The sequence below is a fragment of the Luteibacter sp. genome (genome assembly GCF_009912395.1).
GTDB lineage: Bacteria > Pseudomonadota > Gammaproteobacteria > Xanthomonadales > Rhodanobacteraceae > Luteibacter.
Window position 1 is genome coordinate 277664 of sequence record NZ_WNDO01000001.1, and the last position, 57671, is coordinate 335334.

Sequence of the window (57671 nt, forward strand, 5' to 3'; positions counted from 1 at the left end):
TGACGATCAACTCCACCGGCTGGTCGCCGGTCACGCCGCGATGTACGGAGCCCACGGACTCGGTGAACGCCTGACCCGCGGTATAGGTCTGCTTCTTGCCCGTGGCTTGGTCCTCGACCGTGATTTCGCCGGACAGCACATAGCCGGCATTGGGGATCGGATGCGTATGCCACGGCAACGCCGTATGCGCCGGAATATGGAACTTCAGGACGGTCAGCTCGGGCCGCCCCGAGGGATAGGCCTGGTAGGGAATGCCATTCCACGAATGATCGCTTTTCACCAGCACATCGACCTTCGCGGAATTCGTGGTCTCGCCGTACGCCATGGACGCGACAGGCAATAACAGCAGGATCGGCAGGATCTTTTTCAGGCGCATGGGTCACCGTCGTGTGGGGAAACGCTATCCGAGGATAGGACCGCCCCGGCGAGGGTCGCTAGGACGTTTGCCCCGTGATGGTCGAAGAAGGGAAAGATCCCATCGCCATCAGTGAGATACGCCGCAAAACAGGCACCCATGCAAGGTGGTGGCGATTGATCGGAAACGCCATGTGAGCTAATTTTGCCGCTATGCCGAAGTCATCCGACACCCCTGCGCCCACCTCGTCCATCGCCGAGTTCGAGCATTCGCTCGACGAGCTCGAGCAACTGGTCACGCGCATGGAGGGCGGAGACCTCAGCCTCGACGAGTCGCTGAAGTCGTTCGAGCGTGGCATCGGGCTCTACCGGCAATGCCAGACGGCGCTGGAACAGGCCGAACTGCGCGTACGCCTGCTGCTCGACCCCGCATCCCCCGACAGCGCCACGCCCTTTGACTCCCGCACCGAATGAGCTGCCGGCGCCCCTGAAGGCGCTGGTCGCCAGGGCCGACGACGCGCTAGCGCGCGCCCTCCCCGGCGAAGACATCCCTCCCGTCGAACTCCACCGCGCCATGCGGTATGCCGGTCTTGGCCCGGGCAAGCGCCTGCGCCCGTTGCTGGTGTACGCCGCAGGCCACGCGCTGGGCTGCGACGGTCCCATCCTCGATGCGCCTGCCTGCGCCGTCGAAATCATCCACGCCTATTCGCTCGTGCATGACGACCTGCCGGCAATGGACGACGACGACCTGCGTCGTGGGCGCCCCACCTGCCACATCGTCTTCGGCGAAGCCATGGCGATCCTCGCCGGCGACGCCCTCCAGGCGCTCGCCTTCGAGATCCTGGCCTGCTCGCCCGAAGGCGACGACGCCCAGGCCCGAGTCGCGATGCTGCGCGTGCTGGGCACCGCCTGCGGCGCCGAGGGCATGGCCGGTGGCCAGGCATTTGATCTGTCGGCCGTGGGCCGCAAGCTCGAACTGGCGGATCTGGAGCGCATGCACGCCTACAAGACAGGCGCGCTGATCCGGGCCTCCATCAAGCTCGGCGCGCTGGCGGCGGGCTGCAAGGACGACGCGATCCTGGAGCGCCTGGAGCGCTACGGTCACGCGGTGGGCCTGGCGTTCCAGGTCCGCGACGACATCCTCGATATCGAGGGCGAATCCGCCGTCATCGGCAAGACTGCCGGCAAAGATGCGGCAGCGGACAAGCCGACCTTCCCGTCGATCATCGGCATGGACGCATCACGCGCCCGGCTCCGCGAACTGATCGACACGGCCCTCGAGGCCATCGCCCCACTGGGCGAACGCGGCGAATGGCTCGCCGCCCTGGCACGTTACACGGCGAGCCGGGGACACTAACGTCCCCGGCCCCCGGCCGATCAGTTCACCAGGCGCAGGGCGAACGGATAGCGGTAGGTACCGTCGGAGCTGACCTTCACTGCCGCGACGATGCACAGCACCAAGTTGACCAGCCACAGCAACGGCGACAGGAATGCGCCGATGACGATAATGGTCAGCACCCAGCAGATCACGTAGCCGATGAGCACGGTGATCTGGAAATTCAGGGCTTCCTTGGCCTCGGCGACGAGGTAGGCCTTGTCGCTGCGATCCTTGTGGATCAGCCAGACGATCAACGGCACGAGCACGCTGAGGATGATCCCCGACAGATGCGTCAGCATGGCAAGGTTCTTGTCGTCGTTGCTGTGGCCCACCGGCGGCGGTGTCTCGTAGGGCGGGGGCGACGGGGGCGGCGACGGCGGGTACTGATCGGACGGCGTGCTCATGACAGGGAACTCCGTGGGCGACATTCGCAAGTAATGTCGGTCGCGCCCACGGCCCCTGTCAAGGCGACTTACGGCACCCGGCCGAAGGTCACTCGCCGGCGATGGTCATCTTCTCGACCAGCCAGGACCCGGTCAGCACGTGCGAGCGGTGATCCACGTCGGCGCCGATCGCCACCAGGTTCGCGAACATGTCCCGCAGGTTGGCCGCGATGGTGATCTCTTCCACCGGATAGGCGATTTCGCCGTTTTCCACCCAGAAACCGGACGCGCCGCGGGAATAGTCGCCCGTGACAATGGATACGCCCTGCCCCATCACCTCGGTCACCAGCAGGCCCGTGCCCAGGCGGCGCAGCATGCCCGCGAAATCGTCGTCGCCGGTCTTGAGGATCAGGTTGTGGATGCCGCCGGCGTTGCCGGTGCTCTTCAGGCCGAGCTTGCGCGCGGAGTAGCTGCCGAGCACGTAGCGTTCGAGCACGCCATCCACCACCAGCGACGAATCCGCCGTGGCCACGCCCTCGGCGTCGAATACCGACGAGCCCATGCCGCGCGGAATGAGCGGCCGCTCGTCGATACGGAACCACGACGGCAGGATCTGCTTGCCGACATGGTCCAGCAGGAAGCTGGAACGGCGATACAGCGAGCCGCCGCTGACGGCGCCGAGCAGGTGCCCGACCAGGCCGCGGGCGACCTCGGGAGCGAACAGGACGGGCGACTGGCGGGTGCCCAGGCGACGGGCATCCAGGCGCGACAGGGTCCGCTCCGCGGCCTTGCGGCCCAGCGTCGCGGCATCCATGAACCGGCTGGCGTCGCGTACCGTGTCGTACCAGTAGTCGCGCTGCATCGCGTCGTCTTCGCCGGCGATCAGGGCTACCGACAGCGAGTGCCGGGTGCCACGCTCACGGCCGACGAACCCGTGGGAATTGGCGTAGACCGAAAGGCTCTGGCCCGCGTTGACGCTGGACCCGTCGGAATTGGTGATGCCCGCGATAGCCCGGCCACCGTCCTCGATCTCACGGCCCAGCGCGATGGCGCCGTCCACGTCGATGTCCCAGGGGTGCCACAGATCCAGGTCGGGGAAGCTCGTGGCCATGCGGTCGGCGTCCGCCAGACCGGCGGCGGGGTCTTCCTCGGTGAAGCGGGCGATGGCGCAGGCCTGCTCGATCGTGGCCTGAATGGAGTCCGGGTTGAGGTCGGCCGTGCTGGCCGAGCCCTTGCGCTGGCCGAAATAGACGGTCAGCGAGAATCCGCGGTCGCGAGTGTGCTCGACCGTCTCCACCTCGCCCAGCCGTACGTTCACGTTCAGGCCGACATCGATGCTGGCGGAAACTTCCGCCTGGCTGGCGCCCGCGGCCCTGGCCCGGCGGATGGTGTCCTCGGCCAGGTTGGCGAGGCGGTCGAGGTCGTGGTGGCTGTTGTCGAGGGTGGAAACGTGGCTCACGTGGGCTTCCCGGGGGCTCATGGTTACAATATCGGGTCCTGCGCGGCCCCAACCCAATCAGATGGGGGCGCGCCGCCCGATCAAAAGCAATGCACCGCCCATGGTGCCATGGAATCCGTATGAGCATCCGTGTCGGCTATTACCGTCACTTCAAGGGCATGCCCTATCGCGTGCTTGGCGTCGCCCGCCATAGCGAAACAATGGAAGAGCACGTCGTGTACCAGGCGCTTTATGGCGAGCATGGCCTGTGGGTGCGACCCGCGGCGATGTTCGCCGAAACCGTGGAGCACGAAGGCCGCGTGCAGCCGCGCTTCGCCTTCGAACGCAACGCCGACCAGGAGACGCAGGCATGAGGCCTTTCGACGAACGCCCGCCGCAGGACGACGAGGAAGACTACGGTCCCAGCCGTAGCGAGCGCCGGCGCAACGCGCTGGACGTGCTGAAGCTGGCCCATCAGCTGATGGACCTCCCGCCCAGCCGCATTCCCAAGCTGAACCTGCCGGAAGACATCATCGACGAGATCGGCCGTACCCGTAAGATCACGGCACACATTGCGCGGAAGCGGCAGATGGCATACCTCGCCAAGCAGATGCGCAAGCATGGCGACGAGGCCTTCGTGGACGCTCGTGCGGCTCTCGGTGAGGATCGCGACCGCCAGCGCCAGGAAGCCGCGCACATGCATCGTCTGGAGGCCGCTCGCGAGCGCCTGATGGACGGTGGCGATGCCGCGCTGGGCGAGCTGTTCGATCGTCACCCCGATCTGGACCGCCAGCATTTGCGCTCGCTGGTGCGCCAGGCGCGGGCCGAGCGCGAGGCCAACAAGCCGCTGCATGCGTTTCGCGAGATCTATCGCATCTTGAAGGATCTGGAAGCGGCGGAGTGATCCGCGGTCGCTGTTGAAAAGGTTGGCTGCTTTGCAGCCCATGTTTTTAACGGCTTGCGCCGTACAGCCGCTTCGTAGGTTGGGCTCGCCTTCGGCCTCGCGCGGCGCTCGGGCGTGGCTGGGGGAGCCGTCGGGCCGCCGCCGGGGCGCGCCGGCTCTCCGTACGTTACGGTGACCTTGTAGGAGCGCGCTTGCGCGCGATGGGTGCTCGCGGCAACCTGGCATCGCGCGCAAGCGCGCTCCTACAGGTCGCGTACCTCGCCAATTACCTCACCGTCGTTCCTGCGCACGCAGGAACCCAGCGCCTCGGTTCACCAGCAACACGACGACGCTGCATCGGCTTTTGCGTAGGTAGCGTCGTCGCGATAATCCATCGCATCGCGCTGGGTTCCAGCGTTCGCTGGAACGACGTGAGGGCGCAATCAGACGGTGACGATGACCTGGCCCGCTGCGCGGGATCGCGCGCAAGCGCGTTCCTACAAAAAAAACGGGATGCGATAACCGGATGCATCGCCGTGGGCACCGGCCTGCGCCGGTGCGACGACGCGCTTCGTCGTTCCGGCGTAGGCCGGAACCCACCGCCTCGGTTCAGCAGCAACACGACGACACTGCATCGGCTTTTACGTAGGGAACGCACTCGCGACAACCCATCGCATCGCGCTTGGTTTCAGCGTGCGCTGGAACGACGTGAGGGGAGTTGCAGGTTGCGTTGCTGTTTCGCACCCTGCCCGCCCGGGGCTCAACGCAACGTCCGAGCGCAAGGCGGCAAACGCCGCTCAACACACGAGTCGCGCAGCGACTATCCGCATAAAAAAGAGGCGGTGGATTACTCCACCGCCTCTTTCGTTTTCACTACATCACCAACTTACCAGCCGATACCGAACTCCAGGTGCTCCGGGTGTCCGTCGATCAGCGAGGAGCTGTGATCGGAGACATCGTCGTACGAGAAGCCATAGGCCTTGCCGTCGATGCTGTGCGCGTGCCAGAAGCGCGAGTAGTAGTTCGACGGAGCCTGCAGATAGTACTGGCTGTCGTCCTTCCACTTGCTCACGTCGTCCACCACGTGGCGGTTGAACGCGCCACACAGCTGGGCTTCGAGCTGGCCTTCCACACCCCACGGATCGTGGGAGTTGGCGAGGTTACCCTTGCCTTCGAGCACGTCCTGGGTGGAGGGCTTGCTTACGTTGAACAGCATGCCTTCCGGTTCGTCCTGCTCGTGGAAGGTCGACCAGTTGGTGTGCTGGAAGGTCAGCACGCCATCCACGACCACGCCTTCGAACTCCTTCTGGCCAATGGTCATCTTCAGCGTGTGGTTTTCGTAGTACTGCCACATCTGGTCGATGTACGCATCGTAGTAATGCGCCTGCGGCTTGCCTGCGTCGAACGCGTCCTTGCCGGGGGCGAGGATGCGCACGGTGTCCGGACCGAGGTTGGCGATCTGGAACTCCGCGGGCACTTCCTTGTTGTACTCGGTGAAGATCTGGTCACGGGTTTCCGTGATACCGGCCTTCTGGTGGTTCGTCTTGCCATCGCCGTACAGGTCGAGGGTCAGCGGGATGGAGAACTGGTCGACCTGGGTCGTGTTGATCCAGATGCCGTTATCGCCCCACGTGAACTCGTACCAGTCGTACTGGATGTTGAGGTTGGGGTCCGTGCCGTTTAGCGGGTTGGGACCCGCGAAGCCCAGGACGCCGTCGGCACCCAGCACATTCTTCATGTAAAGCGGTTCGCCGACCGAGACGAAGATGCGGCCCGAGAACAGCGGCGGCAGCTTGAGCAGTTTGGCCTGCGCAAGCGTGAACGCGTAGTTCGGGAACGTATCGCCGTTCTTGGTCAGGTGGCCCGGACCGGTGTTGTCCGCGATGTTCATCGCAACGATGGTGCCGTCCGGCTTGACCCACGAGAACACGCCGTTGTTGGCCGCGTCCTTGGCGATGACTTCCACGAAGATCTGGTCGTCACGCCACTTGCCGTTGGTCTTGTTGAGCAGCGAAGCACCGATGAAGCCCGGGTACACGTCGTAGTTGAAGCCCTGCGACGGGTCGTTGCCACCTTGCGGCGGGGGCGGCGGCGGAGGCGGCGTGGTGCTGCCGTCATCCGGACCATAGACTTCCATTTCCCACAACGAGTAACCGTACTGCGTGCTGCGCTTGACGCCGTGCATGCGCACGTAGCGAGCGGACACCGCCGCGAAGCTGCGCGTTTCCACACCGCCGGTGCTGGCCGGGTTCTCGTCCACCGTATTCCACTTCTGACCGTCGATCGAGACTTCGATCAGGTAGTCGGTGGCGTGGGCGTTTTCCCAGGTGAGCACGACCTTGTTGACGGTCTTGACCGCACCGAGGTCGACGCTGATCCACTGGTCGTTCGTGAAGCCCGAGGACCAACGGGTACCGGTGTCGCCGTCGTTGGCGTTGGCAGCCTTGAAGGCGACCGGGTTTTCGACGTCCGACGCGGTGATCGGCTGGTGCAGGGCGAGGTTGGTGTTGCTGCTCACCGGCGGCGTGCCCTGCGGCTGCTTGACCGGGTTTACGGTCAGCGTGACCGGGGTGCTGGTCACGGAGCGACCGGCGTTGTCGGTCACCACGACATCGTAGCTACCGGCATCGGCGGTACCTGCCGTGAGGCTGAAGGTCGCCTGCGTTGCACCCTGGATCGGAGCCGCGTTGCGACGCCACTGGTAACCCACCGTGCCGTTGGCCTGGACACCGACCGTGAAGGTCGCCGTCTGGCCGGCCGTGACGACGGCCGACTGCGGTTCGCCGATGATCTTCGGCAGCGGTGCTGCGTAGACCTCGAACTCCCACAACGATACGCCGTAATTCGTAGCGCGCGCGGTGCTGTGCATGCGGACGTAACGTGCCGTCTGGGCGGCGAAGTCACGACGCTCCACGCCACCGAGGCCGGCATACGGCTGGGGGCTGACCGACTGCCAGGTGGCTTCGTCGTTGGACACTTCGATCGTGTACTGGGTCGAGTAGGCATTCTCCCAACGCAGGATCACGTGGTCGAAGATCTGCTGCGAACCCAGGTCGAGCTCGATCCAGCTTTCCGGCTGGAACTTCGAACCCCAACGCGTCGTGAAGTCACCGTCGACCGCTCCGGCCGGCGCGAGATAACCATCGTTCTCGTTGCCGTTGGAGGTGGCCTTCGCATGCACGGCGATGTTGGTGCCGCCCTGGCCATCGCCCGGCGTACCGGTGCCTGGCTGGTTCGGGTTGTTGGGCTGGTTCGGCTGGTCCGGGGTGGTGCCGAAGATCGGATCCACGCCGTTGGTCGAGTTGTCGACCGTGACGATCGCATCGCTGCTGACCGAGATCAGGCCCTGGGCGCTGGTCACCTTGACGCGGAAACGTGCACCGTTGTCGGCAGCCGTCAGCGCCTTGGTCGTGTACGTGCCGTCCGAGGTGCTGGACTGGAACGTTTCGACGTCGTGGCCGTTGGCATCCTGGGTCACGCGGTACCAGTCGTAGGTGAACGGAGCCACGCCCGTGGCCGTCACCGCGAACTTGGCCGCACGCGTCGCACCGACCGTCTGGCTGGCCGGCTGGGCACTGATACCCGGAGCGACCGTCTTGGCACCGGCCACGCAGAGCACATGGCTCGGGTTGTTTTCAGCGACCACGCGGTTGACCACACCCTGCGACGTCACCTGGTAGGCGAACGTGGCATCGGTCGGGTCCTGGCCATCGGTCCAGGTTGTCCATGCACCGGGGAACGCCGAGGTCGAGGCATTCTGGCCACTGATGGCCAGCGCTTCGTCACGGGTCGGCAGACGCATGTTGTCCTTGGCGCACTCACCTACCGCGACCGACTGCGTGAACTGCGCACCCTGGTCGGTGAAGCCGCGCTGGATGCGATCCCACTGCAGGCCACTGAGCGTGTCGCGCACGTCGGTGGTCGGCTTGCCGTCGATCGTGCCCGGCACGAGCTGGTAACGATCGCCGTTGTCGCCGGTGGTGACCGAGTTGTACACCTCGAACTCGTAGATCGAGTAACCGTAGTCGGTCGCGCGCTTGACGCCCTGCATGCGGACGTAACGGCCCTTGACCGGATGCGGGAACGTCATGTCCTCCACACCGCCCTGGCTGTTGGTGACTTCCGGCATGGCATCCTGGAAGCCCGTGTCCGGGGAGTCGGAGTACTGCACCTTGTAGTCGGACGCGTGGGCGTTTTCCCACTTGATCACGACACGGTTGAAGACGCGCGACGCACCGAGGTCGACCGTGAGGGCGGCATCGTTGTCACCGATCTTCGAGCCCCAGCGGGTCGTCTCGTCACCGTCGACGGCCTGCCAGGAGGCGGTGCCGTTGGGGTTTTCGACGGCCGTGGACTGGGTCGGCTTCTGGCGGGCCAGGTTCGCACCCGGCGGAGCCAGCGTCAGCTTGGCCGAGGTCGTCGCGACAGCGCCATCGCCCAGGACGTTGGTGACGGACACCGAGTAGGTGCCGACATCGTTCTGGGTGACACCGTTGATCGTCAGCGTCGGCAGATCGTCGCCGATGGCCTGGCCGTTGTGCGACCACTTGTAGTGGAACGGCGAGGTGCCGGCCACCAGCGTCGAGACATCGAACGTGGCCGGCTGGCCCGGATTGGCGCGGACGTCGGGCAGCGTGCCGGTGAATGCCGGCGGACGTGCCGGGTTGACCGTGAGCTGTGCCGACTTCGAGCCCATCTGGCTGCCGAAGTTGCTGACGACGACCGCGTAGGTGCTACCGCTGTCGGAGACGTTGAGCGCGGCCGTGTCGTACGTGGTGCCGTTGGCATCCGCGATCGGCTGGCCGTTCTTCATCCACTGGTACTTCAGCGTCGGCGAACCCGATGCACGCACCGTGAAGTGCGCCACCTGGCCCTGGTCGACATTGATCGACACCGGGTCCTGCGTGATGTTCACCTGCTGGAACGCCGCGACCGACAACGTGGCCGGCGTCGATTCCTGGTCGGGACCCTGGCCATGGACGACGACGGTGTACTTCGCGTTGTTGTCGTCGAGGATGGTCGCAGGCGTCGTGTAGCTCGCCTGGTTGGCACCCTGGATTTCAACGCCGTTCTTCTTCCAGGTGAAGGTCAGCGGCGGAGCGCCGGAGGCCGTCACGGAGAAGTGGCCCACATCGCCGACGGTGACGCTATCGTCGTTGGGCTGGGCGATGATCGACGGCGGACCGGAGACCGTGGGGGCCTGCGGCACGGGCGCGATGTTGAACGACACCGAGCCCGGCTTGAGGCCGTTGGCGGTGGCGGTCACCTGCACGGCACCGGTAGCGAACTTCGTACGCAACGCGATCTTCTGCAAGCCGCCTTCGAACTGAAGCTCGTGCGAACCCGGCGCATGGTAGTAATGCATCGGCTCGGCGATGCCACCATTCGGATCGGGAACCTCGCCCGCGCTGTAGTCGACGTAGGCCTGCGTGCCGCCCTGGTAGGTCACCAGCGAGTCACCACTGGTGACATCGAAGTTCACCTTCTGCGTGGCATCGGGCACCAGGTGGTTCTGCGCATCGAGAACGCGGGCGACGATGAACGCCGCGTCGGAACCGTTGGCGGTCACCTGGAACACCGTACCGTCCGGCTTGCGGATGGGGTCGCTGGTGTTCACGACCTGCAGGTCGATATGGTCGGCGGGGCCGGCGGTGTAGAGGGTGTCCTGCACCGGGTTGCCGTTGGCGTCGGTGCGGACCACGCCACCGTCAATGCACTGGGCGACAGCCGAACCGGCCTGCCAGGTCACATTCCAGTGGACCTGGCCCGGAAGCTTCGTGGTCTGCTGTGCCTTGTCGACACCCACGATCTTGCCGGTCTTCTCGTCCACGGGGCCGTTTTCGGCATCGTACGAAGCGGTATCGATGGAATCCCAGCGGTTCGGCACCTGGTCGGAGCCCTGCGGCACACCGTTGATCAGGAGGCAAACGGCCGGGCAGTTGCTGAACGCGTCGACCTTGATATCGCCGGTGCGATTCCAGGTGTTGGCCAGCTTGACCATCGGCTTCACGGTGTACGGCATCCACACCGATTCGTAGATGTAGTACAGCATGCGCGGGAAGCGGTTCGCGTCGGTCATCGACGCGTTGTTGCCGCGCGAGTTGTGGCGGAAGCCCTTGACCGGGGTGCCATCCGGATGCGTCGCGATGCTGCCGTCCGGATTGCGACCGTAGGCCCAGTGCGTCGCGTCTTCGAGGCCATCGACCTGCTCGATGACTTCACCCGGCGTGTCGGCGTAATACCACTGCGCCATGCCGAAGGTGTTGACCGCACGTGCCTGAGAGAACGGCACGAGATAGTTCAGGGCGAATGCCAGCTCGGTGTCGTACGCGCTGCGCGAACCGCCCGGACCCCAGTACTCCGCGCCCCAGGCGGGCTTGTTCGGATAGTCGACCTGGTGCAGATGGGTTTCGCAACCGGCCTTCGAGCAGCTGAGGATGTCGCCGTTCTGGTCGTTCGGCGTGCGATCCGCGGCAGCGCGGGGGCTGACGTTGTCCCACTTGCGGGCAAGGTTACGCAGTTCCTGTGCGAACGGCGTGTCCATCTGGCCGTTGTCGTGTTCCCACGCCACGATGGACGGGTGGCTGCGATCGCGGATCACGATGTCACGATGGACCTCGCGCTTGATCGTCCACATGTCCTTGCACTGCTGGTAATCCTTGTCCGAAGGATTGCACTGGTTGGCAAAGCCGTTTTCGCCGTCGCCGCTGGGCTGTACGATGAACACGCCGAGCGCGTCAGCGGCCTCGACGAATTCCGGGCTCGACGGCGAATGACCGGGACGCCACAGGTTGCCGCCCATCGCGGCCATGTCCTTGAGATCGCGCCACTGCTGTTCCTCGGGCACCGACGATCCCAGCGCGGGATAGTCGTAGCGACCGGAGCCGCCCACGAGGTACTGCTTCTTGCCGTTGACGTACGGGAAGTCCTTGTCCCACGTGATGACGCGGATACCGAGCGTGCTCTGCTTGGCATCGACCACCTGGCCGTCAATGCTGACGGTGTGGATCACGCGGTAGAGGTACGGCTTGCCGTCGGGGCTGCCGTTGGGGAACCACAGCGTGGGGTTGGACACCGTCAGCGTCTGATCGAAGATCGGCGTGGCGTTGTCGTTCTGCGGCTGGGTCGGTGCGAGCGTCTTGTCCTGCTGGTCGCGTGCGACTTCCTTGCCGTTGGCGTCGACGATCTGGGTGATCAAGGTCACCGTCTTCGCCACGCCGGATTCGTTGGCAACGTTGGTCTGGACGCGGATGGTCGCCGAGGCATGATCGGGACTCAGCGCCTGCGTCGCGACGTAGGTACCCCAGGTGTTCTGGCCCGCGTACACGTTCTCGGGAATGTGCACGAGGTTGGTCACGTGCAGCTTTACCGGACGGAAGATACCCGCTTCCGACTGGCCGAAACGGAACGCGCCGGAGAAGCCGGGGTCTTCGAAGAAACCACCGCCGCTACGGCTGACCTGCACGGCGAGGACATCCTTGCCGTCGAAGTTCAGATACGGCGTGAGGTCCACGATGTGCGGCAGGAAGCCGATCACGTGCGTGGCCTGTGCATCCGGCTGGCCCGGCTGGTTCAGCACTCCGGTACCCGGAATGAAACGCCCGTTGACGTACACGCGGTCGCCCGTGTGCGCGCCTTCGAATTCCACCATCACCTTCTTGCCGCGATAGGACGCGGAATCGGCGAGCTTGGTGCGATACCAGCTCGTCTCGCCGTCCAGGCTACCCTGGCCGCCGCCGGATTCCTGGTTGATGAAGGTGGTGAAGTCGTTGGCCGCGTGCGGCAGACCGACGGTCAGCCACTTGCTGTCGTCGAAATTGACGGCAGCACCTTCATCCCCATTGGGAAGCGGTGCGTAGACGGTGGGATCGTTCGGATTGACGATCGATTGCTTGGTGTACTTCCAAGGCTGGGCGCCGAGGTTGATGTCCTGACGATCCGATGGTGCCACGGTGACGGCGCTTGCCGACATCGTGAAGCCCACCAGGGTCAGCGTGACGAGGGAGGATAACCTCCGTCGCCTCACGCCTTGAGGTGACTCGGGGTAACGCTTCATTGGATGTGTCCCCTGTTTGAAGATCGCTGTCGGACAGCGCATCCCAGGCAGGAGACGACATCAGCCAGTGACCGGGGTCACTGGCATGTTTCATCTAACGCATGAGCGGAACAGCCAAAGCCCTGGCCATCGGCCTTTACGAGCCCTGCATCGCTACAGGTTTGGACGTCCGTACGCTGTCTTCGCGCCGGATCATCCTCGCCCGAAATGATCGTCACAATACTAAATGGAGGGAGTTGCGACGAATCTTGCGATTCGTTTCGCAATTCGTGACGGGATTCGTGATTGCGCAGGGATCGATAGTTTTGGTCAAGACGTCAGGCGGCCGTACCGCCGACTGTCATGCCATCGACGCGCAGCGTCGGTTGACCGACGCCCACCGGCACACTCTGACCATCCTTGCCACATACGCCCACGCCTTCGTCGAGGGCGAGATCGTTGCCGATCATCGAGACGCGCGTGAGCACTTCCGGGCCCGAGCCGACGAGCGTCGCACCCTTCACCGGACGCGTGACCTTGCCGTCCTCGATGAGATAGGCCTCGCTGGCGGAGAACACGAACTTGCCGTTGGTGATGTCCACCTGGCCGCCACCGAAGTTCACCGCGTACAGACCACGCTTCACCGAACGGATGATTTCTTCCGGCTCGCGGTTGCCGGCCAGCATGTAGGTGTTGGTCATGCGCGGCATCGGCAACTGCGCGAAGGATTCGCGGCGGCCGTTACCCGTGGACTTCACGCCCATCAGTCGCGCGTTGAGCTTGTCCTGCATGTAGCCCTTGAGGATACCGTTCTCGATCAGCGTGGTGCACTCCGTCGGCGTGCCTTCGTCGTCGATGCTCAGCGAGCCACGACGTCCCGGCAGGGTGCCGTCGTCCACGACCGTCACGCCTTCGGCGGCCACACGCTGGCCGATACGACCCGCGAACGCCGAGCTGCCCTTGCGGTTGAAATCGCCTTCGAGGCCGTGGCCGATCGCTTCGTGCAACAGCACGCCGGGCCAGCCCGGGCCAAGCACGACGGTCATGCTGCCGGCCGGCGCATCCACGGCCTCGAGGTTCACCAGCGCCTGGCGCACGGCTTCCTCGGCGAACGCGTGAGCGCGTCCGTTTTCGATGAGTTCGCGATATCCATAACGACCGCCGCCACCCGAATGGCCTTGTTCGCGACGGCCGCCCTGCTCCGCGATCACCTGCACGTTGAGGCGGACCAGCGGACGAACGTCCGCCGCCAGCGTGCCGTCCGACGCGGCGACCAGGATGGTATCCAGCGTGGCCGCGAGGCTGACGACCACCTGCTTCACGCGCGGATCGCGCGAGCGGGCATAGGCGTCGACCTCGCGCAGCAGCGCGATCTTTTCCTCGTTGGGCAGGCTTTCGACCGGGTCGATGGCCGGATACAGCCCACGGCCCGTGGCGAGCGCCAGCGGCTTGCCGGCACCGGCACCGCCCTGGGCGATGGCCCGGGCCGCCTTCGAGGCCTCCAGCAGCTGCGGGAGCACGATCTCGTCGGAATAGGAGAAACCGGTCTTCTCGCCCGAGATGGCCCGCACGCCCACGCCCTGTTCGATGGAGTGGTTGCCGTCCTTCACGATGCCCTCCTCCAACACCCAGGATTCGCTGCGCGAATGCTGGAAGTAGAGGTCGGCCACGTCGATCGAAGGCCCCATCAACTGGGAGAACACACGATCGAGGTCGTTGGCGGCGAGGCCACCGGGGGTGAGCAGGCGACGTTCGGCGAGGGTGATCAGGGAATCCATCAAAGGCAGCCGGCAAGGGAACGGTAGAGGCCCTACATGGGGCCATGAGCCGCCAGATTAAACCTTCGGGCGGCGTTTCGCAGTCCCTGGGCCACCCTTTGGCCTCGACGAGGCCGAGGTACGCGACAACTCCGCCCACGGCACGATGGCGGCGAGGACCTCGGCCATTTGCGGTTTCAGGGTCTCTTGATCGTAGTGCTGCTGCAGCCCCGTCCAGAAGCCATCGGACATGCCGAAGAACCGGGACAGCCGCAAACCCGTATCAGCCGTCACAGATCGACGCCCGGCGATGATCTCGCCGATACGCGGGGCGGGCACGCCAATCGCCTTGGCCAATCGATACTGACTGATGCCGAGCGGCTTGAGGAACTCTTCGAGGAGCATCTCCCCAGGATGGGGAACGGGAAGCCTGCGCATGGGCCGGATCCTCAGTGATAGTCGACGATACGGACGGCATGGGCATGCCCGTCACGCCAGATGAAACAGACGCGGAACTGATCGTTGATGCGAATGCTGTAATGCCCTGCATAGTCGCCTTTCAGGGGTTTGAGCCGGTTTCCTGGCGGCACGCGCAGATCGTCGAGCGTCACCGCGAGCTCGACCATGTAGAGCTTGCGCATGGCGACTTTTTCGATTCGCTCCCAGCGAGCAACGGGGCACTTTTCAAAGAAGCGACGCGTGTCCTCGTCTCCGAACGACAGGATCATGGTAATAACGCGCCTCGATAATAACGTTAAACGATACTATCGACAACGAAACAAGCGCGCCGCCAGCGACGATCGCCGCGACGCCCCCCATAAACGCGGCAGATGACGTCAGTGTGCCGGCGTGGCCGTCGAGGGCTCGCCCTTGTCCATCGGCGTCATGACCGGTTTATCCCAGGTGCCGGTGATGTGGTAGCGCTTGCGCGCGGCCTGGTTGAGGCCACGTCCCAGCAGGCCTTGTACGGCAAGGCCCGCCGCGGCGCCGACCGGACCACCCGCGAAGGCTCCCACCACCGGCAGGCTATTGCCGACGTGGGGCACCACGAGCAGTTGCTGGTCGTAGTCGCGGGCGCGCAGGCCGGCACGCCCCGTGATGGATATCTCGGCAGCCGGGCCGCGGATCTTCAGGTTCTGCGTGATGGCGTTGCCGTCCGAGAAACGGAAATCGCCCGTGATCGAGTCGAAGCCGAAGCCCTTGCCGAGCACATCGCCGAAATCCAGACCGAGGCGACGCGGCAATTCGGACACCGACACCAGGCCGAACAGGCGCCCCACGCCGGGCTGCACTTCGAGGATGCGGCCGTTGGTGATGTCGATCTTCAGCGTACCGTCCACGTTGGCCAGCGCCAGCTGCGATGGACCACCGGGCCACGTGGCGTCGAGGCGCGCCTCGGTTCGACCGCCCTGGAAGATGCCCACGAAGCCGAGCGCGTCGAGCATGCGGGCGACATCCTCGGAGGCGAAGTCCATCGCGAGGTGGGAGTGACTATGGAACTCGTCACCGTTCCAGTCTCCCGTGGCCGTGATCTGCACGTTGCGCGACTGTGCGCGCAACTGGTCGATGTGCATGCCTTCGTCGGTCGGCCAGGTTTCGAGGCGTGCCTCACCGAGCTTCGCCTTGCCCAGGCGCAGATCGCTGACATGAAGATGCACGGGAGGCAGGCTGGACGGCGCCACGCCGGCGTCGTTCGTGTCCGATGATTTCTTTGCTGCCGACGATGCCGATGAGGCGGATGCGATGACGCGATCTTCCGCTTTCGCCACGGTAGCGGCTGTCGTCGTGGCCGCGCCGGCAGCGGCGCGCCCCTTCTTCGCGGCATCCGCAGCGTCGTCCGCCGCGGGCCACCAGAGCTTGTCCATACGGGCCGTGATGCCGCGGCGACGCAGGTCCTCGTTGGGCACCGTCATCTGGCCGGTCATGCCGTCGCTGTCCACGCGCAATGACAGTTCCTGCGGCCCGGGCTTCGCGACGAGGTGCATGTTCGAAAAATGTTGTCCGAACACTTCGCCGTCGTCGGTGAACAGGTCGAGGTTGTTCAAGCCCGGTCCGCTGCCTTGCGACGCCGTGCCCACCACGTATTGCACCCAGCCGGACACATCGAGGTGCGCGGCCTTGCCACCGATCAGGTATCCCTCCGGCGGCAAGGTCGTGGGCACGACATTGCCCAGGTTGAACGCGGCGGCGAGTGGCAGCTTGTTCTTGTCGTCGGGAAGGCGCAGTCGTCCACGCACGATGTCGCCCAGCGAAAGATCCAGGCGTGCGCCGTCGACGGGCAGGCCAATGCGGACGGAGAGTGGCTGGGGGATCGCGGCAGGCTTCTTCACCGGCGTCGGCATCAACAGTTCCACGCCGCGCAGGTCGGAATCCACGGTCAACGTTTGCGAGGTGGCGTCCTGGCCGGCACGCGCCAGCGCAAAGCCCACACGGAAATTTCCACGCCCCTTAGCGATATCGCCCAGCCATTTGAGGGTGTCGAAACCGGACACCAGTTCGTCGACGGTGAAGGCACCCGTCACCGAGGCGTCCACGATCTTCGATGGATCGCCCGTGCCGCCGGCGATGGCGAGGTCGAGATTGGCAGGCTGCCCGCGAAACGCCGTCTTCAAACCGGTCGCCTTGAAGCCCTTGCCATCGAAAGCCATGGGACCGGTGATCTTGTCGAGCTTGAGCTTCCACTCGTTGGCGACGAGGTCGGCGTCCTTGATGTTCGCCTTGCCGTCGAGCGTGAAATCCTTCGCATCCTTGAGCGGCATGAGCAGGTTGAAGCCGAACTCGCCGGTACCGCCGAGCTTCATCTTGTCCAGCGCCTCACGGCTGCTGGCCGCGACGGGACTGTTCTTCACGAAGTCGAGGAAGCTGCCACCGGTGCCCGCGCCACTGACACGCAGGTCGAGCATGCCTTCGCCGAAATCGGCGATCGTTGCCGTAGCGCTGCTGACGGCGTTGCCCAGCGAATGGCCCTCGCTGGCGTCGATGTACATGCCGTTGTCGATGAAGCTGGCGACAGCGGTGATGCCTTCGGCTCGCGGCCAGCCGTTACCGTAGTCGAGCACCGTATCGTCGATGAGCGCCCGTGCCTCGAAATGGCCCTGGTGCTCATGGAAAGGAAACTCGCGCAGGTTGCCGCGAATCAAGGCCGAACCACCCACGATATGTCCTGACACAAGGCCTCGATTGAGCCAGTTCTGCGTGCCTTCGGACATCGAGTGGATCGGCCAGAACAACTTGGCTGCCGGTACCTCGCCCTCGCCTAGCGCGACGTACATGTCCATGAAGGGACCGGTGTCATCGTGCGGCACGACGAATTCGCCGCGCGCCTGCCCGGCATACCCTTCGCCATGGAAATCGAGCGGATCCACGCCGATATGCCAATCGTCGTCGTCACGGTAGACCGTCACATCGCCCGCGAGCGACGACATGACGAATGGCTTGCGAAACACGCCAGTGGCGTCGATCGTGGTGGCTTGCTGCGGGATGCTCAGCGTGAGCGCCTCAGCGTCACCGAAGATCTCGCCCTTCAGCGACGACAGGCCGGGCAGCTTGCCACTGGCATCGATGCCCAGGTCGGAGAAGGTCGCATGGGCGAACTTCAGGCCGTCATCGGCGTTCCAGTCGGCACGCACATCGTCGAACCTGCCGCGCGGACGACCTTGGCCGAGCCACTGCGCGATCGACGGCGACAATTGCGGCAGCACGCCCGCCCACGGCGCCAGCGGCGCGAGATCGAGCTTGCGCGCGACGAGCGTCCCGCTATGGCGATCACCATCGTTCTTCAGCAACAGGGCGAGGTCACTGCCATCGCGCCCCGCCCAGTCGATGCGTTGTCCATCGGCACTGCGATGCAGGTCGATGATGCCATGCAGGCCCTCTGTGGCGACGGTGCGCGATGGGCCGCGTACCTTGAGGTTGTCGAGATCGATCCGCGAGGTGGCACGGATCACATGCGCGTCGCGCCAGTCGAGCCACGTCTCGAAGCGACCGCGACCGTTGGCCAGCGAATAGCCCGCGATATCGAAATCTGAGGTGAGCGCCGCGAAATCCACGTCGCTGCCGTTGACGTAGACCTTGCCATCCGAGCCATCGACGGCGAATCGGCCGGCCGCCGTGAGCAGGCCGCCGCCGTTCTGTCGACGCAGCGAACCGCCCACACGCACGGACTGGCCCTGCAGGCTGATGCGAAGCTGGTCGGCGATGAGTGCGTAGTCGCGTCCCGTGGTCTCGTCCGCGATATCCAGGCGCAGGTTACCCAGCCACAGGTCGGCCGAGAGATTGCCGAAGGACACTTTCTGCGTGCTGCCACCGGCACCGAAGCCATCGATGCTCCAGCGCCCATCGGGCGCACGGCGAAGTCCCAGTCGCAAATCGCGCAGGCGCAGGTTGAGCAGATGACGCGACGGCAGTACGAAGGCGCCGAAGTCGAGCTTCACGGCGGCCTGCGGCAGGTGCAGTGTGTCGCCGCCCTCGTTGCCTGCGACGGTCACGTCGCGCATCACGAACAAGGGCCCCGAGGGGCGCCAGAAACCTTCCAGCGAAGCGAAACGCACCGGCTTGTGCAGCTTTTCGCTGAGCAATGCGGCCACGCGATCCGGATACCGCGCCGCCAGGGGCAGCAGCAACTGCCCCAAGGCCATCACGATGGCGAGCGCGACCAGCGCGCTCGCGACCAGCCCCAAAAGGAAGAACCGCAGGCGTCGTGCGCGATGGCGCCAGACCTGGCTCACCGGCCCATGGTCCGGCGGCGCTCGCCGGGCTTAGAGAAGTACGACATCGAACTGTTCCTGCGAGTAATGCTCTTCAGCCTGGAAGCGTATGCTCTTGGCGATGAACTCTTCCAGTTCGGCCACCGCGGCCGACTCCTCTTCGAGGATGCGGCCCACCACTTTCGGGCTGGCCATGACAAGGAGCTTCTGCGCGTTGAACTGACGTACGGCGCGCGTGATCTCCCGGAAAATCTCATAGATGACGGTTTCCGCCGTCTTCAGCGTGCCGCGACCGCTGCACGACGGACACGGCTCGCACAGCTGGCGCTCGAGGCTTTCCGTGGTGCGCTTGCGCGTCATTTCCACGAGGCCTAGCGCGGACATCGGATAGACCGTGGTCTTCGCGTGGTCGCGCTGGAGGCCCTTTTCCAGCATGCGCAGCACCTGGCGCTTGTGCTCGTCGTCGACCATGTCGATGAAGTCGATGATGACGATGCCGCCCAGGTTGCGCAGCCGCAACTGGCGCGCGGCCGCCTGCGCCGCCTCCAGGTTGGTGCGGTACACGGTCTCTTCGAGATTACGGCTACCGAGGTAGCCGCCCGTATTGACGTCGACGGTGGTCATCGCTTCGGTCTGGTCGACGATCAGGTAACCGCCGGATTTCAAGGGCACTTCCTTGCGCAGCGCTCGCTGGATCTCGTCCTCGACCCCGTACAGGTCGAAGATGGGTCGTTCACCGGAGTAGTGTTCGATCCGATCGGACAGCGCCGGCATGAACTTCTGCACGAATTTGACGGTTTTCTCGTAGGTTTCGCGTGAATCCACGCGCACCTTCTCGATGTCTTCATTGAGCGAATCGCGCAGCGAACGCAAGGGCAGCGACAATTCCTCGTACACGCGCTCGCCCAGCTTGGCCTTCGCGATGTTCTCCTGCACCACGCGCCAGACCTTGCCCAGGTAGGTCACGTCGAACGCAAGCGACTCCTCCGACTGACCTTCGGCGTTGGTGCGCACGATGTAGCCCAGCGGGTTCTCGCCGATGAGGGGCGTGATGACATCCTTCAGGCGCTGGCGCTCGGCCTCGTCCTCGATGCGCACCGACACGCCCAGCGTTCGCGAATGCGGCAGCAGCACGAGGTAGCGCGATGGGATCGACAGGTGCGTGGACAGGCGCGCGCCCTTGCTGCCGATGGGGTCCTTCACTACCTGGACCACGATTTCCTGGCCTTCGTGCACCAGCTCGCTGATGGGCGGCACGGGCCCATGGCCATTGCTCTTGCCATCGGCGTCCGTCGCCTGGATGGGCGCACGCACGATATCGGAGGCGTGAAGGAACGCCGCGCGCTCCAGGCCGATCTCCACGAAGACCGCCTGCATGCCCGGCATGACGCGCTGCACACGGCCCTTGTATACATTGCCCACGTAGCCGCGCTTCTGCGCCCGCTCGACGTGGACCTCTTGCAGCATGCCGTTCTCGACAATCGCCACACGCGTCTCACGCGGTGTGACATTGATCAGGATCTCCTCGCTCACCGCCGCCCCTTTTCCTTAAATTCAAGCGCTTTATAGCCCGCGCGCGGACGATATATCACTGACCCCGCAGGAGCCGGTAAGTTTCGTGGAGCGGTAATCCCATCACACCGGAATAGGTGCCGGACAGATGCGCGATGAAAGCCGCGGCCCTGCCCTGGATGGCATAGGCGCCCGCCTTGCCGAAGCATTCCCCGGTATCCACGTAGGCCTGGATATCCGCCGCGGCGAGCGTCGCGAACCGCACGGTGGACACCGCGACCTCGCCCCGCTCGCCCTTCACCCACACGGCGGAGACCACGCGGTGCTCGCGCCCGGAAAGGCGCTCCAGCATCGCCGCGGCGTCGGCCGCGTCGCGCGGCTTGCCGAAGACCTCGTCGCCCAGGATCACTTCGGTATCGGCGGAAAGCACCGTGGCATCGGCCTCGCCGCGTACCTGTTCATAACCGGCGCGCACCTTGTCCAGCGCGACGCGCACGACGTAGTCGTCCGGCGATTCGTCGGCGCGGCGTATCTCTTCGACATCGACGTCGAGCGTTCGGAATACCGTACCGATCTGGCCAAGGAGTTCACGACGGCGCGGGGACTGCGAAGCCAGGTAGAGCACGGGAGATTCCTTCAGGCGCGATGGTAGGGATGCCCCGCCACGAGCGTGGTGGCGCGATAGAGCTGCTCGGCAAGCACGAGCCGGACCAGCATGTGCGGCAGCGTCAGCGGGCCGAGCGACCAGCTCTGGTCAGCGCGCGCCAGCACGTCCGGCGCGTGACCGTCGGGTCCGCCGATGAGGAAGGCGAGATCGCGACCGCCCATCCGCCATTGCTCGAGCTGACGCCCGAGGTCTTCGCTGGACCAGGTCTTGCCGCGCCCGTCGAGGGCGACAACGTGGATATCACGCGGAAGCGCGGCGAGGGTGGCCCTGGCATCGTCGCGGCCCTTGCCGCGTACGCCAGGTTTGATCTCGACCAGATCCAGCGGAAGCTCATGGGACAGCCGCTTGCGGTACTCGGCGAACCCTTCGGCCACCCAGGCCGGCATGCGTTCGCCGACGGCGATGAGGCGGGCCCGCATGGCGGGCGCTCAGTCGTTGGCGGCTTCTGCACCGTCGTCACCGACGGTCCAGAGGCGTTCGAGTCCGTAGAATTCGCGGATGCGGGGCAGCATGACGTGGACGATGATGTCGCCCAGGTCGACCAGCACCCATTCGGCTTCGGCCTGGCCTTCCACGCCCAGCGGCATGACGCCGGCTTCCTTCGCGAACTTCACCACCTCGTCGGCGATGGACTTCACGTGGCGGGCCGAGGTGCCCGAGGCGATGAACAGGATGTCGGCGATGGAGGTCTTGCCGCGGACATCGATTTCGCGGATGTCCTTGGCCTTGAGGTCTTCAAGGGCCGCGACCACGCGCTGGCGAAGCAATTCGTTGCCTTTGGCGGACCGGGCCTTGCGGGGGGCGGGAGAACTCAAGATAGGAAAACCTCGTGCGGCGGGAATGCCGGTGTGTCGGGGCGGATTATACCCGCCCGGCCCCCGGACCGCGTCAAATGCCCCACGCGGCGCCGTCAGCCGGACGGAATCACCATGATCGTGCCGATGCGCACATTGTTGTCGGTCATCTTGTTGGCAAGCTTGAGCGCGCCCACGGACACGCCGTACTGCTGGGCGATGCCGGTCAGCGTCTCGCCACGGGACACGCGGTGCACGTCGCGCACGTTGTCGTCCGCCCGGCCACGCGATTTCGGCGTCTCGGCCTTCGCCACGACATCCTTTTTCGAGGGCTTCGGCTCCGCCGTGGCGGCCCGGCTGGCCGATTTCACGGCGTCGGAAGCCACCGCGTTCACATCGGAAGCCACCGCAGGCGCCGCCGGCGCGGACGCGGCCGTGCTGGCCAGCGAGGTACCATTGCGCCGCGCGGCCTGCGCGGCGAACCAGGTCCCCGGCGGGGGCATCGATTCGAAATAGTTGCGCACGCCGCCCAGCACGGCCGAGGCCAGGTCGCGACGATGGCTGTCGTCACGCAGGCGGCGTTCTTCGGCCGGATTGGTGATGAAGGCCGTTTCGACCAGGATCGAGGGCACGTCCGGCGAGCGCAGCACCACGAAGTTGGCGCGCTCCACGTAGCCACGGTGCGTGGGGCCGAGCTTGCCCAGCGCCTTCAACACGTTGCTGGCGATGGATTCGCTGGCCTGCATCGCGTAACCCTGCTGCAGATCGAGCAGTACGGCGGCCAGGGTGTCGTCCTTGTCGTCCAGCGACACGCCGCCCACGAGGTCGGCGCGGTTTTCGCGATCGGCCAGCCAGCGCGCCGCTTCGGAGGTCTTGCCGCGCGGTGACAACACCCACACGGAGGATCCCTTGGCGTCGCTATTCTTGAAGGCGTCCGCGTGGATGGAGACGAACATGTCCGCGTTGTGCTCGCGGGCGATCTCGTAACGGCGCTTCAGCGGGATGAAATAGTCGCCGGTGCGGGTGAGGAAGGCCTGCATGCCCGGCTGGCGATTGATCTGCTCGGCCAGCTCCTTGCCCACAGCCAGGGTCACGTCCTTCTCGCGCAGGCCGGTGGCGCCACGGGCACCCGGATCCTCGCCACCGTGGCCGGGATCGATGGCCACGATGACCTTGCGCTCGCCACTGAGCGCCGGAGGCACCTTGCTGGCGGACGCGGCACGACCGCGCGAACCCCGCGTCGGCTTCGTCACCGGTGCCGGCGTGTCGGCCACGGCGGGAGCGTCGCCCGCGTCGTCGGAACCCGGGGCGTTGTCGCCGGGGTCGGACTGGCCGCCGGGATAAAGGTCGAGCACGAGCCGGTAGCCGTAATCGCCGGCCGGCTTGAGGAGAAAGCTCTTGGGCTTGGCCTGCGGATCGACCTTCGCGGTCATCCGGGCGCCACCGCCCTGCTTGGCAGCCGCCATCGACTTGAAGAGGCCCTGGGCGCCCGGCGCAGAGAAATCGCCCGAGACGGAACTACCGGCGATATCCAGCACCACGGTGCCGGGGACATCGCCCGGGGACATCTTGTAGGTGGCCGGACCGGACAGGTCGAACACCACGCGGGTGTACTCAGGGCCGGCCCAGACACGGGCGGCCTTCACGTCGGCAGCCGAACCGACGACGGGAGCCAGCGACGCGACTGCCGTCACGCACGCCATCAGTCCAAGTTTGCTAGTGATTCCCCTCATATGGCCCGGATTGAACTGCAAGCGCCCGATGAATGCAAGATTATTTCCTTTGGTAATCCATAACCTGCAAACACTTCGTCAACGACCGTACAGGAATGGTCCGCAACCTGACTGGATCGAGTGAGACAGGGAACCCATCCGCGGCTTGCGGAAGCGGAATGCCCCGCGACGGAGACACCCCACGGGAGAACTCAGCTACCCAGCGCGTCGGCCAGCCGCCGACCCGCGTCGGAGCGGGGTTCGAAGCGGACGACACGGCCCGTACCCTCATGCCGGAAATGCAGTTCCAGATCCACCGGCGGCAGCGCGCCGGCGCCACGCTCGGGCCATTCCACGAGCACGATGGCTCCGGGCTCGGCGAGGCTGTCCAGCCCCAGCCACTCCAGCTCGCCCGGATCGGCGATGCGGTACAGGTCGAGATGGAAGGCCTGTCGATCACCGAGGTCGTAGCCTTCGACTAAGCTGTAGGTCGGGCTCTTCACCCGCTCGCCCACGCCGAGGGCCTTCAGGAAGGCCCGGGCAAAGGTGGTCTTGCCCGCGCCCAGGTCGCCGTGCAGGAAGGCGACCAGGCCATCGGGCAGCGCCGCGGCCAATTGGCGGCCAAGGGCGATGGTGGCGTCTTCGTCGACGAGTATCCGCTCCACCGTCATGCCTCCACTCCATTCACCAGCCGCCGCAGCGGTACCAGCAGGTCGCCCGCCAGGAGGCCACGCTCGCCTTCGCGCGCCGCCACGTCCGCCGCCCGCGCATGCAGGCCGACACCCAGGCAGGCCGCCTCGTAGGCGTCGCACCCCTGCGCCAGCAACGCCGCGACGATGCCGGTGAGCGTGTCACCCATGCCGCCGCTGGCCATGCCTGGGTTGCCCCAGGGACAGACGGAAACGCGCCCGTCCGGCGCCGCGATAAGGCTGCCATTGCCTTTCATCACCACCACCGCGGCATGGCGTCGAGCCAGTTCGCGGACGGCCGTGAAACGATCGGCCTGCACCTGCGCTGTGGACACGCCCAGCAGGCGCCCGGCTTCGCCCGGATGTGGCGTCAGCACCACCTGGCTGGGCAGGTGCCTCGGCTCGGCATGCAACAGGTTGAGGCCATCGGCGTCGAGCACCGTGGGCAGGCCCGCGTCGAGGGCGGTGACCCACAGTCCATGACCCCAGGCCGCCTGGCCAAGACCCGGACCCAGTGCGATGACGCTGGCCTTCTCCAGCATCGGCGTCAAGGCCTGGGGACCGTTGACGCCATGCGCCATCAATTCAGGTCGCGCGGCGTTCATCGCCGCGACGTTCTCGTCGCGGGTCGCCACGCTGACCAGGCCCGCGCCGGTGCGTAACGCCGCCTCGGCGGCCATCCGGACCGCGCCAGCGGTGCCGTGGTCGCCGCCGATCGCCAGCACGTGGCCGTTGTTTCCCTTGTGCGAGTCGCGCGGTCGGCGCGGCAAGGCGGCGGCTTTCAGCAATACGGCATCCGGCGCGTCCCGCGATGCATCCGACACCCCTAGATCGAACAGTTCGATGTCGCCGGCCAGTTCGCAGCGATAGGTATGCAGCCCACGCTTGTGCACGATGAAGGTGGCGGTCGCATCCGCACGCACCGCCACGCCGGGGCAGGCGCCGGTGTCAGCCGACAGGCCCGACGGGACGTCGAGCGCCAGCACGGGACGGCCCGATGCGAGGATCGCCTCGATGGCGGCCCTGCCCTCGCCTTCCGGCGCCCGGTTCAGTCCCGTGCCATAGATGGCATCTACCCACACGTCGGCGTCGCCGATGACGCCCGTCCACGGATGAATGACACCGCCCTGCGCCAGAAAGGCCTCGCGCGCGGTCGCGGCATCCCCGCCGGCCCGAGGTTCGGCCAGGGCAATGAGCTCCACCGCCAGCCCGGCGCGCAAGGCATCGCGACCGACGAGGTAGCCATCGCCGCCGTTATTGCCGGCGCCGCAGACGACGACCAGCCGCGACGCGTTCGGCCAGCGCTGCCGCAGCAGGGCAAAAGCCGCAGCCGCAGCCCGGCTCATCAGCTCGAAGCCGGGGATGCCGTCGGCGATGGCACGTGCATCGATGCGACGCGACTGCTCGGACGTGTAGAGGGCGAAATCGAGGGAGGATGCGGTCATCCGGCGATTATAGGAGCCCCCGGTAGAATGGACGCATGCACGATCCTTCCGCCATCGACTACGCCGCCCTTGCCCTCGACATCAAGCGATGGGCGCGCGAACTGGGCTTCGCCGACGTAGGCATCGCCGGCACCGACCTGGGGCACGACGAGGCCTACCTGGAGCGCTGGCTGGCGGATGGCCATCACGGCGACATGGAATACATGGCCCGGCACGGCACACGCCGCAGCCGGCCCGCCGAACTGGAGCCTGGAACGCTACGCGTGGTGTCCGTCCGCATGGACTACATCCCGCCGGGAACAGCGAACGCATGGGACGTGATCCACGATGGCGAGAAGGCCTACGTCGCGCGCTACGCGCTCGGCCGGGATTATCACAAGGTGATGCGAAACCGCCTGCAGAAGCTCGCAGCGCGGATCACCGAACGCGTCGGCGATTTTTCCTACCGTGCCTATGTGGACTCCGCGCCCGTGCTGGAGAAGGCGATCGCACGCAATGCCGGGCTCGGCTGGATCGGCAAGCACACCGTGCTCATCAACAAGCGCGCCGGCTCGTACTTTTTTCTCGGCAAGCTTTACACCGACCTGCCGCTTCCCGCCGACGAAGCAGCCTCGGCGCATTGCGGCAGTTGCCGGCGATGCATCGACATATGCCCGACGCAGGCCATCGTCGCGCCGTATCGACTCGACGCGCGCAAATGCATTTCCTACCTCACCATCGAACTGCGTGGCAGCATTCCGGAAGAACTGCGCGCACCGATGGGCAACCGCGTTTTCGGCTGCGATGATTGCCAACTAATCTGTCCCTGGAACAAATTTGCGCAGGAAGCGACGGAACCGGATTTCGCGCCACGCCACAGCCTCGATGGTGCCAAGCTCATCGAGCTGTTCGGGTGGAGCGAAGAGACCTTTCTCAGCCGTACCGAAGGGATGGCGATCCGTCGCACGGGGTACGAGGGCTGGCTACGCAATCTCGCCGTCGGACTCGGCAACGCACCCACGACAGCCGACATACTTGATGCGTTGCGCCAACGGTCGACGCATCCGTCGGCCATCGTGCGCGAACACGTGGCATGGGCACTTAATCGTCACGGCACGCGGTAAGCGCCCTCTACGAACACGCCAGTCTCGCCTTGTATGTCATCGGGGTTTCACCGAACACACGACGAAACAAGGCAATGAAAGCACTCGCCGTCGCATAGCCGAGATCAAGTGCGATCGCGTTGACCGGCACATCGTCCGCAAGCATCTCCAGTGCTTTCAGCAATCGGGCGCGCTGTCGCCATGCATTGAAATGGAAACCCGTTTCGGCAACGAAACCTCGCCCAAGGGTCCGCTCGCTAACCGCCGCCACCGACGCCCAGTAACTCACACTTCGCTGGTCCGACGGATCATCTACAAGCGCCTTCGCTACCCGAAGCAGGCGTGGATCATCCGGTAACGGCAATCCGAAGGACTCGGTCGGCAAGCTGGCGATCTCATCCAGGATCACGCCGGCGACGCGGTCGTCGGCGGCAGTTCTCGGTCCGGTCGACCATCGCGCCGCACGGAAGATCGCTTCGCGCAACAAGGCCGAGGTACGAATGCGGCACGCCACGGGAGGCAGCGTGGCGCAGGCGCGCTCGTCCACGTACACGGTCCATCCGTCCATGGCGCCGTGCGAGCGGGTCCAGTGCACGCAATGCGGAGGAATCCACACGGCATGGATCGCCGGCACCACGCCGACGTTGTCGTCGGTGCCTATCGTTAGCAGCCCCTTCACCGCCCCGACAAGCTGCCCCTCGGGGTGGCGATGCGGTGCCGAGCGGTGCCCGGCGGGCTCCACGCCACGTCCAGCGACGATCAGGTGGCCGGGCGGCAAGGGAAAATAGGTGGAGACGTACTCGACCATGACGGATTTCAGGCATTCATTGACGGCCATAGCTTATCTCGGACGAACGCGGTCGCACTAACGTGTTCGCCAGGAGGTAACACATGCATCCATCACGACCCGTATCCCCGCTCGATCCCCGGGCACAGGCTACCGTCAGCCAGCTCCACGCCATGGCGAAACGACAACTGACGTCCATGCTCGGCCACTATCTGCCACGCCTGCCCAGCATGCTGCTCGGGCGGCCGGTAAGGCCACCCAAAGACATGGCCTATTTCGACGACAAGATGCTTCCCATCGATGCGGCGCAAGGCGAACTGCTCTACCTGCTCGCTCGCGCGAAACAGGCGCGGCACATCGTCGAATTCGGTACCTCGTTCGGCGTATCCACGATCTACCTGGCTGCAGCAGTCCGCGACAACGCCTCGGGCGGCAAGGTGACCGGAACGGAGCTGGTTCCCTCGAAGGTCGCCAAGGCGACCGCCCATCTGGCGCAAGCCGGACTGGCGAATCATGCCGACATCCGGGTTGGCGACGCGCGGGAAACGCTCCAGCACATCGCCCCCGGCGTGGACCTGCTCCTGCTTGACGGCTGGCCATCCTTGGCCGCCGATATCCTGCAGATCGTCGAGCCCAAGCTCGCGAAGGGCGCGCTCATCGTCGTCGACAACATCGCTCAGTTCAGCGCGGAACTTGCACCGGTCGCCGAGCGGCTGCGAATGTCGCCCTATCGCGTGGCGCGGCTACCGTTCAAGAGCGGCACGCTCGTGGGCATCTTCGACGGCAGCCCTGAGTGCGTCAGGCACCCTTGAGCATGGTCCCCGTATCCAGCCAGCGCTGATGCCACGACAAGGCTTCCGGCAGCAGGTGCGGGGTGTGCTTGCCGTAACTGGCGCGCGACGCGCGATCGACGTAGTCCTCGATCTGCGCGCGATACGCCGGATCGACGCAGCGATCGATCAGCTGACGTGCGCGGTGGCGCGGCGGCAGGCCGCGAAGATCGGCAAGGCCATGCTCGGTAACGATGATCGAGACATCATGCTCCGTGTGATCCACATGGCTGACCATCGGCACGATCGCCGAGATGCTGCCCTTCTTCGCGGTACTGGGGCTCAGGAAGATGGACAGGAAACTGTTGCGCGCAAAGTCGCCGGAACCGCCGATGCCATTCATGATGCGGCTACCCATGACATGCGTGGAATTGACGTTGCCGTAGAGGTCGGCCTCGATCATGCCGTTCATGGCGATGCAGCCAAGTCGACGCACCAACTCAGGATGATTGGAGATTTCCTGCGTACGCATGATGATGCGCTCGCGATAGAAGGCGATGTTGCGCTTGAATTCTTCGTTCGCTTCCGGGCTTAACGCGAAACCAGTACAGGAGGCGACCTTGAGCACACCGCTGCGCAGCAGGTCGAGCATGCCGTCCTGGATGACTTCGGTGAACGCGGACAGATCACGGAAGCCACTGCTGGCGAGGCCATTCAGCACCGCATTGGGAATGTTGCCGACACCCGACTGCAGTGGAAGCAGGTTCGCCGGCAGGCGTCCTTTCGCCACTTCGTGCTTCAGGAAGTCAATGAGATGCTCCGCGATCCGCTCGCTGGTCGCGTCCGCCGGCGTGAACGGGCTGTTGCGATCGGGACCATGCGTGCGTACCACGGCGACGATTTTGTCGGGATCGCAACGCAGCGACGTATCGCCGATGCGATCATCTGCGTGCACGAGCGGGATCGGCTTGCGATGCGGAGGCAACGCGGTGCCGTAGTAGACATCGTGCATGCCATCGATGCCTTCGGGCTGCCAGTCGTTGACCTCGATGATGACCTTCTTCGCCAGATCGAGCCACGTCTTGTTGTTGCCCACCGAGGTCGAAGGGATCAGGCTGCCGTCCTCACGGATGCCTGCCACTTCGACGACCGCGGTATCGATGTCACCGTAGAAGCCGAACCAGACATGCTGTGCGACGTGGCTCAGGTGGATATCGATGTAATCAAGCGTACCGGCATTGATCCGCTGGCGCGCATCCGGATCGGTCTGGAACGGCATGCGCAGGGCGATGCCATCGGCTTTGGCCAGCGCACCGTCAAGTTCCGGCGCCGTGGAAGCACCGGTCATCAGGCGGATCTTGAACTCCCTGCCGTCGACATGCGCATCCTCGATGCGACGCGCCAGCGCGAGTGGAACGGCCTTCGGATACCCCGAACCGGTGAAGCCACTCATCGCCACCGTTTCGCCCGGCTGGATCATCGCGGCGGCAGCTTCGGCGGACACGACACGGTCACGCAACAAGGAGTGGCGGATACGCTCGGCAGACATGGGGCAAGACTCTGGGGTTGGGGATACGCCTATTATCGCCCCCGGCCCGCCAGCCCAGACATGCGACCATCGTTGAATGGTTGTCGCAGGCGGCGCGCGGTCCGCTACCTTGACCCACTGTAGGAGCGCGCTTGCGCGCGATTCGGTGTTGCCGCGAACCCCATCGCGCGCAAGCGCGCTCCTACAAAAAAACAAAGCCCCGCGGAGCGGGGCTTTGTCGGGATCAGACCATGCCGGCCGATTTCCTCGTGATGAGCATGGCCAGCTCAAGCGACTGCTCGTAGTTGAGGCGTGGATCGACCATCGACTTGTAGGCGCGATCGAGATCCTGCTCCACCAGACCACGCGCACCACCCAGGCACTCGGTGACGTTCTCGCCCGTGAGTTCCAGATGGACACCGCCCAGGCGAGTACCCACCGCAGCGTGGATATCGAAGGCCTGGTCGAGTTCGCCAGCGATATTGGCGAAGCGACGCGTCTTGTAGCCGTTGCTGGTGCTCTCGGTATTGCCGTGCATCGGATCGGCCACCCACAGTACGCGGCGACCTTCCCGCTTCACGGCTTCGAGCAGCGGCTGCAGCTGGGTGCCGATCTTGTCATTACCCATGCGATGGATAAGTGTCAGGCGGCCCGGCTCTTCCTCCGGATTCAGCACGTCGATCAGGCGCAGCAGATCGTCTGGCTGCACCGTCGGACCGACCTTCACCGCGATGGGATTGCGGATGCCACGGAAGTATTCCGTGTGCGCCCCATCGAGCGCCGCGGTGCGCATGCCGATCCACGGGAAGTGGGTGGACAGGTTGAACCAGCCGTCCTGACGCGGGACGCGACGGGTGAGCGCTTCTTCGTAGTGAAGCAGCAGGGCTTCATGCGAGGTGTAGAAGTCGACGCGCGAGTACGAGATGGACTCGCCGCCCAGGGTTTCCATGAAGCGCAGCGAATCGCCGATGTTGGCGACCATGCGCTTGTACTCGCCGGCCAGCGGCGAATGATCCACCCAGGCGAGGTCCCAGTATTCCGGGTGATGCAGGTCGGCGAAACCGCCGTCGATCAACGCACGGACAAAATTCATCGTCATCGCGGAGCGGGCATGCGCCTTGATCAGGCGACGCGGATCGGCGCGGCGCGCCTCCGGCGTGAACTCGGGGCTGTTGACCAGGTCGCCACGGAACGCCGGCAAGGTCACGCCATCGCGTGTCTCCGAATCGGCGGAACGGGGCTTGGCATACTGACCCGCGAAGCGCCCGACGCGCAGCACCGGCTTCTTCAGGCCGTGGACGAGCACCAGGCTCATCTGCAGCAGCACCTTGAGGCGATTGGAGATGATCGGGCTGGTGCAGTCGGCGAAGCTCTCGGCGCAATCGCCACCCTGGAGCAGGAAACGCTCGCCCACCTGGGCCTCGGCGATGGCTTTCTTCAGCGCCAGGATTTCCCAGGACGTGACCAGTGGCGGAAGCTCGCCAAGTTGGGCCAGCGCACCATTCAGCTCGTCGGCATCCTCGTAGGTCGGCTGCTGGAGGGCGGTCCTCGACCGCCACGAACCCGGAACCCAGTCAGGGGACGGGGAAGTTACGGTTTTGAGGGAGTGCTGCATGACGGCTGTGCCTACGTAATGCGCCGGACAGGGCGCGGAAAGTCAACGGACGGAACGACGGATGGCCACCAGGGCCCATACGACGAGGACGACGAACCAGAGCAAGGTCCAGCCCGGCATCGGGATACCGAGGATCGGCTCGATCTTCGCGCACTCACCGGAGCCGGTGAAGGCGAGCTTGAGCATCTTCATGAAGGGGAACGCATCGAACAGGTAGCCCAGGCCCGGCCCGCAGGCGGGGACATGGTCGGCCGGCAGGCTTTGCAGCCAGAGGTGACGTCCGGCCGTGGCGATGCCCCAGAGACCACCCAGGGTGATCAGGACGCCGTAGATGGCACGGGTGCCGGTCTTACGAGGGGCATGAAGGCCGCCGATCAGGAAGAACAGCCCCATGACGCACACCGCGATGCGCTGGAAGATGCACAGCGGGCACGGGTCCAGGTGCATGCCGTACTGCGCATACAGGGCGAAGCCCATCAGCGCCACGCATACGAGGAAGGCGGCGAGGTAGCGCGTACGGAACGACCAGGTACGAGGATTCATGAAGGGGCTTGTTGCGTTGCAGGACCCCCACGTTAACGCTTTGTGCATGCCGTTGTCAGTAGGCGATCGAAGTTTCGTCTGCAACCATGTCAATGATTTGAAAGGAAATGCGTCATGCGACTCCTGCATGTCGAAGCAAATCACCGATTTACGCTACCCCATCAAACGCCATCCATCGATTGAGCGGGCAAATCGGTGTAGTGCCGCGACACTACGCCGCACCCAGAAAGCAAAAACCCCGGCAGGTTGCCCTGCCGGGGTTTCGCTTGAATCATGAGCCTGACGCTTACTCGGCGTCGACGGCTTCGGTCTGCTGCGGACGGTCCACGAGTTCGACGTAGGCCATCGGGGCGTTGTCGCCCGGACGGAAGCCGCACTTCAGGATGCGCAGGTAGCCGCCGGGACGCTCGCGGTAACGCGGGCCAAGCTCAACGAAGAGCTTGCCGACCGCCTGCTTGTCGCGCAGGCGCGAGAAAGCGAGACGACGGTTGGCGACGCCATCGGTCTTGGCGAGCGTGATGAGCGGCTCGGCGACGCGACGGAGTTCCTTGGCCTTCGGCAGGGTGGTGCGGATCAGCTCGTGCTTGATCAGCGACGAGGCCATGTTCTTGAACATGGCTTCGCGGTGGCTGCTCGTACGGTTGAGCTTGCGACCGGATTTCTGGTGGCGCATGGCGTTTACTCTCTAAGGTCTGTTGTTATGAAAAGCCGGTCAGGATGAGCGACTTCCCGCGGTTACCCGCTATTCGAGGCTGTCAAAACGCCTCGTTATAAGAGCGCAGCCTCTATGGACCGCTATGATTCTCCAGGGGAAATGCAGGACGCATCCGCTGGATCCAGCAAAGGATCGGGGCGATCGAAAACCGATCGCCCCGAGGTACATCAGCCCAGCTGCATGCCGTGGGAAAGACCCGGCGGCGGCCAGTTTTCAAGCTTCATGCCGAGGGCGAGACCACGTCCGCCCAGGACATCCTTGATTTCGGTGAGTGACTTCTTGCCAAGGTTCGGGGTCTTGAGCAGCTCAACTTCGGTCTTCTGAACCAGATCGCCGATGTAGTAGATGCTCTCCGCCTTGAGGCAGTTCGCCGAACGGACCGTCAGCTCGAGGTCGTCGATCGGGCGCAGCAGCAGCGGATCGAAACCGCCCTTCTCCGCCTTGGTCGAATCGCTCTCGCGACGCGAGAAGTCACCAAAGACCGACAGCTGGTCGTTGATGATCTCGGCCGCCTTACGGACAGCGTCTTCAGCACCGATCGTGCCGTTCGTTTCGATGTCGAGCACGAGCTTGTCGAGGTTGGTGCGCTGCTCGACACGAGCCGCGTCCACTTCGTAAGCCACGCGCAGGACCGGCGCGAACGACGCGTCGAGCTGCAGACGGCCGATCGGCCGCGTCTCGTCATCCGGATGCTGACGTGCGCTGGCCGGCTGGTAGCCGACGCCCTTACGCACCTTCAGACGCATGTTCAGGGCCACATCCTTGGTGAGGTGGCAGATCACATGCTCCGGGTTGACGATTTCGACGGAATGGTCAACCGCGATGTCGCCGGCGGTGACCACGCCCTTGCCCTTCTTTGACAGCGTCAGGGTGACTTCGTCACCGCTGTGCTGGCGGATGGCAACGTCCTTGAGGTTCAGGAGGACTTCGATAACGTCTTCCTGAAGACCCTCAAGGGTGGTGTACTCGTGCAGCACGCCGTCGATTTCGACTTCGACGATCGCGCTGCCCGGAATCGAAGAGAGCAGCACGCGACGCAGCGCATTGCCCAGGGTGTGACCGAAGCCACGCTCGAGCGGCTCGACCACCACCTTCGCGCGGTTCGCTCCAAGCTGCTCGACGCTGAGGCCACGGGGCCGCAGCACACTAGTAGACGATACTGCCATGCAAGGCTCCGGTGGATTACTTCGAGTAAAGCTCGACAATCAGGGCTTCGTTGATATCGGCCGGCAGATCGCCACGATCCGGAACGGCCTTGAACGTGCCCGCGAACTTCTTGCTGTCGACCTCGACCCACGACGGACGCAGATCCATCGTGTCGTAGATCGTCGCCGCTTCCTGCACGCGCAGCTGGCTGCGGGCCTTTTCGGTCAGCGAAACTTCGTCGCCCGGACGGACGTGGTACGAAGGAACGTTGACCTTCTTGCCGTTGACCGTCACGGCCTTGTGGGCCACGAGCTGACGAGCCTGGGCGCGGGTGACCGCAAAGCCCATGCGATAGACGACGTTGTCGAGACGGCTTTCCAGGAGGCGAAGCAGGTTTTCACCCGTGTTGCCCTTCTGGGTCGAAGCCTTGGTGTAGTAGTTGCTGAACTGACGCTCAAGCACGCCGTAGATGCGCTTGACCTTCTGCTTCTCACGCAACTGGACGGCGTAGTCGGACAGACGGGCACGCTTGTTGGCGCCATGCTGACCGGGCTTGTTTTCGAGCTTGCACTTGGAATCAAGCGCGCGAGCCGGGCTCTTCAGACCGAGGTCTGCACCCTCACGACGCGCCAGCTTGCAGGTAGCTCCACGATAACGGGCCATGGTTATGCTCCTTAGACGCGACGCTTCTTGGGGGGACGGCAGCCGTTATGCGGAATCGGCGTGACGTCGATGATGTTGAGCACCTTGTAGCCCAACGCATTCAGGGAACGCACGGCCGACTCACGGCCCGGGCCGGGGCCCTTGATGCGAACTTCCACGGTCTTCACACCGTAGTCGCCGGCAGCGCGGCCAGCCTTTTCGGCGGCAACCTGGGCAGCGAACGGGGTCGACTTACGGGAACCGCGGAAGCCCGCGCCGCCCGCCGTCGCCCACGACAGGGCGTTGCCCTGGCGATCGGTGATCGTGACGATGGTGTTGTTGAAAGAAGCCTGCACGTGGGCCACGGCATCCGTGACAACGCGCTTGATCTTCTTCTTGGTCTTAACCGGCTTAGCCATATTCGGTATCCGTTACTTCTTGATCGGACGACGCGGACCCTTGCGGGTACGGGCGTTGGTACGCGTGCGCTGGCCGCGCACCGGCAGGCCGCGACGATGGCGCAGGCCACGATAGCAACCCAGGTCCATGAGGCGCTTGACCGCCATGCCGATTTCACGACGGAGGTCACCCTCAACCGTGTACTTAGCGATTTCGGCGCGGATCTTCTCGACCTCGCCTTCGCTCAGCGACTTGATCTGGGTGGTGGGAACCACACCAGCGTCGGCACAGACCTTCTTCGCCCGCGAACGGCCGATTCCATAAATGCTCTGCAGGCCAACCCAGACATGCTTCTGGACCGGCAAATTGACACCCGCGATGCGCGCCATGATGTACTGTCTCCGATGTGCTTCGTGCGCGGTAAACGCGCAATTCTAACCTGAATTAACCTAAACGGGAAGTCCTGCGGCGCTGGGCGCCGCGGCCTCCCCTACTTGGGGACTTCCGTCAAATCTCAGCTACGGCGGAGATTCGACTTCTTGAGCAGACTCTCGTACTGGTGGCTCATCAGATGGGCCTGAACCTGGGCGATGAAATCCATCACCACCACCACCACGATCAGCAGCGAAGTGCCGCCGAAATAGAACGGGACGTGCCAGGCGTTCTGCATGAACGTGGGCACCAGGCAGACCAGGACGATGTAGAGCGCGCCAACACCGGTAAGCCGGGTCATGACGCCATCGATATAGTCAGCCGTGGAGCGACCCGGGCGAATACCCGGAATCAACGCACCCGAACGCTTGAGGTTATCGGCCGTTTCTTGGGAGTTGAACACGATCGCCGTGTAGAAGAAGGCGAATCCGATCACCAGCACCGCAAACACGATGTCGTGGACCGGCTCACCCGGGCTCAGCGCCGTGGTCAGCCATTGCAGCCAGCGGGACTGGTTGGCAGAACCAAACCAGGTCGCCGCGGTGGCCGGGAAGAGCAGGAGGCTGGTCGCGAAGATCGGCGGAATGACGCCCGCCATGTTGATCTTCAACGGCAGGTGCGAGACCTGGCGCTGCTGGAACTGGCGCTGCCCGCCCTGCTTCGCGTAGTTCACGGTAATGCGCCGCTGGGCGCGTTCCATGAACACCACGAAGGCAGTGACCGCGAGGATCGCAGCGGTGACCATCAGCAGCTTCAGGACCGACAGCTCGCCGTTGTTCGCCATGGTCAGCGTGTGCGCGATGGCACCCGGGAGACCTGCCACGATACCGGCGAAGATCAGCATGGAAATACCATTGCCGATACCGCGCTCGGTGATCTGCTCGCCCAGCCACATCAGGAACATGGTGCCCGCCGTAAGGCCGACCACCGACGCCATGATGAAGCCCGGACCCGGCATGTACACCACCGGGGCGCCGCCAAGCGCCGTCTGCTTCTGCAGTGCTACCGCGATGCCGAAGGCCTGGAAGGCCGCCAACGCCACCGTACCGAAGCGCGTATACATGGTCATCTTGCGACGACCCGACTCGCCTTCCTTACGGAGCGCCATGAGCGACGGCACCACCGAACCCATCATCTGCACCACGATCGATGCCGAGATGTAGGGCACCACACCAAGAGCGAACACCGAGAAGCGGGAGAGCGAACCGCCCGAGAACATGTTGACCATGTTCAGGAGGCCACCACCACCTTCGACGAGGCTCGTCATCGCATCGGGATTCACGCCCGGAACGGGAATGAACGAACCGAGGCGAAAGACGATCAGCGCACCAATAAGGAACAAGATGCGCTGACGCAGTTCCGTCAGTTTGCCCAGCGAGCCGCCGAGCTTTTTGCCCTGCGCTCCGGCCACTGGATTACTCCACGCTGCCGCCGGCGGCTTCGATGGCGGCCTTGGCACCGGCCGTCGCGAGCACACCCTGGAGCTTGATGGCGCGAGAGATCTCGCCCTTCAGCACGATCTTCACCTTCTTCGCGCGGCTGGTCACGAGGCCAGCGGCGTGGAGGGCGATCAGGTCGATGGTGTCGGCCTGGACCGAAGCCAGCTGGTAGAGCATGACCTGCTCGGTGTCGGCCTTCTTCAGCGAGCGGAAGCCCACCTTCGGAAGACGACGCTGCAGCGGCATCTGACCGCCTTCGAAACCGACGCGGTGGGTGTTACCAGCACGGGCGTGCTGACCCTTGTGACCGCGGCCGGCAGTCTTGCCGAGGCCGGAACCGATACCGCGAGCGACGCGGGTGCGGGTCTTGCGGGCGCCCTTGCCGGGCTTGATGTCGTTAAGACGCATGATTGCTTACTCCTCGACCCGAACCAGGTAATAGACCGTGTTGATGAGGCCACGGACCTGCGGGGAATCCTTCAGTTCGCGCACATCGTTGAGCTTGTTGAGGCCAAGGGCCTTCACGCTCAGACGATGACGGCTCTGCACGCCGCGCAGGCCCTTGACCAGGCGCACGCGGACCGTGCCGGCGGTTTCATTGTTCTTAGCCATTGCCCAGCACCTCTTCGATCGTCTTGCCACGCTTGGCGGCGATGCGCTTCGGCGAGGCGACGGCCTGCAGACCCTTGATCGTCGCGCGGACGAGGTTGATCGGGTTGCGCGAGCCGACGGCCTTCGCAAGCACGTCCTTCACGCCGACCACTTCGAGGACAGCGCGCATGGCGCCACCGGCGATGACGCCAGTACCCTGCGAGGCAGGCTGCATGTAGACGCGGGCGGCGCCGTGGTTGGCCTTGATGGCGTACCAGAGCGTGCCGTTGTTGAGTTCGATGGACACCATGTTGCGGCGGGCGCGCTCCATGGCCTTGGAGATGGCAACCGGCACTTCACGCGCCTTGCCATAACCAAAACCGACGCGCCCCTCGCCATCGCCGACAACCGTCAGCGCGGTGAAGCTCATCTGGCGGCCACCCTTGACGGTCTTGGCCACGCGGTTGACGGCGATCAGCTTTTCAAGCATGCCGTCCGAATTTTCGCGATCTGTCGAGGACATCTCTTTTCCTGGATAGCCCGGGTGTTCCGGGACTTCTGTTTACGGCTTGGTCGCCGCTTGGAGTTGTAGTTACATCGGGCGACACCGGCCCCGAAGGGCCGATGTCGTGGCCTGACGCCTCTTAGAACTTGAGGCCGGCCTCACGAGCCGCATCGGCCAGAGCCTTGATGCGACCGTGATAACGGAAGCCCGAGCGGTCGAAGGCGACGGACTCGATACCGGCGGCCTTGGCGCGCTCGGCAACGATGCGGCCCACCGTGGTGGCGGCCTCGACGTTCTTCTTGCTCTTGAGGCCTTCGGCGACCGACTTCTGCACGGTCGAGGCGGCTGCCACGACGGTGCCGTTCGGCGCGAAGACCAGGGCGTAGATGTGCTGACCGGTGCGGTGCACGCTCAGGCGGGCGACGGCGAGCTCACGGATGTGGGCGCGGGTCGACTTGGCGCGGCGCAGGCGGGATTCGTTCTTGTTCATCGTCTCGTCTCCAGAAAGCGGATAGGCCGATTAGGCCTTCTTGGCTTCCTTCAGGATGATCGTCTCGCCGGCATAACGGACGCCCTTGCCCTTGTAGGGCTCCGGCGAACGGAACGCGCGGATCTTGGCTGCCACCTGGCCCACGAGCTGCTTATCGGCACCCTTTACAAGGATTTCCGTCTGCGTCGGGACTTCGATGGTGATGCCTTCCGGCGCGTCGAAGACGACCGGGTGCGAGAAACCGAGGGAAAGGTTTACGGCCTTGCCCTGCAGCTGCGCGCGGTAACCCACGCCGACCAGCTCGAGCTTCTTCTCGAAGCCGTTCGCGACGCCGGTCACCATGTTGGCGACGATCGCACGGGCGGTGCCACCGAACTTGTCGTCAGCGCCTTCGGCGAGGACGATCGTGGCGACGCCGTTTTCCTGCTGGAACGAAACGCCCGGCAGTTCGTGCGTGGTCAGGGTGCCCTTCGGGCCCTTGACGGTGACGGTGCCGTTCGAGACGGTGAGTTCAACGCCCTTGGGGAGCGTGATGGGCTTCTTGGCTACACGTGACATGTCGGGACTCCTTACGCCACCTGGCCGATGACTTCGCCACCGAGACCCTTGGCACGGGCCTGCGCGTCGGTCAGGAGACCGGCGGAGGTGGAGATGATCGAGATACCCAGGCCACCGAGGACCTTCGGCAGCTCGTCCTTGCCGCGATAGACGCGGAGACCGGAACGGCTGACACGGGAAATGGATTCGATGGCCGGACGGCCTTCGAAATACTTCAGCTTGATTTCGAGGACGGGCTTGCCGTCTTCATCGCCAACGCGGGCGTCGAGGACATAGCCCTCGTTCTGCAGAAGCTTGGCCAGGGCCAGCTTCACTTTCGACGACGGAATACGAACAACCGCTTTGCCAGTGGCCTGGGCGTTGCGGATGCGCGTAAACAGATCGGCGATGGGATCAGTCATGCTCATAGTTAAAACCCTTGAGAGTGCACCGATATCCGAATGACCGGAGATCTTTAAATTGTAAAGCCGACAAATCGTCGGTCTGCATTGCGCAGACCGACGACTATATCAGGCCAGGACCGTCTGGACAAGTTTTGCCCAACCGGCCCCTGCCCCGCCCGAAGACGGGGCGGGTATTGCTTACCAGCTAGCCTTGCGCAGGCCCGGAACGTCGCCGCGCATGGTGGCTTCACGCAGCTTGTTGCGGCCGAGGCCGAACTTGCTGTAGACGCCACGCGGACGACCGGTCAGGGCGCAGCGGTTGCGCTGGCGCGAGGGGCTCGCGTCACGCGGCAGCTTCTGCAGCTTGGTCTGAGCTTCCATCTTCTCGTCGTACGAGGCCGAAGCGCTCAGGACGATCGCCTTCAGTTCGGCGCGCTTGGCGGCGTACTTCTTGGCGAGCTTGGCGCGCTTGAGGTCGCGCTCGATCATCGAGGTCTTTGCCATGTGTTCTCTCTGGCGATCAGTTGCGGAACGGGAAGCTGAAGGCTTCCAGCAGCGCCTTGGCTTCTTCGTCAGACTTGGCCGTGGTGGTGATGGAGATATCCATACCACGCAGGGCGTCGACCTGGTCGAAGTCGATTTCCGGGAAGATGATCTGTTCCTTGATACCGAAGTTGTAGTTACCACGGCCATCGAAGGCACGGCCCGAGACACCACGGAAGTCGCGCGTACGCGGCAGCGAGATGTTGATCAGGCGGTCCAGGAATTCCCACATCTGGGCACGACGCAGCGTGACCTTGCAACCGATCGGCCAACCGTCGCGGATCTTGAACGAAGCGACCGACACGCGGGCCTTCGTCGTGATCGGCTTCTGGCCGGCAATCTTGGTCATGTCGGCCACGGCGTTCTCGAGGATCTTCTTGTTACCGGCGGCTTCGCCGACGCCCATGTTGAGCGTGATCTTCGTGATGCGCGGGACCTGCATGACGTTCTGGTAACCGAAGCGCTCAGTGAGCTTCTTCATTACCGACTCTTTGTAAAACGTTTCAAGACGGGTCATGACTTCGATTCCTTACGCGTCGACCACTTCGCCCGAAGCGAACACGCGCACCTTACGCCCATCCTCGAGCGTCTTGATGCCAACGCGCTCGCCCTTGTTCGAGGCAGAGTTGAAGAGCTGGACATTGGAGATATGGATCGAGGCCTCACGCTCGACGATACCGCCAGGCTGGTTGGCCTGGGGGTTCGGCTTGGTGTGGCGCTTGATGATGTTGACGTTGGCAACGACCACGCGGTCGCCGTCGACGCGCAGGACATCACCGCGCTGACCCTTGTTCTTGCCGGTGATCACGACGACGTGGTCACCCTTGCGGATACGGTTCATGTTCTGGCCTCCGCTCAGAGCACTTCGGGCGCGAGCGAGACGATCTTCATGAACTTCTCGCTGCGCAGCTCGCGGGTGACCGGCCCGAAAATACGGGTACCGATCGGCTCGAGCTTGTTGTTGAGGAGCACGGCAGCGTTACCGTCGAAACGGATCAGCGAGCCGTCGTTGCGGCGCACGCCCTTGGCGGTACGGACCACAACGGCGTTGTACACCTCGCCCTTCTTCACCTTGCCGCGCGGAATGGCGTCCTTGACGGTCACCTTGATGACATCGCCGATGCCGGCATAGCGACGCTTGGAGCCGCCCAGCACCTTGATGCACATCAGTTCCTTCGCACCGCTGTTGTCCGCCGCGGAAAGCGTGCTTTGCATCTGAATCATCGCAGCTCTCCTTAGACTTCAGCGCGCGTGACGATGGCGACCACGCGGTGATGCTTGGTCTTCGACAGCGGACGGCATTCCGCAATGCGGACCACGTCGCCCTCGTTCGCACCGGTTTCCTCGTGTGCGTGGAGCTTCGTGGAGCGGCGGATGATCTTGCCGAGCAGCGGGTGCTGCACCTGGCGCTCGATCAGAACCGTGACCGTGTTGGCCATCTTGTTGCTGATGACGCGACCTTCGAGGGTACGCGCCGTTTTCTGGTTATCGCTCATATCAGCCGTCCCTTACTTCTTATCGCCGAGCACGAACTTCGTGCGGGCGATGTCGCGCCGAACGCGGCGCAGCTGGTGCGGCTGAGTGAGCTGACCGGAGCCCTTCTGCATGCGCAGATTGAACTGCTCCTTGCGAAGGTCCAGCAGATGCTGCTTCAGCTCTTCCGCCGACTTCTCTTTGATTTCTTTGATGGCCATTACATCACCGCCCTGGACACGAACTGGGTCTGGACCGAGAGCTTGGCAGCGGCAAGGCGCATGGCCTCACGTGCGGTTGCCTCGTCGACACCTTCGATTTCATAAAGCATGCGACCCGGCTGGATCTCGGCGACCCAGAACTCGACGCCACCCTTACCAGCACCCATTCGGACTTCGATGGGCTTGCGGGTGATCGGCTTGTCCGGGAACACGCGGATCCAGAGCTTGCCGCCACGCTTCACGTAGCGCGTGATGCAGCGACGGGCCGCTTCGATCTGACGCGCGGTCAGCTGACCGTGCGTCGTCGCCTTGAGGCCGTACTCGCCAAAGCTCACGAGATTCGAGGTGAACGCCAGGCCGTCATTGCGACCCTTAAACATCTTGCGGTACTTGGTACGCTTCGGTTGCAACATGGCAACGCTCCTTACTTGGCAGAGCGCTCGCCACGCTCACGGCGGTTTTCACCACCGTCGCGACGCGACGACTGCTGCGGCTGCTGATCTTCCTTCGACGCCTCGGCCGTGGCGGCCGCGAGGTCGAAGATCTCGCCCTTGTAGACCCACACCTTCACACCGATGATGCCGTACTGGGTCTTCGCTTCGGCGGTGCCGTAGTCGATGTCAGCGCGGAGGGTGTGGAGCGGCACGCGACCTTCACGAGCCCACTCGGAGCGCGCGATCTCGGCGCCGTTCAGACGGCCGGAGACGTTGATCTTGATGCCCAGGGCGCCGAGGCGCATGGCGTTGCCAACCGAGCGCTTCATCGCGCGACGGAACATGATGCGGCGCTCGAGCTGCTGCGCGATCGACTCGGCAACGAGCTGGGCGTCGAGTTCCGGCTTGCGGACTTCGCTGACGTTGATGTGCGTCGGAACGCCCATCAGGTCGGTGACTTCCTTACGAAGCTTCTCGATGTCCTCGCCCTTCTTGCCGATCACCACGCCCGGACGGGCGGTGTGGATCGTCACGCGGGCGGTCTTGGCCGGACGCTCGATCTGGATCATCGAGATACCGGCGGCGGCGAGCTTCTTGCGCAGCATCTCGCGGACCTTTAGGTCGGCAGCGAGGTACTGGGCGTACTCACCCTTGTTGGCGTACCACTTCGAGTTCCAGTCCTTGGCAATGCCGAGGCGGATACCGGTGGGATGAACTTTATGACCCATGGTTTCTTACCCCAGTCAGTTGCCCACAACCACAGTGATGTGGCTGGTGCGCTTCAGGATGCGCGAACCGCGGCCTTTGGCGCGGGCGTACATGCGCTTCATCGCCGGACCTTCGTCGACAAAGATGCGCGAGACCTTCAGGTCGTCGACGTCGGCACCGAGGTTGTTCTCGGCGTTGGCGACGGCGGACAGCAGCACCTTGCGGACAAGGTGGGCGGCCTTCTTGTTGGTGTAGGCTAGCACGTCGCTCGCCCGACCCACCGGGAGACCCCGGACCAGGTCGGCCACCAGGCGTGCCTTCTGCGCCGAGATGCGGGCGCTGCGCAGGATCGCTTTGGCTTCAGTGCTCATCACTTGCCCTTCTTATCGCCGGCGTGGCCCTTGTAGGTGCGGGTCACCGCGAACTCGCCGAGCTTGTGCCCGACCATGTTCTCGTTGATAAGCACCGGCACGTGCTGGCGGCCGTTGTGGATGGCGATGGTCAGACCGACCATTTCCGGCAGGATCATCGAGCGACGCGACCAGGTCTTGATCGGACGCTTGTTGTTGGCGGAAACGGCGGCTTCCACCTTCTTTACGAGGTGCAGGTCAACGAACGGACCTTTCTTTAGAGAGCGCGGCATAATCGTTTCCTATTACTTGCGACGACGCACGATGAACTGCTGGGTGCGCTTGTTGCTGCGCGTCTTGTAACCCTTGGTCGGCGTGCCCCACGGGCTGACCGGATGACGGCCACCGGAGGTCTTGCCTTCACCACCACCATGCGGATGGTCGACCGGGTTCATGACAACACCGCGGACGGTCGGACGGATGCCCTTCCAACGCTTCGCACCGGCCTTGCCGAGCTTGCGGAGGGAGTGCTCCGAGTTGCCGACTTCACCGATGGTGGCGCGGCATTCGACCGGTACGCGACGCATTTCGCCGGAGCGAAGACGCAGCGTGGCGTAACCCTGTTCGCGAGCAACGAGCTGCACGGAAGCACCGGCAGAGCGAGCGATCTGGGCGCCCTTGCCCGGCTTCATTTCGATGCAGTGGATCGTGGAACCCACCGGAATCGAACGAAGCGGCAGGCAGTTGCCAGCCTTGATCGGGGAGTCGGAACCCGACACCAGACGGTCGCCAACGGCAACGCCCTTCGGGGCGATGATGTAGCGGCGCTCGCCATCGGCGTAGCACAGCAGCGCGATGTGCGCGGTGCGGTTCGGGTCGTATTCCAGACGCTCGACAACGGCGGCGATGCCTTCTTTGTCGCGCTTGAAATCGATGATGCGGTATGCCTGCTTGTGACCGCCGCCGCGATGACGCGTGGTGATGCGACCGTAGTGGTTGTGGCCACCCGTCTTCGACTGCGATTCGGTCAGGGGAGCGTAAGGCGCGCCCTTGTGCAGACCCTCGGTCCGAACGCTGACTGCGTCGCGCCGGCCCGGGGAGGTCGGCTTGTGAGTGATCAGTGCCATCTCAATTCAACTCCTGGCTCAGGCCTTGGCCGACACGTCGATCGTGTGGCCGTCGGCGAGGCGCACGTAAGCCTTGCGCTTGCCCTGGCGATTGCCCTGGCGGAAGCGGAACGACTTGACCTTGCCTTTCGTGTTCACGAGGTTCACGTCCACGACCTTGACGTCGAAGAGGTGTTCCACCGCAGCGCGCACGTCGGCCTTGGTCGCTTCGGGCGCCACGACGAACACGTACTGGTTGTTTTCCGCAAGACGGGCCGACTTCTCGGAGATGTGCGGCGCGCGAAGCGTGTTGAGCGTGCGTTCGGTGCTCATGCGAGCCACTCCTCGACCTTCTTGACCGCGTCCACCGTCATGACGACGAAGTCGCTACCGACCAGGCTGACCGGATTCAGGGCCAGCACGTCGACGACGTGGATGTACGGAATGTTGCGGGCGGACAGGTACAGCGCTTCGGTGGAGTCTTCCGACACCAGCAGCACGCGACCCTTGACTTCGAGCTCGGCGAGCTTGGCGATCATGCCCTTGGTGCTCGGCTTCTCGATCGACAGCTCCGGGACCACCTTCAGGCGACCCTGGCGGGTCAGCTCGGCGATGATCGAACGGATGGCGACGCGGTAGGCCTTGCGGTTGACCTTCTGCTCGAAGCTACGCGGCTTGGCGGCAAACGTGACACCACCACCGACGAAGATCGGAGCGCGGTAGTCACCGTGACGGGCGCCGCCGCCCTTCTGCTTCTTGAACTTCTTCGTGGTACCGGACAGCTCACCGCGCGACAGCTGCGCCTTGGTGCCGGCACGGCCGCCTGCCTGGTAGGCAGTCACGACCTGGTGCACGAGGGCCTTCTTGTACTCGCCGCCGAACACTTCGTCCGAGACGGTGAGCGACTGGGCGCCAATAACGTTAAGTTCCATGGCGTGTCTCCTCAACCTTTGGTCGTCGGACGGATCACGACGTCGCCACCGGTCGCGCCCGGGACTGCGCCCTTGACCGCGATGAGGTGACGCTCGGCATCGACCTTGACCACTTCCAGGCCCTGCACGGTGCGATTGACCGCACCCATGTGGCCCGACATCTTCTTACCAGGGAACACGCGGCCCGGCGTCTGGCGCTGGCCGATCGAGCCCGGGGCGCGATGCGACAGCGAGTTACCGTGCGTGGCGTCACCCATCTTGAAGTTGTGACGCTTGATGGTGCCCTGGAAGCCCTTGCCCTTCGACACGCCAGCGACGTCGACCGTCTGACCGACGGTGAACACGGCTTCAGCGGTCAGCTCGGCGCCAACTTCGTACTTGCCAGCGTCATCCGCGTTGAGGCGGAATTCCCACAGGCCACGACCCGGCTCAACCTTGGCCTTGGCGTAGTGACCCTTGGCAGGGTTCGTCAGCAGCGAAGCGCGCTTGGCGCCAGCCGTGACCTGGACGGCGCTGTAGCCGTCGACTTCTTCGGTCTTCACCTGGGTCACACGATTCGGGGTCGCTTCAATCAGCGTCACCGGAATCGAACGGCCGTCTTCGGTGAAGAGCCGGCTCATGCCGCACTTGCGGCCAACCAGTCCGATACTCATCTTCGTATCCTTATATCCGCTCAGCCGAGCTTGATCTGGACGTCAACGCCAGCCGCAAGATCGAGCTTCATGAGCGCGTCCACGGTTTTGTCGTTGGGGTCGACGATGTCCAGAACGCGCTTGTGGGTACGAGTCTCGTACTGGTCGCGGGCATCTTTGTCGACGTGCGGCGACACCAGAATGGTGTAGCGCTCGATCTTGGTCGGCAGCGGGATCGGGCCGAGGACCGTAGCGCCAGTGCGCTTGGCCGTCTCGACGATTTCGCTGGCCGAACGGTCGATCAGACGATGATCGAACGCCTTGAGCCGGATGCGAATTTTTTGGTTCGCCATAAAACCGTGTCCTGTTATCGAAAGAACGTTCTTGTGATTCGAAGTGGCTTCTCGCCACCTCGCACAACCCTATTACTACTACGGGTACTGCAACGGGCCGCAAGGAACGGCCAAGAAACCGTCCAAAACGACCCGAAAAAGCCAGACAGGCCGAAAAACGGCCCGCCCAGACAAAAAATTATAGAATGCACAAACCATTAGGTCAACCGAGCTTGCGCCCGATGACCTTGCCGGCACTCTACCCGGCTTCCATGCCTGCGAACTCGAAGCGCTGTCCTTGCACCTCATTTCGCGGTGTCCAAACCCCTCAAGAAAGAGGTTCGGGAGATATAGCCCGACGACTATAGCCTATCTTTGAGCGGATTGGAAGCTTTTTGACCAGGTGATTTCAGAAAGACTTCAAGCCGGCCAATGCCCTTGTAGGAGCGCGCTTGCGCGCGATCCGCGGCAGCGGCAATCTGGCCCGATGCGCGGGATCGCGCGCAAGCGCGCTCCTACAAGGGATAAGCGGGCATAAAAAAAGCGGGGGCTTTCGCCCCCGCTTCTTACGACACCCTTGCGGGATCGTTGATTACGCCGTGATCTTGGCAACCACGCCGGCGCCGACGGTGCGGCCGCCTTCGCGGATGGCGAAGCGCAGGCCTTCGTCCATGGCGATCGGCTTCAGCAGCGTGACTTCCATCTTCACGTTGTCACCCGGCATCACCATCTCGGTGCCTTCCGGCAGCTTGCAGGCGCCAGTGACGTCGGTGGTGCGGAAGTAGAACTGCGGACGGTAGTTGTTGAAGAACGGGGTATGACGACCACCCTCATCCTTCGACAGCACGTACACCTCGGCTTCGAACTGGGTGTGCGGCTTGATCGTGCCCGGCTTGGCCAGAACCTGGCCGCGCTCAACGTCTTCACGCTTGAGGCCGCGGAGCAGCAGACCGGCGTTGTCGCCTGCCTGACCCTGGTCGAGGAGCTTGCGGAACATTTCCACACCGGTGACGGTGCTGTTCTGCGTGTCCTTCAGGCCCACGACTTCGATCGCGTCACCCACCTTGATGATGCCGCGCTCGATACGACCGGTCACGACCGTGCCACGACCCGAGATCGAGAACACGTCTTCGACCGGCATCAGGAAGGTCTTGTCGACGTCGCGCTCCGGCGTCGGGATCCAGGTATCGAGGGCGTCGACGAGGCTGATGATCGCCGGCACGCCGATTTCGGACTGGTCGCCGTCGAGGGCGAGACGAGCCGAGCCCTTGACGATCGGGGTGTCGTCGCCCGGGAACTCGTACTTCGAGAGCAGTTCGCGGACTTCCATCTCGACGAGCTCCATGAGCTCGGCGTCGTCGACCATGTCGGCCTTGTTCAGAAACACGACAATGTACGGCACGCCGACCTGACGCGAGAGCAGGATGTGCTCGCGGGTCTGCGGCATCGGACCGTCAGCGGCCGAGCAGACGAGGATCGCGCCGTCCATCTGGGCGGCACCGGTGATCATGTTCTTGACGTAGTCAGCATGTCCCGGGCAATCGACGTGGGCGTAGTGACGCGTGGCCGATTCGTACTCGACGTGCGCGGTCGAGATCGTGATACCACGAGCCTTTTCTTCCGGAGCAGCGTCGATCGCGCTGTAATCCTTGAACTCGCCGCCGAAACGCTCGGCGCCGATCTTGGTCAGTGCGGCGGTCAGCGTGGTCTTGCCGTGGTCGACGTGACCGATGGTGCCGACGTTGACGTGCGGCTTATTGCGCTCGAACTTACCCTTTGCCATGACTCTAAACCTCTAAAAGAACGTTGTATGTTTGAAGAAGAAGCCCTTATCAGGACTTCTTCATGACCTCGTCGGCGATATTCTTCGGCGCCGGCTCGTAATGGTCGAATTCCATCGTGAAGGTTGCGCGACCCTGGGTCTGCGAACGCAGCGACGTGGCATAACCGAACATTTCGCCCAGCGGAATCATCGCGTTGACGGTCTTGCCCGACGGCGTTTCTTCCTGACCGGTCAGCATGCCGCGACGACGCGAGATATCGCCCATCACGTCACCGACGTAGTCTTCCGGCGTCACGACCTCGACCTTCATGATCGGCTCGAGCAGCACCGGCTGCGCCTTGGCGAAGCCCTGCTTGAACGCCATGGAAGCGGCGAGCTTGAACGCCATTTCGGACGAGTCGACGTCGTGGTACGAACCGAAGACGAGCTTGACCTTGACATCGACCACCGGGAAGCCGGCGAGCGGACCACTGGTGATCGTTTCGCGCAGACCCTTTTCAACCGACGGGATGAATTCCTTCGGGATCACGCCACCGGTGATGTCGTTGATGAAGAGGAAGTCGTCCTTGATCGTCAGCTTCGGATCGGCACGGTCTTCAGCGGTGATCGGCGACAGCTCGATCACGACGTGACCGTACTGACCCTTACCACCCGACTGCTTGGCGTGCTTGTAGTCCGACTTGACGTCAGCGGCCTGAATCGTTTCGCGATAAGCCACCTGCGGCTTGCCGACGTTGGCTTCGACGTTGAACTCGCGACGCATGCGGTCCACCAGGATGTCCAGGTGAAGCTCGCCCATGCCCGAGATGATCGTCTGGCCCGACTCTTCGTCGGTCTTGACGCGGAACGACGGATCTTCCGCAGCCAGACGGCCGAGAGCGATACCCATCTTTTCCTGGTCCGACTTGGTCTTCGGCTCCACCGCCATCGAGATCACCGGCTCCGGGAACGTCATACGCTCCAGGGTGATGATGCTGTCCTGCGCGCAGAGCGTGTCACCGGTCGTGACGTCCTTCAGGCCGACGGCAGCGGCGATATCGCCAGCGCGGACTTCCTTCAGTTCGTGACGCTCGTTGGCGTGCATCTGCAGGATGCGGCCGATGCGCTCCTTCTTCGACTTGACCGGGTTGTACACCTGGTCACCGGCGTTCAGCGTGCCCGAGTAGACACGGAAGAACGTCAGGGCGCCGACGAACGGATCCGTCATAATCTTGAACGCGAGCGCCGAGAACGGTGCGTCGTCCTTGGCCGGACGGGTATCCGGCTGCTCGTCTTCGTTGATGCCCTCGACCGGCGGACGGTCGATCGGCGACGGGAGCAGGTTGACGACGGCGTCAAGCATGGCCTGAACGCCCTTGTTCTTGAACGCCGTGCCGCAGAACACCGGGATGATCTCGCTGCGCAGGGTGCGCAGACGCAGACCTTCGATGATCTCGGCCTCGGTCAGCTCGTCGCCACCCAGGTACTTGTCCATCATCTCTTCCGTGGCTTCCGCCGCGGCTTCGATCATGGCGGTACGGGCCGATTCGGCCTTTTCCTGGAGGTTAGCCGGGATGTCCTGGTATTCGAACTTCATGCCCTGGGACTCCATGTCCCAGATGATCGCCTTCATCTTCAGGAGATCGACGACGCCTTCGAAGTTGTCTTCGGCACCGATCGGAACCTGCATTTCGATCGGGTTGGCGCCCAGACGAGCCTTCAGCTGCTCGACGACCTTGTAGAAGTTGGCGCCGGTACGGTCCATCTTGTTGACGAACGCGAGACGCGGCACCTTGTACCGGTTGGCCTGACGCCACACGGTCTCGGACTGCGGCTGCACACCACCCACCGCGCAGAGCACGAACACCGCGCCATCGAGCACGCGGAGCGAACGCTCCACTTCGATGGTGAAGTCAACGTGTCCCGGGGTGTCGATGATGTTGAAACGGTGCTCGGGCAGCGAACGGTCCATGCCCTTCCAGAACGCCGTGGTGGCGGCGGAAGTGATGGTGATACCGCGTTCCTGCTCCTGCTCCATCCAGTCCATCGTCGCAGCGCCGTCATGCACCTCGCCAATCTTATGACTGACACCGGTGTAGAACAGGATGCGCTCCGTCGTGGTGGTCTTGCCGGCATCGATGTGGGCCATGATGCCGAAGTTGCGGTAGCGCTCGATGGGAGTGGTGCGTGCCACGGTCTTTCCTCAGATCGGGTAGCTGGAAGGGATTACCAGCGGTAATGCGAGAAGGCCTTGTTGGCCTCCGCCATACGGTGCGTTTCTTCGCGCTTCTTGACGGCGCCGCCACGGGACTCGGAAGCCTCGAGGAGTTCGGCAGCCAGCTTGCGCGGCATGGACGTCTCACCGCGCTTGCGAGCGGCTTCGATCACCCAGCGCATGGCGAGAGCCATACGACGACCCGGACGGACTTCGACCGGCACCTGGTAGGTGGCGCCGCCGACACGACGGGACTTCACTTCGACGGCCGGGGCGATGTTGCCCAGGGCCTTCTCGACGAGCTGCACCGGCTCGGCATTCTTCTCGCCGATGTGCTCGAGGGCGCCGTAGACGATCGCTTCGGCGACGGACTTCTTGCCGGACTTCATCACCATGTTGATGAAACGGGCAATCAGCTGGCTTCCGTGCTTCGGGTCCGGGAGGACGACACGGGCGGGATGGGAACCTTTACGCGACATAATTCTTGTCCTTTACTCTCAGCCCTTCGGGCGCTTGGCGCCGTACTTCGAGCGCGACTTGCGACGCTTGGTCACGCCCGCGCAGTCGAGGCTGCCGCGAACGGTGTGATAACGCACACCCGGGAGATCCTTGACGCGACCGCCACGGATCAGGACCACCGAGTGCTCCTGGAGGTTGTGACCTTCGCCACCGATGTAGCTGATGACTTCGAAACCGTTGGTGAGGCGCACCTTGGCAACCTTACGCAGCGCCGAGTTCGGCTTCTTCGGGGTGGTCGTATAAACGCGCGTGCAAACACCGCGGCGCTGCGGGCTGCTCTGCAGGGCCGGCGAGGCGCTCTTGTACGCCTTCGGGCTGCGGGATTTGCGCACCAACTGGTTGACTGTCGTCATGCGAAGCTATTCCTGAGAAACATAAAGGCAGACCGAAAGATCGGCCCGCCGTATAAGCGATTTTAACGTGCGCCGCCGCTTGGAGCGGCCGGCACCCATCGTCCCTGAATCCGAACACGAGGCGCATCCATGCGCCTCATTTCGTATGTACGGGCGAAGCCCGTACGGGGCCTCACTCGGCGCTATCGTTGGACCCAGCGGGAGCTTCTTCGAACGTGACGGCCGGTGCCGAACCCGAGAGGGTTTCGAGCTCCGAGGCCGTCAGGCCGCCCTGGCTACGACGCGAAGCGTGGTAAGCCAGACCCGTACCCGCAGGGATTAGCCGCCCAACAATAACATTTTCCTTCAGGCCACGCAACGTATCCCGGGTGCCACGGACCGCGGCCTCGGTGAGGACGCGGGTGGTCTCCTGGAACGAGGCCGCCGAGATGAACGACTCGGTCGCCAGCGAGGCCTTGGTGATGCCGAGGAGCACCGATTCGAACTCGGCGCGACGCTCGCCACGAGCCTCGGCGCGGTCGTTCTCTTCGTTGATGCGGATGCGCTCGACCTGCTCACCGCGCAGGTAGGTGCTGTCGCCCGCCTCCGTGATCTCGACCTTGCGGAGCATCTGGCGAATGATCGCTTCGATGTGCTTGTCGTTGATCTTCACGCCCTGGAGACGGTAGACGTCCTGGATTTCCTTGACCAGGTAGGAGGCCAGTGGCTCGACACCCAGCAGGCGCAGGATATCGTGCGGATTCGGCTCGCCGTCCACGACGGTTTCGCCCTTCTCCACGTGCTCGCCTTCGAACACGATGACCTGACGCCACTTCGGAATCAGCTCTTCGTGCTCGTTGCCGTCCGCATCCTTGATGATGAGACGCTGCTTGCCCTTGGTGTCCTTGCCGAAGCTGATGATGCCCGAGCGCTCGGCGAGGATCGCCGGCTCCTTGGGCTTGCGGGCTTCGAACAGATCGGCCACGCGGGGCAGACCACCCGTGATGTCGCGGGTCTTCGAGGTTTCCTGCGGGATACGGGCGACGACGTCACCCACGCCCACTTCGGCGCCATTCTGGATCGACACGATCGCACCGGCCGGCAGGAAGTACTGCGCGGCGATGTCCGTGCCCGGCAGCTTGAGCTCGCGGCCCTTGCTGTCTTCCAGACGGACGATCGGACGCAGGTCCTTCGCGGCGGTACCGCGACGCTTCGGATCCGTCACCACCGCCGACTCGAGGCCGGTCAGTTCGTCGGTCTGCGACTGGACGGTCACGCCATCGATGAAGTCGATGAAGCGGACCACACCGGCCACTTCCGTGACGATCGGGTGGGTATGCGGATCCCAGTTCGCGACGGTCTGGCCGGCCTTGACCGGGTCGCCGTCCTTCACGGAGATCGTGGCGCCGTAAGGCACCTTATAACGCTCGCGCTCGCGACCGTTGGCGTCGATGACGCTGACTTCGCCCGAACGCGACACGACCACCAGGTGACCGGCCGAGTGCTCGACCGACTTCAGGTTGTTGAACTTCAGCGCGCCAGTGGTGCGGACGGTGACGTTGTCCACGGCAGCAGCTCGCGACGCGGCACCACCGATATGGAACGTACGCATCGTCAGCTGCGTGCCCGGCTCACCGATCGACTGCGCGGCGACCACACCCACGGCCTCGCCCATGTTGACCAGGTGACCGCGAGCAAGGTCGCGGCCGTAGCACAGGGCGCACACGCCGTGGCTGGCACGGCAGGTGATCGGCGAACGCACCTTGATCAGCTGCACACCGGCCTTGTCGAGCTTGTCGACCAGGAACTCGTCGAGCAGCGTGTCGCGGGTGACGATGGGTTCGTCGTCGTCGCCAGGGGCGTAGACGTCTTCCACCACCACGCGACCCAGCACGCGCTCGCGCAGCGGCTCGACCACGTCGCCGCCTTCCACGATCGGCGACATCATGACGCCGTCTTCCGTGCCGCAGTCGTGCTCGGTGATGACCACGTCCTGGGCCACGTCGACGAGACGACGGGTCAGGTAACCCGAGTTCGCCGTCTTCAGCGCCGTATCCGCGAGGCCCTTACGAGCACCGTGGGTGGAGTTGAAGTACTGGAGGACGTTCAGGCCTTCGCGGAAGTTCGCCTTGATGGGCGTCTCGATGATCGAGCCGTCCGGGCGAGCCATCAGGCCGCGCATACCGGCAAGCTGGCGAATCTGGGCCACGCTACCACGCGCGCCCGAGTCGGCCATGATGTACAGCGAGTTCATCGACTTCTGGTTGACCAGGTTACCTTCGGTATCGGCGACCTTCTCGGTACCGATACCGTCGATCATGGCCTTGGCGACCAGTTCGTTGGTGCGCGACCAGATGTCGACCACCTTGTTGTAGCGCTCGCCGGCGGTGACCAGGCCCGACTGGTACTGCTCCTGGATCTCGACGACTTCCTTCTCGGCTTCCTCGAGGATGCCCTTCTTCTCAGCCGGGATTTTCATATCGTCGATGCCGATCGAGATACCGGCGCGCGTCGCGAAACGGAAGCCGGTGTACATCAGCTTGTCGGCGAAGACGACCGATTCCTTCAGGCCCAGCAGACGGTAGGTCTGGTTGATCAGGCGCGAGATGTTCTTCTTGGTCAGCTCGGTGTTGACCAGCGCGAACGGCAGGCCTTCCGGGATGATCTCGGCCAGCAGCGAACGACCCACGGTGGTGTCCACCACCCGGGTACGGGCGACGTTCTCGCCGGTCTCGTCGCGCTCGAACACGCGCACGCGAACCTTGACCTTCGCGTGCAGCTCGACGGCACGGTTGTCGTAGGCGCGACGGACTTCGCCAATGTTGGCGAAGACCATGCCGGTGCCCTTGGCGCCGACCAGCTCACGGGTCATGTAGTACAGACCCAGCACCACGTCCTGCGACGGCACGATGATCGGCTCGCCGTTGGCGGGCGACAGGATGTTGTTCGACGACATCATCAGGGCGCGGGCTTCGAGCTGCGCCTCGATCGACAGCGGCACGTGCACGGCCATCTGGTCACCGTCGAAGTCCGCGTTGAACGCGGTACAGACGAGCGGATGCAGCTGGATCGCCTTGCCTTCGATGAGCACCGGCTCGAACGCCTGGATGCCGAGACGGTGCAGCGTGGGCGCACGGTTCAGCATGACCGGATGTTCGCGGATCACCTCTTCGAGGATGTCCCACACCTGCGGCTCTTCGCGCTCGACGAGCTTCTTGGCGGCCTTGATCGTGGTGGCTTCGCCACGGGCCTGGAGCTTGGCGAAGATGAAGGGCTTGAACAACTCGAGCGCCATCTTCTTCGGCAGGCCGCACTGGTGCAGGCGCAGGGTCGGGCCGACCACGATGACCGAACGGCCCGAGTAGTCGACGCGCTTGCCGAGCAGGTTCTGGCGGAAGCGGCCCTGCTTGCCCTTGATCATGTCCGCGAGCGACTTCAGCGCGCGCTTGTTCGTGCCGGTGATGGCACGACCGCGACGGCCGTTGTCGAGCAGCGCATCGACCGACTCCTGCAGCATGCGCTTCTCGTTGCGCACGATGATGTCGGGCGCCGCGAGCTCGAGCAGGCGCTTGAGGCGGTTGTTACGGTTGATGACGCGACGGTAGAGGTCGTTGAGGTCCGACGTGGCGAAGCGACCACCATCCAGCGGGACGAGCGGGCGCAGGTCCGGCGGGAGCACCGGCAGCACGGTCATGACCATCCACTCCGGCTTGTTGCCGGACTCGAGGAACGCCTCGATCAACTTCACGCGCTTGGTGAGGCGCTTGAGCTTGGTCTCGGAGTTCGTGGACGAGATTTCTTCCTTGAGGCGGATGACTTCGCCCGGCAGGTCGAGGCTCTTCAGTAGCTCGTAGACGGCCTCGGCACCCATGCGGGCGTCGAACTCGTCACCGTGCTCTTCGGTGGCTTCCAGGTACTGGTCTTCGCTGAGCAGCTGGCCGCGCTCAAGCGCGGTCAGGCCCGGATCGATCACGACGAAGGCTTCGAAGTACAGGATGCGCTCGATGTCGCGCAGCGTCATGTCGAGCATGAGGCCGATGCGCGACGGCAGCGACTTCAGGAACCAGATGTGCGCGGTCGGGCTGGCCAGCTCGATGTGGCCCATGCGCTCGCGACGGACCTTGGCCAGGGTGACCTCGGTGCCGCACTTCTCGCAGACCACGCCACGGTGCTTCATGCGCTTGTACTTGCCGCACAGGCACTCGTAGTCCTTGATCGGGCCAAAGATGGCCGCGCAGAACAGACCGTCACGCTCAGGCTTGAACGTGCGGTAGTTGATGGTTTCCGGCTTCTTCACTTCGCCGTACGACCACGAACGGATCAGCTCCGGCGAAGCCAGGGCGATCTTGATCGCGTCGAAGTCCAGCGTCTGTCGCTGCTGGTTGAACAGATTGAGCAGGTCTTTCATGCGTAATCTCCGGTAGCCGCGACGATCACTTGTTGATCTCTTCCAGCTCGATGTCGATAGCGAGCGAACGGATTTCCTTCACGAGCACGTTGAAGGATTCCGGCATGCCCGCCGCCATCTCGTGGTTGCCGTCGACAATGTTCTTGTACATCTGGTTACGGCCCTGCACGTCGTCAGACTTGACGGTGAGCATTTCCTGCAGCGTGTAAGCCGCGCCGTAAGCCTCGAGTGCCCAGACTTCCATTTCGCCGAAGCGCTGGCCGCCGAACTGCGCCTTACCGCCCAGCGGCTGCTGGGTGACGAGCGAGTACGGACCGGTCGAACGCGCGTGCATCTTGTCGTCGACCAGGTGGTTCAGCTTCAGCATGTGCATGTAGCCGACGGTGACCGGACGATCGAACGCTTCGCCGGTACGACCGTCGAAGAGGATGGTCTGACCGGATTCCGGCAGGTCAGCGAGCTTCAGCATGTGCTTGATCTCGTGCTCTTCGGCACCGTCGAACACCGGGGTCGCCATCGGCACGCCGTCACGCAGGTTGTCGGCGAGATTCATGATCTCGTCGTCGCTCATCGACGGCAGGTCGACGCGACGAACCGCGCCTTCCGCACCGGCGTTGCCGTGGTTGTAGACCTCGTTGAGGAACTCGCGCAGCTTGGTCGGCTTCTCGTTGGCCTCGAGCATGGCCGAGATCTTGTGGCCCAGGCCCTTGGCGGCCCAGCCCAGGTGGACTTCGAGAATCTGACCGATGTTCATACGCGAAGGCACGCCCAGCGGGTTCAGGCAGATGTCGACCGGACGACCGTCCGCCGAGAACGGCATGTCCTCGACCGGCACGATCATCGACACAACACCCTTGTTGCCGTGACGGCCTGCCATCTTGTCGCCCGGCTGGATGCGGCGCTTAACGGCGAGGTAAACCTTGACCATCTTGAGCACGCCCGGAGCGAGGTCGTCACCCTGGGTGATCTTGCCCTGCTTCTCCTTGAAGCGCTTCTCGAAAGCTTCCTTGTGGCGCTTGACCTGCTCGGCCGCGCGCTCGAGGAATTCCGAGACGTCCTCTTCCTTGACGTTGATCTTGAACCAGTCGTCCTTCTTGAGCGTATCGAGGTAGGCATTGTCGATCAGGGTGCCGCGCTTGAGGCCACCCGGACCGCTCATCGCGGTCTTGCCGTTGAGCTGCGCGCGCATACGGGCGTAGATGGCGCCCTCGAGGATGCGGAACTGGTCGTCGAGATCCTTGCGGATACGCTTCAGTTCGGTTTCTTCGATCTGCTTGGCACGCTTGTCCTTCTCGATGCCGTCGCGGGTGAAGACCTGCACGTCGATGACGTTGCCGTCCATACCCGGCGGCACGCGGAGCGAGCTGTCCTTCACGTCGGACGCCTTCTCGCCGAAGATCGCGCGGAGCAGCTTTTCTTCCGGCGTGAGCTGGCTTTCGCCCTTCGGCGTGACCTTGCCCACGAGGATGTCGCCGGCCTTCACTTCCGCACCGATGTAGACGATGCCGGACTCGTCGAGACGGGCCAGGGCCTGCTCGCCGACGTTCGGGATGTCCGCGGTGATTTCCTCAGCGCCCAGCTTCGTGTCACGGGCGATGCAGGTCAGCTCCTCGATGTGGATCGAGGTGTAGCGATCTTCCTGCACGACGCGCTCGGAGATGAGGATCGAGTCTTCGAAGTTGTAGCCGTTCCACGGCATGAAGGCGACGAGCATGTTCTGACCGAGCGCGAGCTCGCCCAGGTCGGTCGACGAACCGTCGGCCAGCGTGTCGCCCACGGCCACCACGTCACCCACGTTCACCAGCGGACGCTGGTTGAGGTTGGTGTTCTGGTTGGAGCGGGTGTACTTGGTCAGCGTGTAGATATCGACGCCGGCATCGTCGTCGCCCACTTCGGCTTCGTTGACGCGCACGACGATACGGGCAGCATCGACCTGGTCGATGACACCGCCACGCTTGGCGGACACGGTGACGCCCGAGTCACGCGCCACGGCGCGCTCGATGCCCGTGCCGACGAGCGGCTTCTGGCTGCGCAGGGTCGGAACGGCCTGGCGCTGCATGTTCGCGCCCATGAGAGCGCGGTTCGCGTCATCGTGCTCGAGGAACGGCACGAGCGCCGCCGCGACCGACACCGTCTGCATGGGCGAGACGTCCATGTAGTTGATCTCGGACGACGGACGAAGCTCCGATTCACCACGGAAGCGACAGGAGACGAAGTCTTCGAGGAACTTGCCTTCCTTCGACAGCGGCGAGTTCGCCTGCGCGATGACGTGGTCGCCCTCTTCGATCGCGGAGAGGTAGTCGACCTTGTCGGTCACCTTGCCGTT

At 64.1% G+C, this 57671-nt stretch carries 58 protein-coding genes (2 of these 58 running past the window's edge); 6 read left to right on the forward strand and 52 right to left on the reverse strand.

All coding sequences use genetic code 11. The features are described from left to right. Positions 1-376, reverse strand: the 5' portion of a protein-coding gene (locus tag GAK28_RS01475) for a cupin domain-containing protein (RefSeq protein WP_291774041.1). It extends 65 nt beyond the left edge of the window; 376 of the gene's 441 nt are visible here — the first part of the coding sequence; it begins with the start codon at positions 374-376; its stop codon lies beyond the left edge, outside the window. 191 nt (positions 377-567) lie between these two features. Here GAK28_RS01475 and GAK28_RS01480 point away from each other — a divergent pair, with 191 nt between their 5' ends. Both GAK28_RS01480 and ispA read left to right on the forward strand, forming a co-directional pair. Beyond that, positions 568-828 (forward strand): exodeoxyribonuclease VII small subunit, encoded by a 261-nt coding sequence (locus GAK28_RS01480; RefSeq protein ID WP_291774043.1) that lies wholly within the window; start codon positions 568-570, stop codon positions 826-828. Then, positions 809-1711 (forward strand): (2E,6E)-farnesyl diphosphate synthase, encoded by a 903-nt coding sequence (gene ispA, locus GAK28_RS01485; RefSeq protein WP_291774045.1) that lies wholly within the window; start codon positions 809-811, stop codon positions 1709-1711. Before GAK28_RS01480 ends, ispA begins: the two co-directional genes overlap by 20 nt. 20 nt (positions 1712-1731) lie before the next feature. Here the strand turns inward: ispA and GAK28_RS01490 are convergent, their stop codons facing one another. Both GAK28_RS01490 and pmbA read right to left on the reverse strand, forming a co-directional pair. Beyond that, positions 1732-2136, reverse strand: coding sequence for a DUF4870 domain-containing protein (locus tag GAK28_RS01490; protein ID WP_343161814.1), 405 nt, complete (start codon positions 2134-2136; stop codon positions 1732-1734). An 88-nt stretch (positions 2137-2224) separates the two neighbouring features. Next, complete coding sequence (gene pmbA / locus GAK28_RS01495) at positions 2225-3574, reverse strand: metalloprotease PmbA (protein WP_291774047.1); 1350 nt, start codon at positions 3572-3574, stop codon at positions 2225-2227. A 119-nt stretch (positions 3575-3693) separates the two neighbouring features. On the opposite strand from pmbA, the gene GAK28_RS01500 reads away from it, so the two are divergent. After that, on the forward strand, positions 3694-3927 hold the full coding sequence (locus GAK28_RS01500; protein WP_291774050.1) for a DUF1653 domain-containing protein: 234 nt from the start codon (positions 3694-3696) through the stop codon (positions 3925-3927). Further along, positions 3924-4457 carry a ribosome biogenesis factor YjgA gene (gene yjgA / locus GAK28_RS01505; protein WP_291774052.1) on the forward strand — a complete coding sequence of 178 codons (534 nt, stop codon included), beginning with the start codon at positions 3924-3926 and terminating at the stop codon, positions 4455-4457. Before GAK28_RS01500 ends, yjgA begins: the two co-directional genes overlap by 4 nt. Positions 4458-5322: 865 nt before the next feature. Here yjgA and GAK28_RS01510 read toward each other — a convergent pair. From GAK28_RS01510 to GAK28_RS01565, 12 genes are all read right to left on the reverse strand, one after another. Continuing rightward, positions 5323-12492 carry a beta-1,3-glucanase family protein gene (locus GAK28_RS01510; protein WP_291774054.1) on the reverse strand — a complete coding sequence of 2390 codons (7170 nt, stop codon included), beginning with the start codon at positions 12490-12492 and terminating at the stop codon, positions 5323-5325. Positions 12493-12809: 317 nt separating this feature from the next. After that, positions 12810-14252, reverse strand: a complete 1443-nt coding sequence (gene tldD / locus GAK28_RS01515) for a metalloprotease TldD (protein WP_291774056.1) — start codon at positions 14250-14252, stop codon at positions 12810-12812. Between the two features lie 54 nt (positions 14253-14306). Then, complete coding sequence (locus GAK28_RS01520; RefSeq protein ID WP_291774058.1) at positions 14307-14666, reverse strand: HigA family addiction module antitoxin; 360 nt, start codon at positions 14664-14666, stop codon at positions 14307-14309. An 11-nt stretch (positions 14667-14677) separates the two neighbouring features. Further along, entirely contained in the window at positions 14678-14956 is a 279-nt protein-coding gene (locus GAK28_RS01525; protein ID WP_291774060.1) for a type II toxin-antitoxin system RelE/ParE family toxin, read from the reverse strand. A 108-nt stretch (positions 14957-15064) separates the two neighbouring features. After that, on the reverse strand, positions 15065-18955 hold the full coding sequence (locus GAK28_RS01530; protein WP_291774062.1) for a YhdP family protein: 3891 nt from the start codon (positions 18953-18955) through the stop codon (positions 15065-15067). 30 nt (positions 18956-18985) lie between these two features. Continuing rightward, positions 18986-20467, reverse strand: coding sequence for a ribonuclease G (gene rng, locus GAK28_RS01535; RefSeq protein ID WP_291774065.1), 1482 nt, complete (start codon positions 20465-20467; stop codon positions 18986-18988). A 55-nt stretch (positions 20468-20522) separates the two neighbouring features. Further along, the gene (locus GAK28_RS01540; RefSeq protein ID WP_291774066.1) at positions 20523-21071 is read right to left on the reverse strand and encodes a Maf family protein; all 549 of its coding nucleotides are present in this window, start codon (positions 21069-21071) and stop codon (positions 20523-20525) included. 11 nt (positions 21072-21082) lie between these two features. After that, complete coding sequence (rlmH, locus tag GAK28_RS01545) at positions 21083-21532, reverse strand: 23S rRNA (pseudouridine(1915)-N(3))-methyltransferase RlmH (protein WP_291774069.1); 450 nt, start codon at positions 21530-21532, stop codon at positions 21083-21085. A gap of 9 nt (positions 21533-21541) precedes the next feature. Further along, positions 21542-21880, reverse strand: coding sequence for a ribosome silencing factor (rsfS, locus tag GAK28_RS01550; RefSeq protein WP_291774493.1), 339 nt, complete (start codon positions 21878-21880; stop codon positions 21542-21544). Positions 21881-22023: 143 nt separating this feature from the next. Continuing rightward, complete coding sequence (locus GAK28_RS01555) at positions 22024-23610, reverse strand: N-acetylmuramoyl-L-alanine amidase (RefSeq protein ID WP_291774071.1); 1587 nt, start codon at positions 23608-23610, stop codon at positions 22024-22026. A gap of 221 nt (positions 23611-23831) precedes the next feature. Then, positions 23832-24290 carry a tRNA (adenosine(37)-N6)-threonylcarbamoyltransferase complex ATPase subunit type 1 TsaE gene (gene tsaE, locus GAK28_RS01560; protein WP_291774073.1) on the reverse strand — a complete coding sequence of 153 codons (459 nt, stop codon included), beginning with the start codon at positions 24288-24290 and terminating at the stop codon, positions 23832-23834. Then, positions 24287-25753, reverse strand: coding sequence for an NAD(P)H-hydrate dehydratase (locus GAK28_RS01565; protein WP_291774075.1), 1467 nt, complete (start codon positions 25751-25753; stop codon positions 24287-24289). The genes tsaE and GAK28_RS01565 overlap by 4 nt, the downstream gene beginning before the upstream one ends. Positions 25754-25788: 35 nt before the next feature. Between GAK28_RS01565 and queG the strand changes: the two genes are divergently transcribed. Beyond that, positions 25789-26856, forward strand: a complete 1068-nt coding sequence (gene queG / locus GAK28_RS01570; RefSeq protein WP_291774077.1) for a tRNA epoxyqueuosine(34) reductase QueG — start codon at positions 25789-25791, stop codon at positions 26854-26856. A gap of 7 nt (positions 26857-26863) precedes the next feature. On the opposite strand, the gene GAK28_RS01575 is transcribed toward queG, so the two are convergent. Further along, a complete protein-coding gene (locus tag GAK28_RS01575) occupies positions 26864-27673 on the reverse strand; it encodes a helix-turn-helix transcriptional regulator (RefSeq protein WP_291774079.1) in 810 nt (269 codons plus the stop codon). Between the two features lie 53 nt (positions 27674-27726). On the opposite strand from GAK28_RS01575, the gene GAK28_RS01580 reads away from it, so the two are divergent. After that, positions 27727-28434 (forward strand): class I SAM-dependent methyltransferase, encoded by a 708-nt coding sequence (locus GAK28_RS01580; protein ID WP_291774081.1) that lies wholly within the window; start codon positions 27727-27729, stop codon positions 28432-28434. Here GAK28_RS01580 and GAK28_RS01585 read toward each other — a convergent pair. From GAK28_RS01585 to rpoB, 36 genes are all read right to left on the reverse strand, one after another. Further along, positions 28421-29941, reverse strand: coding sequence for an acetyl-CoA hydrolase/transferase family protein (locus GAK28_RS01585; RefSeq protein WP_291774085.1), 1521 nt, complete (start codon positions 29939-29941; stop codon positions 28421-28423). The two genes, GAK28_RS01580 and GAK28_RS01585, sit on opposite strands and share 14 nt — an antisense overlap. A gap of 223 nt (positions 29942-30164) precedes the next feature. Beyond that, positions 30165-31535, reverse strand: coding sequence for a 3-deoxy-7-phosphoheptulonate synthase class II (locus GAK28_RS01590; protein WP_291774088.1), 1371 nt, complete (start codon positions 31533-31535; stop codon positions 30165-30167). A gap of 42 nt (positions 31536-31577) precedes the next feature. After that, a complete protein-coding gene (locus tag GAK28_RS01595) occupies positions 31578-32078 on the reverse strand; it encodes a disulfide bond formation protein B (protein ID WP_291774091.1) in 501 nt (166 codons plus the stop codon). Between the two features lie 286 nt (positions 32079-32364). Next, positions 32365-32751, reverse strand: coding sequence for a 50S ribosomal protein L17 (gene rplQ, locus GAK28_RS01600; RefSeq protein ID WP_291774094.1), 387 nt, complete (start codon positions 32749-32751; stop codon positions 32365-32367). Between the two features lie 209 nt (positions 32752-32960). Further along, on the reverse strand, positions 32961-33959 hold the full coding sequence (gene rpoA, locus GAK28_RS01605) for a DNA-directed RNA polymerase subunit alpha (protein ID WP_166951249.1): 999 nt from the start codon (positions 33957-33959) through the stop codon (positions 32961-32963). A gap of 16 nt (positions 33960-33975) precedes the next feature. Then, positions 33976-34602: a 30S ribosomal protein S4 gene (gene rpsD, locus GAK28_RS01610; protein ID WP_166951247.1), complete on the reverse strand. Its 627-nt coding sequence runs from the start codon at positions 34600-34602 to the stop codon at positions 33976-33978. Between the two features lie 11 nt (positions 34603-34613). After that, positions 34614-35000, reverse strand: a complete 387-nt coding sequence (gene rpsK, locus GAK28_RS01615; RefSeq protein ID WP_007513384.1) for a 30S ribosomal protein S11 — start codon at positions 34998-35000, stop codon at positions 34614-34616. A 12-nt stretch (positions 35001-35012) separates the two neighbouring features. Continuing rightward, positions 35013-35369: a 30S ribosomal protein S13 gene (gene rpsM, locus GAK28_RS01620; RefSeq protein ID WP_291774104.1), complete on the reverse strand. Its 357-nt coding sequence runs from the start codon at positions 35367-35369 to the stop codon at positions 35013-35015. Between the two features lie 125 nt (positions 35370-35494). Further along, complete coding sequence (gene secY / locus GAK28_RS01625; RefSeq protein WP_291774107.1) at positions 35495-36823, reverse strand: preprotein translocase subunit SecY; 1329 nt, start codon at positions 36821-36823, stop codon at positions 35495-35497. Between the two features lie 4 nt (positions 36824-36827). Continuing rightward, complete coding sequence (gene rplO / locus GAK28_RS01630) at positions 36828-37259, reverse strand: 50S ribosomal protein L15 (protein ID WP_291774108.1); 432 nt, start codon at positions 37257-37259, stop codon at positions 36828-36830. Between the two features lie 6 nt (positions 37260-37265). Beyond that, positions 37266-37463 (reverse strand): 50S ribosomal protein L30, encoded by a 198-nt coding sequence (gene rpmD / locus GAK28_RS01635; protein ID WP_291774110.1) that lies wholly within the window; start codon positions 37461-37463, stop codon positions 37266-37268. After that, entirely contained in the window at positions 37456-37965 is a 510-nt protein-coding gene (rpsE, locus tag GAK28_RS01640; RefSeq protein ID WP_029213879.1) for a 30S ribosomal protein S5, read from the reverse strand. Before rpsE ends, rpmD begins: the two co-directional genes overlap by 8 nt. Before the next feature lie 121 nt (positions 37966-38086). Further along, positions 38087-38437 carry a 50S ribosomal protein L18 gene (gene rplR / locus GAK28_RS01645; protein ID WP_291774121.1) on the reverse strand — a complete coding sequence of 117 codons (351 nt, stop codon included), beginning with the start codon at positions 38435-38437 and terminating at the stop codon, positions 38087-38089. Between the two features lie 30 nt (positions 38438-38467). Continuing rightward, positions 38468-38995 (reverse strand): 50S ribosomal protein L6, encoded by a 528-nt coding sequence (rplF, locus tag GAK28_RS01650; RefSeq protein WP_291774123.1) that lies wholly within the window; start codon positions 38993-38995, stop codon positions 38468-38470. An 11-nt stretch (positions 38996-39006) separates the two neighbouring features. Beyond that, positions 39007-39402 carry a 30S ribosomal protein S8 gene (gene rpsH / locus GAK28_RS01655; RefSeq protein ID WP_291774125.1) on the reverse strand — a complete coding sequence of 132 codons (396 nt, stop codon included), beginning with the start codon at positions 39400-39402 and terminating at the stop codon, positions 39007-39009. Positions 39403-39576: 174 nt separating this feature from the next. Further along, on the reverse strand, positions 39577-39882 hold the full coding sequence (gene rpsN / locus GAK28_RS01660; protein WP_291774127.1) for a 30S ribosomal protein S14: 306 nt from the start codon (positions 39880-39882) through the stop codon (positions 39577-39579). Positions 39883-39898: 16 nt separating this feature from the next. Beyond that, positions 39899-40438: a 50S ribosomal protein L5 gene (gene rplE / locus GAK28_RS01665; protein ID WP_291774130.1), complete on the reverse strand. Its 540-nt coding sequence runs from the start codon at positions 40436-40438 to the stop codon at positions 39899-39901. Positions 40439-40450: 12 nt separating this feature from the next. Continuing rightward, entirely contained in the window at positions 40451-40762 is a 312-nt protein-coding gene (gene rplX, locus GAK28_RS01670; protein WP_291774132.1) for a 50S ribosomal protein L24, read from the reverse strand. 14 nt (positions 40763-40776) lie between these two features. Next, positions 40777-41145 carry a 50S ribosomal protein L14 gene (gene rplN, locus GAK28_RS01675; RefSeq protein WP_166951215.1) on the reverse strand — a complete coding sequence of 123 codons (369 nt, stop codon included), beginning with the start codon at positions 41143-41145 and terminating at the stop codon, positions 40777-40779. 11 nt (positions 41146-41156) lie between these two features. Beyond that, positions 41157-41417: a 30S ribosomal protein S17 gene (gene rpsQ / locus GAK28_RS01680; protein ID WP_291774135.1), complete on the reverse strand. Its 261-nt coding sequence runs from the start codon at positions 41415-41417 to the stop codon at positions 41157-41159. Positions 41418-41429: 12 nt separating this feature from the next. Continuing rightward, positions 41430-41615 carry a 50S ribosomal protein L29 gene (gene rpmC / locus GAK28_RS01685; protein ID WP_166951211.1) on the reverse strand — a complete coding sequence of 62 codons (186 nt, stop codon included), beginning with the start codon at positions 41613-41615 and terminating at the stop codon, positions 41430-41432. Continuing rightward, entirely contained in the window at positions 41615-42028 is a 414-nt protein-coding gene (rplP, locus tag GAK28_RS01690) for a 50S ribosomal protein L16 (protein WP_291774141.1), read from the reverse strand. Before rplP ends, rpmC begins: the two co-directional genes overlap by 1 nt. A gap of 11 nt (positions 42029-42039) precedes the next feature. Beyond that, the gene (rpsC, locus tag GAK28_RS01695) at positions 42040-42777 is read right to left on the reverse strand and encodes a 30S ribosomal protein S3 (protein ID WP_291774145.1); all 738 of its coding nucleotides are present in this window, start codon (positions 42775-42777) and stop codon (positions 42040-42042) included. Between the two features lie 15 nt (positions 42778-42792). Continuing rightward, the gene (gene rplV / locus GAK28_RS01700) at positions 42793-43128 is read right to left on the reverse strand and encodes a 50S ribosomal protein L22 (RefSeq protein ID WP_166951203.1); all 336 of its coding nucleotides are present in this window, start codon (positions 43126-43128) and stop codon (positions 42793-42795) included. After that, positions 43128-43400 (reverse strand): 30S ribosomal protein S19, encoded by a 273-nt coding sequence (gene rpsS / locus GAK28_RS01705; protein ID WP_029213892.1) that lies wholly within the window; start codon positions 43398-43400, stop codon positions 43128-43130. Before rpsS ends, rplV begins: the two co-directional genes overlap by 1 nt. Before the next feature lie 12 nt (positions 43401-43412). Continuing rightward, positions 43413-44234 (reverse strand): 50S ribosomal protein L2, encoded by an 822-nt coding sequence (rplB, locus tag GAK28_RS01710; RefSeq protein WP_291774149.1) that lies wholly within the window; start codon positions 44232-44234, stop codon positions 43413-43415. 18 nt (positions 44235-44252) lie between these two features. Continuing rightward, positions 44253-44546, reverse strand: a complete 294-nt coding sequence (gene rplW, locus GAK28_RS01715) for a 50S ribosomal protein L23 (RefSeq protein WP_166951198.1) — start codon at positions 44544-44546, stop codon at positions 44253-44255. Beyond that, positions 44543-45145, reverse strand: a complete 603-nt coding sequence (gene rplD, locus GAK28_RS01720; RefSeq protein WP_291774152.1) for a 50S ribosomal protein L4 — start codon at positions 45143-45145, stop codon at positions 44543-44545. Before rplD ends, rplW begins: the two co-directional genes overlap by 4 nt. An 11-nt stretch (positions 45146-45156) precedes the next feature. After that, positions 45157-45798 carry a 50S ribosomal protein L3 gene (gene rplC, locus GAK28_RS01725; protein ID WP_291774154.1) on the reverse strand — a complete coding sequence of 214 codons (642 nt, stop codon included), beginning with the start codon at positions 45796-45798 and terminating at the stop codon, positions 45157-45159. A 20-nt stretch (positions 45799-45818) separates the two neighbouring features. After that, a complete protein-coding gene (rpsJ, locus tag GAK28_RS01730; protein ID WP_014402136.1) occupies positions 45819-46130 on the reverse strand; it encodes a 30S ribosomal protein S10 in 312 nt (103 codons plus the stop codon). 571 nt (positions 46131-46701) lie between these two features. Next, positions 46702-47892 carry an elongation factor Tu gene (gene tuf / locus GAK28_RS01735; RefSeq protein WP_291774180.1) on the reverse strand — a complete coding sequence of 397 codons (1191 nt, stop codon included), beginning with the start codon at positions 47890-47892 and terminating at the stop codon, positions 46702-46704. Positions 47893-47941: 49 nt separating this feature from the next. Next, the gene (gene fusA / locus GAK28_RS01740; RefSeq protein ID WP_291774184.1) at positions 47942-50065 is read right to left on the reverse strand and encodes an elongation factor G; all 2124 of its coding nucleotides are present in this window, start codon (positions 50063-50065) and stop codon (positions 47942-47944) included. Positions 50066-50097: 32 nt separating this feature from the next. Continuing rightward, positions 50098-50565: a 30S ribosomal protein S7 gene (gene rpsG, locus GAK28_RS01745; protein ID WP_166951188.1), complete on the reverse strand. Its 468-nt coding sequence runs from the start codon at positions 50563-50565 to the stop codon at positions 50098-50100. Positions 50566-50583: 18 nt separating this feature from the next. Further along, the gene (rpsL, locus tag GAK28_RS01750; RefSeq protein ID WP_045829438.1) at positions 50584-50958 is read right to left on the reverse strand and encodes a 30S ribosomal protein S12; all 375 of its coding nucleotides are present in this window, start codon (positions 50956-50958) and stop codon (positions 50584-50586) included. 172 nt (positions 50959-51130) lie between these two features. Further along, the gene (gene rpoC, locus GAK28_RS01755; RefSeq protein WP_291774198.1) at positions 51131-55345 is read right to left on the reverse strand and encodes a DNA-directed RNA polymerase subunit beta'; all 4215 of its coding nucleotides are present in this window, start codon (positions 55343-55345) and stop codon (positions 51131-51133) included. Between the two features lie 25 nt (positions 55346-55370). Further along, on the reverse strand, positions 55371-57671 hold the 3' portion of the coding sequence (gene rpoB, locus GAK28_RS01760) for a DNA-directed RNA polymerase subunit beta (RefSeq protein ID WP_291774495.1). It continues 1872 nt past the right edge of the window; the window shows 2301 of its 4173 coding nt (coding positions 1873-4173); the start codon falls outside the window, past its right edge — the gene reads right to left on this strand; it ends in the stop codon at positions 55371-55373.

Coding starts and splice junctions, on each gene's coding strand:
- GAK28_RS01525 (WP_291774060.1), bottom strand. CDS start 14,956: ATGATCCTGTCGTTCGGAGACGAGGACACGCGTCGCTTCTTTGAAAAG.
- rpsD (WP_166951247.1), bottom strand. CDS start 34,602: ATGGCCCGTTATCGTGGAGCTACCTGCAAGCTGGCGCGTCGTGAGGGT.
- rpsN (WP_291774127.1), bottom strand. CDS start 39,882: ATGGCAAAGACCTCGATGATCGAGCGCGACCTCAAGCGCGCCAAGCTC.
- rpsE (WP_029213879.1), bottom strand. CDS start 37,965: ATGTCCTCGACAGATCGCGAAAATTCGGACGGCATGCTTGAAAAGCTG.
- GAK28_RS01565 (WP_291774075.1), bottom strand. CDS start 25,753: ATGACCGCATCCTCCCTCGATTTCGCCCTCTACACGTCCGAGCAGTCG.
- tsaE (WP_291774073.1), bottom strand. CDS start 24,290: ATGACGGTGGAGCGGATACTCGTCGACGAAGACGCCACCATCGCCCTT.
- rpsS (WP_029213892.1), bottom strand. CDS start 43,400: ATGCCGCGCTCTCTAAAGAAAGGTCCGTTCGTTGACCTGCACCTCGTA.
- rplD (WP_291774152.1), bottom strand. CDS start 45,145: ATGGAACTTAACGTTATTGGCGCCCAGTCGCTCACCGTCTCGGACGAA.
- rplC (WP_291774154.1), bottom strand. CDS start 45,798: ATGAGTATCGGACTGGTTGGCCGCAAGTGCGGCATGAGCCGGCTCTTC.
- GAK28_RS01575 (WP_291774079.1), bottom strand. CDS start 27,673: ATGGCCGTCAATGAATGCCTGAAATCCGTCATGGTCGAGTACGTCTCC.
- GAK28_RS01595 (WP_291774091.1), bottom strand. CDS start 32,078: ATGAATCCTCGTACCTGGTCGTTCCGTACGCGCTACCTCGCCGCCTTC.
- rpsG (WP_166951188.1), bottom strand. CDS start 50,565: ATGTCGCGTAAAGGTTCCCATCCCGCCCGTGTCGTCCTCCCGGACCCG.
- rpsH (WP_291774125.1), bottom strand. CDS start 39,402: ATGAGCATGACTGATCCCATCGCCGATCTGTTTACGCGCATCCGCAAC.
- rpsL (WP_045829438.1), bottom strand. CDS start 50,958: ATGACGACAGTCAACCAGTTGGTGCGCAAATCCCGCAGCCCGAAGGCG.
- GAK28_RS01510 (WP_291774054.1), bottom strand. CDS start 12,492: ATGAAGCGTTACCCCGAGTCACCTCAAGGCGTGAGGCGACGGAGGTTA.
- rplN (WP_166951215.1), bottom strand. CDS start 41,145: ATGATTCAGATGCAAAGCACGCTTTCCGCGGCGGACAACAGCGGTGCG.
- rplB (WP_291774149.1), bottom strand. CDS start 44,234: ATGGCACTGATCACTCACAAGCCGACCTCCCCGGGCCGGCGCGACGCA.
- rpmD (WP_291774110.1), bottom strand. CDS start 37,463: ATGGCTAAGAACAATGAAACCGCCGGCACGGTCCGCGTGCGCCTGGTC.
- rplR (WP_291774121.1), bottom strand. CDS start 38,437: ATGAACAAGAACGAATCCCGCCTGCGCCGCGCCAAGTCGACCCGCGCC.
- rplP (WP_291774141.1), bottom strand. CDS start 42,028: ATGTTGCAACCGAAGCGTACCAAGTACCGCAAGATGTTTAAGGGTCGC.
- GAK28_RS01585 (WP_291774085.1), bottom strand. CDS start 29,941: ATGTCTGCCGAGCGTATCCGCCACTCCTTGTTGCGTGACCGTGTCGTG.
- yjgA (WP_291774052.1), top strand. CDS start 3,924: ATGAGGCCTTTCGACGAACGCCCGCCGCAGGACGACGAGGAAGACTAC.
- GAK28_RS01480 (WP_291774043.1), top strand. CDS start 568: ATGCCGAAGTCATCCGACACCCCTGCGCCCACCTCGTCCATCGCCGAG.
- queG (WP_291774077.1), top strand. CDS start 25,789: ATGCACGATCCTTCCGCCATCGACTACGCCGCCCTTGCCCTCGACATC.
- GAK28_RS01590 (WP_291774088.1), bottom strand. CDS start 31,535: ATGCAGCACTCCCTCAAAACCGTAACTTCCCCGTCCCCTGACTGGGTT.
- rpsK (WP_007513384.1), bottom strand. CDS start 35,000: ATGGCTAAGCCGGTTAAGACCAAGAAGAAGATCAAGCGCGTTGTCACG.
- rpsJ (WP_014402136.1), bottom strand. CDS start 46,130: ATGGCGAACCAAAAAATTCGCATCCGGCTCAAGGCGTTCGATCATCGT.
- GAK28_RS01555 (WP_291774071.1), bottom strand. CDS start 23,610: ATGGCGTGCGTGACGGCAGTCGCGTCGCTGGCTCCCGTCGTCGGTTCG.
- rlmH (WP_291774069.1), bottom strand. CDS start 21,532: ATGCGGGCCCGCCTCATCGCCGTCGGCGAACGCATGCCGGCCTGGGTG.
- rpoA (WP_166951249.1), bottom strand. CDS start 33,959: ATGGCAGTATCGTCTACTAGTGTGCTGCGGCCCCGTGGCCTCAGCGTC.
- rpsM (WP_291774104.1), bottom strand. CDS start 35,369: ATGGCGCGCATCGCGGGTGTCAATTTGCCGGTCCAGAAGCATGTCTGG.
- rplV (WP_166951203.1), bottom strand. CDS start 43,128: ATGAGCACTGAAGCCAAAGCGATCCTGCGCAGCGCCCGCATCTCGGCG.
- rplF (WP_291774123.1), bottom strand. CDS start 38,995: ATGTCACGTGTAGCCAAGAAGCCCATCACGCTCCCCAAGGGCGTTGAA.
- rpsQ (WP_291774135.1), bottom strand. CDS start 41,417: ATGAGCGATAACCAGAAAACGGCGCGTACCCTCGAAGGTCGCGTCATC.
- rplO (WP_291774108.1), bottom strand. CDS start 37,259: ATGCGTCTTAACGACATCAAGCCCGGCAAGGGCGCCCGCAAGACCCGC.
- rplW (WP_166951198.1), bottom strand. CDS start 44,546: ATGAGCACCGAACGCACGCTCAACACGCTTCGCGCGCCGCACATCTCC.
- GAK28_RS01580 (WP_291774081.1), top strand. CDS start 27,727: ATGCATCCATCACGACCCGTATCCCCGCTCGATCCCCGGGCACAGGCT.
- GAK28_RS01520 (WP_291774058.1), bottom strand. CDS start 14,666: ATGCGCAGGCTTCCCGTTCCCCATCCTGGGGAGATGCTCCTCGAAGAG.
- rpsC (WP_291774145.1), bottom strand. CDS start 42,777: ATGGGTCATAAAGTTCATCCCACCGGTATCCGCCTCGGCATTGCCAAG.
- rplQ (WP_291774094.1), bottom strand. CDS start 32,751: ATGCGCCACCAGAAATCCGGTCGCAAGCTCAACCGTACGAGCAGCCAC.
- rplE (WP_291774130.1), bottom strand. CDS start 40,438: ATGACCCGTCTTGAAACGTTTTACAAAGAGTCGGTAATGAAGAAGCTC.
- rpmC (WP_166951211.1), bottom strand. CDS start 41,615: ATGGCCATCAAAGAAATCAAAGAGAAGTCGGCGGAAGAGCTGAAGCAG.
- tuf (WP_291774180.1), bottom strand. CDS start 47,892: ATGGCAAAGGGTAAGTTCGAGCGCAATAAGCCGCACGTCAACGTCGGC.
- rplX (WP_291774132.1), bottom strand. CDS start 40,762: ATGAACCGTATCCGCAAGGGTGACCACGTCGTCGTGATCACCGGCAAG.
- GAK28_RS01490 (WP_343161814.1), bottom strand. CDS start 2,136: ATGAGCACGCCGTCCGATCAGTACCCGCCGTCGCCGCCCCCGTCGCCC.
- rpoC (WP_291774198.1), bottom strand. CDS start 55,345: ATGAAAGACCTGCTCAATCTGTTCAACCAGCAGCGACAGACGCTGGAC.
- GAK28_RS01500 (WP_291774050.1), top strand. CDS start 3,694: ATGAGCATCCGTGTCGGCTATTACCGTCACTTCAAGGGCATGCCCTAT.